Here is a 57671-nt window from a genome sequence, read left to right on the forward strand (position 1 = left end):
CCGGTCGCGGGCAAGCAGTAGCGTGCGCAAATGCGGTGCGGGACCACCGCTGAAAGTGACGGCGGCATCGAGTTTGCCTTCGGTGAGCATCTCCTCGATATCGGTGGGTATGCGCTCCTCCAGGATCAGGCGCACATCCGGACGTGCCCGCGAATAAAGCCGCACGAGTGTTGGAATGACGCTGTGGGCGGCATGCATCATGAAGCCGAGCTTCAGCTCGCCCTTCATGCCGCTCGCAACCAGCTGCACATCGCGGCAGGCGGCATCGAAGCCTTCGAGCACGGCGCGGCAATCGGCGAGGAAATGCTGACCGGCGGGTGTGAGCGCGACATTGCGTGAATTACGCTCGAAGAGCTGCACGCCAAGCGTCTTTTCGATGGCCGATATCTGCCGGCTGAAGGGCGGCTGGCTCATGTTCATGCGCTGGGCCGCATGGCCGAAATGCAGGGTTTCGGCGAGCGCCACGAAATAGCGCATATGGCGCGTGTCCATTCGATACCTCAAAAGTATCAATCAGTGCTCAAGATGACATTGGATTATCTTGATCCCGCACGCTAGGCAAGGATCGCCCTCAAGCAAGACCCGCCCCGAGCTACATCTGATGCTGACGAACCTTTCGATTGTGCTGCCGATCTTTGCCCTCATCCTCGCCGGCTGGATCGCCCGCAAGACCGGGGCGCTCAGTGAAAATGCCACGCGCGAGGTCAACCGGCTGGTCGTCTATCTCGCCTTGCCCGCGCTGCTCTTCGATATCATGGCCAATGCCAAACCCGCCGAGATCTGGCAGCCGGGCTTCATGACGGCATTTACAGCAGGCTGCGCCGTCATCTTCTGCGCCACGCTCTTCTGGCGCATCGCCAAGGGCCGGCATCTCGCCGATGCGGCGATCGACGGGCTGAATGCCAGCTATGCCAATACCGGTTTCATCGGCTTTCCGCTGGTCCTGTCACTGGTCGGCGACACCGGCATGGCGCCGGTGCTGATCTCCACCATCCTCACCGTCTGCGTGCTCTTCGCCGTCGCCATCATCCTCATCGAAGGCGGGCTGCAATCGGAGACCCGGCGGCGCGACATCGCCATCAAGACGGCCCGCTCGCTTGCGAAAAACCCGCTGCTCGTCGCGCCCGCCCTCGGCGCGCTGGTGATGTTTTCGGGTGTGACGCTCCCCGCTCCCGTTCATGCCTTCCTGAAGCTGCTCGGCGGCGCCGCCTCGCCCTGCGCGCTGATCGCACTCGGCCTGTTTCTGGCCGGCACCAGGGCCGGTGAAACCAGCGCCCGCGCAACGACGACAAGCATAATCGTCGGCCTGAAGCTGGTTGCCCAGCCCGCCGTCACCTGGGTCATCGCCGCGCCCCTCCTCAACCTGCCGCCGACAGCAACCCACACCGCCGTGCTGCTCGCGGCCCTGCCGACCGGCACCGGCCCCTTCATGCTGGCGGAATTCTACGGCCGCGAGGCAAGCCTGACGGGCCGTGTCGTGCTTGCCTCGACCGTGCTTTCGGTGCTGACGATTTCAGCCTATCTGGCGCTGGCGGGGCGGGTGTAGCGCGATTTTTCCGGGTTCGATCTGCGATCTGCCTTGGGTAGGCGGCTGACCTCCGCTCCCGCCATCCCTGTGTGTTTGCTACAGGAACAGCGGAAGGTGCACGCAGTGCCCGTGGCCCCCTCATCCGGCCCTTCGGGCCACCTTCTCCCCGTTGGGGCGAAGGGGTGTCGCGGCTGCGTCCTGCGCATCGAGGTATCGTGTCTCTCCGCAGATCGTACCGGCGGCTCCCCCTTCTACCCATCGGGGAGAAGGTGGCCCGAAGGGCCGGATGAGGGGGCTCCGGGCGCCAACCCAACCTTCCTCATTCCGACGGCAAGATCGCTGCCCTACTTCCCCAGCAGATCCTTCACTCGCCGCCCGAACGCATCGCTCAGGAACGGCTTCGTCATCACCTGCATGCCATGGTCCAGATGGCCGTGGTTCAGCACCGCATTCTCCGCATAGCCTGTGATGAACAGCACGCGCAGATCCGGGCGGCTGAAGCGCACGGCGTCAGCAAGCTGGCGGCCGTTCATGCCGCCGGGCAAGCCGACATCCGTTATCAGGAGATCGATCGGCTGACCGGTATTGATGATGCGCATCGCCGAAGATCCATCTCCGGCCTCCAGCACCCGGTAGCCGAGTTCCTGAAGGATTTCGACAGCCACCATGCGCACCAGCGGATCGTCATCGACGACGAGAATGGATTCTGAACCGGCGGAAAGCGGCTCCGTCACGGTGTCGGCCACCTCATCCTCGTGCTTGTCCTCGCCGAGATGGCGGGGCAGATAGATGCAGATCATCGTGCCCTTGCCGAGCTCGGAATAGATGCGCGCCGTGCCACCAGACTGCCCCGCAAAGCCATGCACCATGGAAAGGCCGAGACCCGTCCCCTGGCCGATCGGCTTGGTGGTGAAAAACGGATCGAAGGCGCGCTCGATAATATCGGGCGCCATTCCGGTGCCGGTATCGCTGACGCAGAGCGAGACATACTGGCCGGGAGCGAGCCCCCGCTGGCGCGCTGCACGCTCGTCGAACCAGCGATTGGCCGTTTCGACGGTGAGCTTGCCGCCTTCCGGCATGGCGTCGCGGGCATTGAGGCAAAGATTGAGCAGCGCGTTTTCCAGCTGCCCGGTATCGACGAAGGTGGCCCAGAGGCCGCCGGCAAGGGCTGTCTCGACCGCGATCGTCGGACCGACGCTACGGGCGATCAGATCCTGCATGCCAGAAACCAGCCGGTTGATGACGGCCGGTTTCGGATCGAGCGTCTGGCGACGCGAGAAAGCAAGCAGGCGCTGCGTCAGGCCCGCCGCCCGCTTGGCTGCACCCTGCGCGGCGGTCAGATAACGGTCGAGATCGCCGATGCGGCCCTGCGCCAGTCGCGTCTGCATCAGCTCCAGCGAGCCGGAAATGCCGGCCAGGAGATTGTTGAAATCATGAGCGAGCCCGCCGGTCAGCTGGCCGACTGCCTCCATCTTCTGCGAGTGGCGCAGCTGTTCTTCGGCGCGCATCAGCTCGGCCGTACGCTCTGCCACACGCTGTTCCAGCGTATCGTTCAGGCCCCGAAGCGCGGCAGCGGCCCGGTCGCGCTCGGCTTCGACAGCGCGGCGTTCCTCGATATCGAGCAGCACACCCGGAAAGCTCAGCGGCGTTCCATCGGCAGCAAGCTCGACGCGGCCGTTGGCCTCCAGCCAGTAATAGTGGCCATCGGCGCGGCGCGTGCGATACTGGTGGGCATAGGCTCCGCCGCGACCAAGCGCCTCGTTCATCGCGGTTACAAGCCCGGCCTTGTCATCAGGGTGAACCGTGTCGATCACCTGTTCCAGGCTGAGGCCGTGGCTGCCGAGAGCCGGATCGAGGCCGAAGGCCAGAGCGAAAGCCTCATCCACCGTGAACCGGTTTGTCTGAACGTCCCAGAGCCATGTGCCGATAATCGCCCCGGCCGCGAGTGCCAGGTTTACGCGCTGCACATTCTCGCGCGAAATCTCTTCGCTGGCGCGCAGCGCCGCCTCGGCGAGCTTGCGCGCAGTGACGTCGCGAAACAGGACCGAGACCTGGCGCAGGCCGGCAGGCTCGACGCGGGAGGATGAAACCTCGATATAGCGGCCCGCCGCCACAAAATGCTGCTCGAAGCGGATTGATTGCCCGCTGGCCAGCACTCCGCCGTAAAGCTTCAGCCATTGCTCGGCATTATGAGGCTCGATCTCGCGCAGCCGCTTGCCGACGACATCGGAAATGCCGGTATGACGCTCATAGCCGGAATTTGCCTCGATATGCACATAGTCGCTGAGCGGCCCCTCGGGACCGTCGATGAATTCGATGATACAGAAACCGTCGTCGATCGCTTCGAACAGGGCGCGATAGCGTGCCTCGCTTCGCATCTGCGCGTCATCCTCGGAATCCCGAAGCGCACCATCGGCTTCATTCGCCCCTGCAGGCACCTGCGCTTTCAGGCGCTGCGCTTCTTCTCCCAGTCCCTCCCCGGAGGGCGATGAAATATCCTGATTCAAGAACAGACCTTTGTGACCGGTATGATCCGCCTACGCGACGACAGGCGGGGAAACTAGTTCAGGGCGGCATGACTGCAATGGGTCGACGGGCGAAGATTTAGGATTTCGGCATGCAGTAAGGCTCTCGCGCATTTTACCACCACTCCGGGCCTTGAAGGCGCGCTGCGCTGCAGCATGTTTATGACTAATCCTTTTTCGTTAGTCGCCATTTGCCATGGCATGGGTATCTTGGACCCTAGGAGGACTCAGCAATGGAACGCGTAGAGCCAACCCATGTCGATGCCGATGCCCTTACCAAAGTCTGGTCAGTGACCGAATTCTGCAGCCGGCACCGGCTGGATAGCCAGGAGGAAAAGCGGCTGCTGCAACTCTTCGGCTGCTTTGCGACCGCCAGCGAACTCCTGCACAACGCCCGCCGCGAGCCGAAGTTCCGCTAGCCGACAGCCGCGCCCTCTGCGAAAAAAAGATCGCCAATACAACGTGATTACACTGAAAGATCCGCTCCGACAGGACGGGGGCTGAAGCTTTGCGGCCTTTGCCTCCTTGGTCACCGGATCACCAGCGACTGGGCGCCTGCCGGCCTGTCAGGGATCTAGAACAATCCGATCAGTCGGGCGGAGCTGATCGCAAGGCCGGCGATCGCCACCAGAATGACGACGCTCGCGATGACGAGAAAAATGGGGCTCTTCACAATATCTCCTTCAAGGCCGGCGATGGCCGTGCGCGTGAGGTAGCAGCTGCGATTGAGAGCGGCAACCGTGCGGTCGCGGTCGAGGCCAGATATGGCACCAGATATGGCAATTGTCTGCTACGCCGCAAAGTTGCAGGATAGGCCGCCGCATTCATGCCATGCGACGCTGAGGGGAGCAGGCCGATCATGTCATCGATCACCACGGGCAATGCCGAGCAATATAGCGACAGCAAGAAACTTGCCGCGCGCGGGCGCCTGAACCGGGAATATACAATTGCCGAAACCGGCTGGTTTCCCTGGGTGGCGCAGCAGCTTCCCCTTAAAGCCGGCGATCGCCTGCTGGATATCGGCTGCGGCCCCGGCTGGTTCTGGGCTTCGGTCGCCGCCGACCTGCCCGACAATCTCGACCTCACGCTCGCCGATCTCTCCCCCGGCATGCTGCAGGAAGCGCTCGAACGCTGCCACCCGCTCTCCTTTGTCCGCGTGACCGGCCAGCAGGCCGACGCCACCGCCCTGCCCTTCGAAGACGGTTCTTTCGACACCATCATCGCCATGCACATGCTCTACCACGTGGCCGATCAGGCCAAGGCGCTTGCCGAAATGCACCGCGTGCTGAAACCGGGCGGTCACCTAGCGGTGACGACCAATGGTGCGAACAACATGCGCGGCATGTACGAACTGACGACGGCCTTCGGCAGCCCGCCCTGCGACCCCGCCGGTGCGGCTTTCGGCTACGAGACGGCCGAACGGCTGATGCAGGCGCAGTTCGGCAATGTGACGATGGCGGAGCACCCGGCCCACATGCGGATAACAGAGCCGGAAGACGTGTTCCTGGCGCTGACCTCCTATCCGCCCGGCGACAGGGCGAGCGAAGCCGAGCTTGCTGCGTTTCGGGCAGCGATATCGGAGGCGTTCCGGGCGGGCGACGGCGTGCTGGAGGTGGGCAAGGAGACGGGGTTGTTTCTCAGCCGCAAGGCGGGCTAACCGCAACTCATCTCCCGAGATTCCGAGAGAAATTTCGTGTTGAAAATTCGCTCCCGCCGTGCAACCTGCATCTGGGGTTTGGGGTGAATATAAATGCTTTCATTTCTTTTCAGTTTACAGGGCATGTCGGTTGCAATGCTTTTCTCGACTGCCGCTCTTCTTCCAACGTCAAGAATTGCCGTGGACAAATGGGCGGAGAAACTCTTCCCCGACCCTGTTGATTGCGCCTTTGGCGAAGGCGGGCTTTCCTATAACGCCGACAACAAGGAAATGCTGATCAACAACCTCGCCCTGCCCGACGCGACGAGGCAAAGCCTGAAGGCCATGGAAAGCAGGATATCGGCGACCTGCACCTCGAAGGAAGGACCACCCGTGGTGGTCAATACGGTTGGAGAATATTTCGGAAGCCGCTTCAACCAGTTCAGCCTGCCGATCTATGCTCTCAACGCCGGCGGTGGCTGCATGTCGGATTTCTATTACAGTTTCACTTTCCCGGAAAAAGCAAAGACGGTGCACGACAATATCCTGCAGCGCACCGGCAAGGATCTGAAGGTCATCACCGAATCCGGGCGCAAGCCGGAATTCGAGGACGATGGCTGGATCACGGACTATGGCAATTACAGCAAATATACCTGCAGCATGATTGCTTACGGCTGATGGGCTGCACGCGCCCCCGCTTCCCGTCACTCCTGAACCATCCCTCGTGCCCGCACTACGAGGGAATGCGGGAGGTTCGGCGGTCATCCCGCCTCACCTCTCCCAATCCCGCGGTTCAGAACTGCGCCACACCACCATCCACGAACAGCTCGATCCCCGTAATATAGCTGCTGTCCTCCGACGCCAAGAAGACCGCAGCCTTGGCCAAATCTTCCGCTGTACCCATACGCCCCAGCGGCACATTGGCCTTCATCATGTCACGCACGCTCTGGTCGGCGAGCGTCGAGAGGCCGGGCGTTTCCGTGTGGCCGGGGCTCAGCACGTTGATGCGGATGTCGCGGCCCTTGAGATCGATGATCCATCCGCGCGCGAACGAGCGGATCGCCGCCTTCGTGGCGTCATAGACCGAGAAGGCCGGGAAGCCCTTGATCGAGGCGATCGAGCCGGTGAGGATGACAGACGATCCCCTGGACAGAAGCGGCAGCGCCTTCTGCACGGCAAAGAGCACGCCGCGCACATTGGTATTGAAGGTCTTGTCGAAATGCTCCTCGGTGATTTCGCCGAGCGGGCCGAATTCATAAATGCCGGCATTGGCAAAGAGCACGTCGATGCGGCCGGCCTTCTGGGTGACGATCTCGTAGACACGGTCGATATCCGCAAGGCTTGCGGCATCGGCCCGAATGGCGGTGACATCGCCGCCGATCTCGGCCACGGCCTTGTCGAGTTCGCTCTGTCGCCGGCCAGTGATGAACACCTTGGCGCCCTCGTCGACGAAGCGTTTTGCCGCGCCGAGACCGATGCCCGCGCTGCCGCCGGTGATGACGGCGACCTTGTTTTCCAGCTTCCTGCTCATGTTCTCATTCCTTCTGCTCAGCGCCGGTTCTTGCCGTCGCCCGTTGAACACGAGGCAGAAATTATGGGCTTTGGCGCGGGCGAAGTAGAAAGCCGGCGCGACTAGGACTTATTCCTGCCGGGAATGGAAAAACGTTTTCAGGCCGCGCTGAGCTTTTCCTCGACAAAGGCCACGAAGGCGCGCGCCTTGGCGCTCACACCACGGCCTGCCGGAAACGCGGCCCAGAGATCGAGCGGCGCAAGGCTCCAGTCCGTCAGCAGCAGTTTGACGCGGCCATCGGCAAGCTCGGGCGCAAACATCCATTCCGAGGCGACGGCAAGGCCGATGCCCGACAGTACCGCCGAACGCACGCCCTCGGCGGCCGAGACGCGCAGGCGTCCCCGCATGATGACAGGCACTTCCGTTCCATCCTGGCGGAAGAGCCAGGCATCGCGGCCAAAACCCTTGGCATAGACCACACTCTGGTGCTGGCCGAGTTCGGCGGGATGGCTTGGTTCGCCATGCCCGGCAATATAGGCGGGTGCTGCCACGACGATGCGCGGCGACTGGCCGATCTTGCGCACGGTGAGCGCAGAATCCGGCAGATCGCCCATTCTGAGGGCTATGTCGATGCCCTCCTCGATCAGGTCGATGCGCTCGTCATCAAGCACGACTTCCATGTCGAGGCCGGGATGGCGGCCCAGGAATTCACCGAGATGCGGGATGATATGCAGGCTGGCGAAGGCCGGCGCTGCACTGACGCGCAGCCGGCCGGAAAGGCTGGCGCCGGCGCCACGCGCTGCATGCTCGGCCTCATCGGCCTCCTCGATCGTACGCTTGGCCCGCTCGTAATAGCTCTCTCCGGCTTCGGTGGGTGCAAGGCCGCGCGTGGAGCGCAATAGGAGCTGGATACCGAGATGGGATTCCAGCTGGGCGATGGTCTTGGAGATGGCGGGCTGCCCCACATGCATCTGCCGCGCTGCCTCCGAGAAGGAGCCGGTTTCGACCACGCGGACGAAGGTTTCCATGGCTGCGAGTCTGTCCAATGCGGCGCTCCGTGCGCAGATAGGTGTGGGTGGGTTTTAGCATGTCGGGGCGGGTGTGGGTATTCTCTGAGGGAATGGAAATGGTGAGAATATCGATCCTCCCGATCATCGCAGCATTTTCGAAGACCCCTCCCCAACCCCTCCCCACAGGTGGGAGGGGCTAACCCAGCGGCACCGCATCGCTCCTTCCGGGACGTCGAGAATGTGGCAGCAAGGTGCGGCGAGTTAAGCCCCTCCCCCTTGTGGGGAGGGGTTTGGGGCGGGGTCTTTACCCAAGGTCCATCCCCCCACCCACTTCACCCCCACAACCATCTCCACCCTACCCATGAGCTCAAACCCAGGAGGTTGGTTCATGGCTACCGTCGTCTCTATCTGCAATCTCGCCCTTTCCAATATCGGCAAGGAGAATATCAACGATCTCACCGAAAAGAGCGCGGAGGCGCGCGCCTGCAATCAGTTCTATGCGCAGACGCGCGATGTGCTGCTGCAATCCTTCCCCTGGGCCATGGCTGGCAAGACGGTGGCGCTCGGCGCTCTCGATAATGACAAGCCGGGCGTCTGGCGTCATTCCTATGCGCGCCCGGCCGATTGCCTGCAGATCCGCTGGATCAGGTCGGGCTATCTGGCCGACGCGTCCGCGCCGCTCGATGTGCCGACGCCCGATCTCGATGACGCCGGGCGCGAGATGCAGTATCCCTACGCGCTCGAGGGCGACCGTCTCTATTGCGATCTTTCGCCGGCGCTCTTGCGCTATACCAGCCGCCTCACCGACCCGACGAAATATTCGCCGCTCTTCCTCGAGACGCTCTCCTGGCACCTTGCCGTGCGCCTTGCCATGCCGCTGACGCGCGATCCGAAGATCCGCGCCGATGCGATGGCGCTGGCCCAGAGCACGCAGGCGGCCGCCGAGCAGGCCGAGGCCAATCAGATCAGGCATACGAGCGCGGATTTTGTCAGCGAACTGATCGCGGTGCGCGCCCATGGCTGATTTTCGCGCCTACCAGCCTTCTTTTACCGGCGGCGAGCTTTCACCCGCCCTCGGCGCCCGCGTCGATCTCGCCAAATACCAGAGCGGCCTGCGCACGGCGCTGAATGTCTTCGTGCATCCGCATGGCGGCGTCTCCAACAGGGCCGGACTGCAATTCGTCAACGAGGTGAAGGACAGCGCCAAGCGGGCGCGGCTGATCCGCTTCCAGTTCAATACCGAGCAGACCTATATTCTCGAATTCGGCGATCTCTATATCCGCATCTTCCGCGATGGCGGGCTGGTGCTCTCAGGGGCGGCCCCTTACGAGGTGGCCAGCGCCTATACGGCCGCCCAGGTGCAGAACCTCGTCTTCGTGCAGGAAGCCGATGTGCTCTATCTCTGCCATGTCGACCATCCCGTCCGCAAGCTGGGGCGGCTGGCCGACAACAACTGGACGCTGACGACAGTCCTGTTCAAGCCGCTGATCAATCCACCGGCGGGAACGCCTGTCGTCACCAAGCCCGGCGATACGTCAGGCAAGACCGGCTATGTGGCGACGACCTATCGCTACCGCGTCTCTTCCGTTGCCGATAGCGGCGAGGAAAGTCTACCCTCCAACGCCGGCTCAGTGGTCAACGATCTCGCCATCCAGGGCGGCATCAACCGCGTAACCTGGACTGCCGTCACGGGTGCTGCGCGCTACATCGTCTACCGCGACGACAACGGCATTTTCGGCTATGTCGGGGGCACGACGGGCCTGACCTTCGATGATGAGAATATCACGCCCGATCTCTCCGACACGCCGCAGGCCGGCCGCAACCCTTTCAATGCTGCGGGCAATTATCCGCGCTGCGTGACCTTCATCGAGCAGCGGCTGGCCTTTGCCTCCACACAGAACGATCCGCAAGCCGTGTGGCTCAGCCAATCCGCCAATTACGAGAATTTCGGCGTCTCCTCGCCCGCCAAGGCAAGCGACGCCGTAACCTTCCGCATCCGCGCCCGGCAGGTGAACGAGATCCGCTCGATGATCTCCGTGCGTGGCCTTCTGCTCCTGACGTCAGGTTCCGAATGGATCGTCACCGGCGGCTCGACCTCGGATGCGATTTCGCCCTCCGCCATCAAGCTCGATAACCAGGGCTATCGCGGTGCGGCCAAGGTGCAGCCGATCGTCGTCGGCAATACCGTGCTTTTTGCCCAGCGCCTTGGCGGCGTCGTGCGCGATTTCTCCTTTGACTATACCCAGGACAGCTATGTCGGGAAGGACCTGACCATCCTTGCCCGCCATCTCTTCAAGGGCCGCGAGATATCGGCCTGGGATTATGCCCAGGCGCCGGATTCCGTTGTCTGGGTGGTGCTTGATGACGGGGCGCTCGTCTCGCTCACCTACATGAAGGAGCAGGATGTCTGGGCCTGGACCCGCCATGAGAGCGGCCCCGGCAATGATGCCTTCTTCGAGGATGTCACCGTGATCGAGGAAGATGGCGAGGACGTGCCCTATTTCATCGTGCGCCGTACCGTCAACGGCGTGCGCAAGCGCTACATCGAGCGGCTGCACAGCCGCGCCTTCGAGGATGTGCAGGATGCCTTCTTCGTCGATTGCGGGCTGACCTATTCCGGACCGCCGGCCACGACCATTTCCGGCCTTGGCCATCTCGAGGGACAAACACTCGTGGCGCTCGCCGACGGCAATGTCGTACGCAATCTTGTCGTCACCGGCGGCGCCGTGCGGCTGCAGAATGCGGCATCGAAAATCCATATCGGCCTGCCGGTAACGGCGGCGATTGAGACGCTCGATCTCGATGTCGGCCAGGTGCAGGGCCTCGGCACCGTGCAGGGGCGCTCGAAATCCGTCTCCGAAGTGACCTTCCGGGTGGAGAATACGCGCGGCATCTTCACGGGGCCGGAGGATGGCGAGCGGGATGGCGGCACGCTGGTGGAATACAAGCAGCGCCGCAACGAAAACTGGAACGAGGCGATCAGCCTCTATACCGGCGATCTGACCGTCACGCCCTATTGGGACTGGAGCACCAGCGGCAGCATGTGGGTGAAACAGTTCGATCCGCTGCCGATGACCATCCTTTCCATCATGCCGGATGTCACCCTTGGCCGCTGAGATCTGCATTGTCACGGCGCGGCCGGGGCACATCCGGGCGATTGCCGAACGGATGCGCGCGGCCGACCGCGCGGAGATATTCGCCGCCTCCGGGCGCTCGCCACTCTCGGCGCTCTCCTTCTCCTACCGTCACTCTTCTCACGTCTGGACCGCCCTCTTCGATGGGCGTCCGGAAGTGATGTGGGGTGTCGGCGATCTCAACATCCTTACCGGCATCGGCGCGCCCTGGCTGCTCGGCACCGATGCGGTGGACAAGAACGTCCACGGCTTCCTGCGGATTTCGAGACATTGGCCGTCTCAACTGTTGGGCCGTTATCGCTTGCTCAGAAACCTCGTGGATGCGCGCAACACGATCTCCATCCGCTGGCTCGAATGGCTGGGCTTCCGGCTGTCAGACCCCGTCGAGATCAACGGCCATCCATTCCACCTGTTCGAAATGGGAGACGCGGATGTGTGATCTTGGTCTGGCGCTGACATTGGGCTCGACGCTGCTGGGTGCTGCCGGCCAGGTGCAGCAGGCGAAGGCGACGGCCGAGGCAAACAAATACAACGCCCAGGTCGCCGAAATGAATGCCGAGATCGCCGACAAGCAGGCGAAGGACGCGATCGAGCGCGGCAAGCAGGAAGAGCAGCAGAAGCGCCTGCAGACGGCGCAGCTGGAAGGACGCCAGAAAGCCGCGATCGCCGCAAACGGTATCGACCTCTCCTTCGGCTCGCCGCTGGATACGATCGTCGATACCGCCAAGATGGGCGAAATCGATGCGCTCAATGTGCGCACCAATGCCTATCGCGAAGCCTATGGCTACAAGGTGCAGGGCACCAACCAGCTGGCAAGCGCCAAGCTGGACCGCATGCGCGCTGATGCCGCTGTGAAAGGCGGTTATCTCGACGCCGTCGGCACGATCCTCGGCGGCACAGGCAAGGTTTATACGCAGGGCAAGTCCCTCGGTTACTTCAAGTGAGGGTTTGATGCCGACTGTTCCGACTTATCAGGATACGCAACAGCACGTAGCACTGCGCCCGGAATATACCGAGGGCTTCACGGTAAAGGCCGATGCCGAGGCATTCGGCTCCGCCATCGGCAAGGGCATGCAGGGCCTTGCAACCGGCATGGGCACACTCGGCGAGGCCGTGGTCGAGGTGGAAAAGCTCGACAATGATAATGCCGCCAAGGATGCGCAGACGAAGCTCAACGACTGGGATCGTGACGCGCTCTACGGCAAGAGCGGCTTCCTGACGCTGACCGGCCGCGCCGCCGTGGAAGGCCGCGCCGCCTTCGAAAAGCTCGCCGAGCAAAAGCGCGCCGAATTCGGCAAGGGCCTGACGCCGGGTGCTGCCCGCACCTATGAAGAGACCAGCCGCGCCAGCATGAAGACCCTGCTGGACACCACGATCCGCCACACATTCGACCAGCGCAAGGCATGGTTTGCCGAGACCTCTCAGAAGAGCATCAAATCCTCGGGCGAGAATGCGGTGGCCGTCTATAGCGATCCTGCCAAGGTCGATGCCGAGATCAAAAAGGGCGTTGCCGAGATCGAGCATCAGGGCCGCATGCACGGCTGGAGCGAGGAAAAGCTCGACCGGGAACGCAGCCGATACGTCTCCGACACGATGAAGAACGTCGCGCTGCGCATAGCCGACGACAGTGCCATCAAGGCCGAGCAATATATCAAAGCCGCCGGCGACAGGATGCTGCCGGCCGACAGCACCGCCATCCTTAAATCCCTGCGAACCGCCGTGACCGACGAGAAGGCGCGGCAGAACACCACCGACATCATCGCCGGCCTGCCGCCGACCTATACCGGCGCGCCGGATGCCAATGGCGCCGCCTCGCCAGTAGCGCCGGCTGGAAACGCCGAGGTGGGCGCAGGTGGCCCGCAGCAGACCGTGAACACCGGCCAGACGACCGTAGCGGGCGCAAGAGGCAATGGCCTCGAAATGGATGGCGCCGGAAGCAGAACCGGGGCAGCACGCACGCTTGGCGCACAGCCTTCGGCGGGCAAGACCGCAGCCCTGCAAACCGCCGGTAATCGAAGCACAGGCCCTCAAACCACTGGCCCGCAGGTGTCGGCCGCCCCTCGCACGCCACCCCAACAGCCGAGTGGCCCCGAGGATTTCCGCACCGTTGCCGCCACGCTCGCCTTTCCCGGCAAGGCGAAGGACGATCCGGCACTGGCAGGCTTCGTGAAAAATGCCGCCGGCAGTACGGTCGATCCTTCACTCAGGGAGTGGCTGAGCGATGTCACAGGCGCCGTCCTCGGTATCGCCGGGGCGCCTGCCAATCTCGTTGGAACCGCTGCCGCCGATGCCACAAGATTCCGCCATTTCGGCCTGCCGACGCAGACACCTCGCCCCGGCGACATTGTCGTCCTCGGCCCGCAGCAGAAGAAAGGCGCCGGAAGCAACAGCAGCAACGACAAGGGCCGCATCGGCTTCTTCCGCGGTTACGATGCGGACGGCAACATCCTCGTGCTCGGCCCCGATCCGAGACGTGCCGGCGATACCGCACTCACCGCCCACCCAGCAAAAGAGGTCGTCAGCTTCCGCACATCCGGCACCGTCGATGAGAAGACCACGACCCTGCCGAACTACAATCCCGAGAGCTTGCGCCGGATCGAAGAGAGCCTGAACAGCATCGCCGACCCGGGGCTGCGCGCCGCCACCGAAGAGCAACTCAGCGGCTACATGGTCTCCCAGAAAAAGGCGCTCGACGCTCGACGCATCCAGGTGCAGGAATGGGCCAATAACCAGGTGATCGCGGACCCGACCTTCGACCCGACGAAACTGCCCCTCCACATCCAGCAGGCGATCGGCCCCTCCGGCTTGCTCACGCTGCGCGACTACAAGGAAAAGGTCCGCGCCTACGGCCAGCCGCTGACGGATACGCAGACGCTCTACGATCTGCAGACCGAATTCGCCAGGGATCCGGCCGCCTTCTCGCAGATCGATCTCCTCGAATACCGCTCCAAGCTCTCAGACAAGGATTGGGAAAAAGTCACCGGCTGGCAGCAAATGGCTGTGACCGACCAGCGCAAGGCCCGGCTCGAGAGCCTCGATATCAACACAGCCTTCGAACTCGCCAAACCCCAACTCGAAGCGCTGGGCCTCCTCACCCAGGACGGCGGCTACGCGACCTCCTATAGCGTGCCGCGTCGCGTCGCCCAGTTCCGGTCAGCACTCCTCGATCAGATGGATGAGTTCAAGGACAAGAACGACGGCCAGAACCCGACCCAGAGCGACATCCAGAAAATGATCAACCGCCTGTTGTTCCCGATCGTCATCAGCACGCCGAGCTCTTTCTTCAGCACGGCGACTCCCGCAAAGAGCCACGGCTACCTCTATCAGGCCAACTCACTCACCGACGATCAGAGCTACGATATCGACGTGCAATATCAGGATATTCCACGCGATGTCAGGCTGGCAATCGAGGCTGATCTGACGAAGAAAAACAACAAGAAGCCGTCGCAGGATGAAATCGCAAATGAATACGAACTCTTCATGCTCAATCGCTGACAAAGCGCATTAGGAAAAACCACACGGCCCGGCATCGCGGGAACGCTTGGCCGACACCTCACTTCCCTGTCGACGTCTTCTCGAACCGAGCCTTCAGGCGCTCCACCTCTCCAGCCGGCCACCCCGGCGGGTCCGTCACCGCAAGCCACGCATCGATATAGTGTTGCGGCGCATAGACATGGCCGTAGCCCATCGGCGAGGTCGTGGCGATCATCGCGTCGAAGCCGAGCTGCAAGGCAGTGACGACGGGATACCAGCGGAAGGCCGGCGAGACATCGGGGCCTCTTTGCCCTTTCATCCAGTCCGGCTCGCGGTAGAGGGCGCGCCAGTCGAAGAAGGTGACAGGGTCGCTGGCATATTGCAGGAAGACAATACGGACGGCGCTCCAGGGCTTGTCCAGCTGATCGGCAGATGTCTGCTGGTTGGCAAAGCGGATCATGCTGCCATCGCGGAATTGCGGCAGCCAGGCCGGCGATCCGGGATTACGGTTTGCGGTCACGTGGGCCCATGTGGCGCTGGCAAAGGGCGGCCCGCTCCACAGCGCCCCCTGGAAGGGATCGGCGAAGACATCGTAGAGATTGAAGGAGAGCTGCGAATTCAGCGCCCCGAGACTGAGCCCATGCAGATAGAGCTTCGGGCGATGATCGCGCGGCAGCGTGCGCCAATAGGCATAGATTTCCCTGAACAAGGCGCGCGCCGTATCGGCCCCGTATTCCGGCTCGACCATCAGCGACAGCCAGCTGCTGAGATAGGAATATTGCACCGCGACTTCGGCCACATCGCCATGCAGCAGATATTCGAGTGTATCCATCGCTTCCGGATCGATCCAGCCGGTACCCGTCGGCACGATGACGACGAGGTTGGAGCGCTCGAAGGCGCCCTGACGCTTGAGTTCGGCAAGCGCCAGGCTGGCGCGTGCCTCGGCGTCATCGGCACTGTTCAGGCCGACATAAACCCGGATCGGCGACTGTGCGGACGACTGCAGGAAAGCGCCGATCTCTTCCGCCGTCGGGCCTGACGTGACGAAATGGCGGCCTTGCCGGCCAAGCTCATCCCAGTTGACCAGCGATGCGGCGCTTCCCGTTCTGGCCGGGTCGGTGGGAACAGGCGTGTCGTCATCGATCAACGCATCGGCCTCACGGAACGAGGAGTCGACCATACGCAGCGCCAGATGGAACAGCAGTCCATTGGCGACAGCCGAAAAGACCAGGATCGCCAGCAGGATTCCGGCAACGGCGGCGAGCCGGCGCGGAATGAACCGGCTGCTTTTGTTATAAAAGCCAATCGCCATCAGCCTGAACAGCCGACCGATGGCAATAAACAGGATGAAGACGATTGCGGCCATCAGCACCAGCAGCAACGGTTCTGCCGTGGTCACCGGGGCAAGCTGCATCAGCGCGCGGACAGAATTCTGCCACGAGGACGATTGCCAGACGAATACCGTGGCGACCGCGGCGCCGCCTAACAGTGCCACGGACCGGACGAGGCGTCCGGCAGCGGGCAGCAGACGGGGGATTTCAAGATAGGTCCAAAGCCATTGTAGGAAGGCGCCGCAGCCATAGCCGGCAGCCGCACAGGTGCCCGAAAGCGCGCCCTGCACGAACCAGGCGCGCGGCATGAGGCTCGGAGTCAGCGACAGGCAAAAGCCGAGCAGCGCGAAAAACAGCGCCGGCCAGGAAAGAGGCCTGACGAAACTTGTCATGGAATGCCGCATGAACATCCTCCCAGCTCGCAAACGCTGCATCCCCTGTTTTATGACAGGTCCTGCATACAATCCAGAAGCGTTATGCCATTGACGTCATAGGGCCGCCGCATAGGGAAAAGTGCGGCTGATTACGCCGATCTCCCAGGCCTGTCAGGCCGACAACCTTCCCACGCCTATGGTCGGCAAAACCAGAGGCGTGATCCATGACCATTTCAAGCGAGATAAACCGGTCCGGCCCCTATAGCGGGGACGGCGTCACTACGGCTTTCGACTATAAATTCAAGATCCTCGAACCCCGGCATCTGCAGGTGATCCGCACGGATGCCTCCGGCACGGATACGATCCTGGTGCTGGATGCAGACTACACCGTGACCGGGGTCGGCAATGATGGCGGCGGCAGCGCGGTCATCACCCCTGCCCCGGCAGCCGGCAGCAGGGTCACCCTGCTGCTCGATGTGCCCTTCACCCAGGAAACCGACCTGGAAAACCAGGGCGCCTATTATGCCGAGACCGTGGAGCAGGCTCTCGACCTCGTCGTGATGAGGCTCCAGCAGCTCAAGGAAAGAGCGGCCCGCGCCGTCACCATTCCGCCGTCATTCGATTCGGCAACGATAGACAAGCTCATCGCAGACGTCCTGACCCTCAGTGACAAAGGCGATGCGCTGGAGGCCGTTGCCGCCGTCTCGCAATATCTGGAAACTGTGGCTGATATAGCCGATGACATTCCCGATGTTGCTGGCCTCACTGAGACCACCCAGCAAAAGGCAGCGGAAGCCGCCCAATCGGCGACAGCCGCAAATGCCAGCGCTGGGCTCGCAGCCGCCTATGCAGCAAATCCGGAAGATGTGGCGGTTCCCGGTACGGGCGGGCTGTTTTCCGCCTTTCACTGGTATCGAAAGACGCTGGCGATCTACAACGACGTCGCCAATACCCTGGCTGGCTGGCTGCACGGCGCGGCGGCAAAGACCGACATCGTCGATAGCGACGAATTCGCCATCACCGACAGCGCGGCAGGCTGGGGGCTGAAAAAGGTTCTCGCGGGTAGTATCGTCAAATATGTTTGTGTTGCTACCGGTCTTGATTTCTTTACAGGTTTCATCCCCGCTTATGTCGGCGTTACGTCTGTAACCATCGGACCAGGCGTCGGCTGGTTTGGCGGAAAGAAACATCAGACCACCTCTGCCACCGCAAAAACGCTAGTTCAGCTACTCGACACAGGGGCCGTACAGGCGTCAAAGACGTATTTCCTGTACGCCATCAGGAAATTAGCAGATGGCACCACGGACTTCATTATGTCGCTGTCTGGATCAGAGGCAGGCGTCACAAAGCCGACCGGATGGGAATGCTTGTCCGGGAGCCGTGTGGGCCTGGTCATCACCAATTCATCGGGAAATATTGTTCCGTTCTGGCAGACTGGCAACGAGGTTAACACCGACACTTACCCATGGTTCACCGTCACCGCCACCGCACAGGGCCTGGCCATACCGAGCAACACCCCTGTTGGACTAAGTGTCGATGTCTGGGTGCTGATTGACACCGGTGTAGCTAGCACGGGACAGGACTGCATCGGGATCGTCTCAGATGCCGCTGCTGCCAACTATACCACCGGCGCCGCGCATCACGTGCGATGCCGATCGCGCTCAGGCAACGACTATCCCGACCAAAGTTCGGCGGCTGGCAAGGTGCGAAGCAACGCCAACGGCCAGCTTTGGAGGTATGTCTCTGTGACAAGCACAGCCTGTTCGGCCTCCTTTTTCGTGTGCGGCTGGTATGATTATTCTTGCAAGAGGCTATTCGCATGACCCCTGTATACGTTCGTTACGACAGCGCCGGAACCATCCTTGAGATATTCACCCGTGACCAGCCTGATATGATCCTCGTCCGCCACGACGACCAGGAACCCCTAATCGCCAAATACCTCCGGGACCCACTCGGCCTTGAAGAGCGCTTCCCGCCCCTCAAGAAATGGCAACTCTGGATCGCCGCGCTCGAACTCGAACCGCCGATTGCCAAGGCCGATATTCTGGCGACCATCAACGACATGCCCGACATGTCGTTCAAAGACAAGGAAACGGTGCGCATCATGGTCGAGGACACCCAGCAATATTCGCGAGAAGATCCCCGCATCGATCTGCTCGCGGTGGCCATGGGCATTCCGCCGAACCAGATGGACGATCTTTGGAAATGGGCGGCCTGCATCGAGCCTTTGTGATCTGAGCTGTCGAAAAACAGTCGGCGGGGACCAGCCATTTCTGCCTGCCCCGCTCGCCAATTACCTCATTGCGGCAGCGGCTTGCCGGTCTGCTCGGCCATCATGTATTCCGCATACCAGTCCGGCCAGTTCTCGTCATGTTTGCCGCCATTGCGCTTCTCATGCTCGCCATGGGCTTCGGCCGCCCGGCGCAGCCCCGCGGCGAGGTCTTTCGCCGTACCGAAAGCGGCAAGGTCGGAGGTAATTCGCCCCGGCAGCCGGGCGGTGATTTCCTGGAAGAGCCAGCCATTGCCGTCAGGGTCGTTGAAGGCCGCGAAGGAGCGGTAGCTGCTGCGGTCAGGATCGGGGCCATTGACCCGGCGCCGGCCGAAGAGATAGGGCACGTCAGGCCCGCCATAGACCTCTCCCTCGGGATGAAAGGCGTCGCTGACCTCTACCCCGCGCTCCCGCAGCTCCTTTCTGGTTGCCTCGATATCGGAGACGATGAGATAGAGCCCCTGTGCGGAGCCAGGTGCCGCCGGCGTAACGTTCTTCCCGAAGATGACGGATGCGTTCGAGCCCGGCGGGGTGAACTGGATCACCCTGTAGTCTTCACCTGAGGAATAGTCGGCATCGAGGCGCCAGCCGAGCCCGCCATAGAAGGCCTTGGCGCGATCGACATCCGAAACGGGCACGACAATGATCTCCAGCTTCATCTCGCTGGTGCCGTTGCCGGCCCTGTTGCTTGCATCGCTCATGATCTTCCCCCTCCCATCGTCACGACGATGGTTTTGATGATGACGGCGATGCGGCAAATGCACCGCCCGCTCCACTCTAGCACGTTGCGGGTCGATGATCTCTCTTCACCCCTCCCGCGGCATCGCCTTGATGAAATCGATGAAGGCGCGCAGCGGCGCCGGCACCAGGCGCCGGCCGGGATAATAGAGAAAGGGGCCGGAGAAACTCTGCCACCAGGGCTCCAGCACAGGCTCCAGCACGCCACCTTCAAAATAGGGCTTCAGCCAATCCTCGAAGGTGAAGACGATGCCGGTGCCGGCAATCGCCGCGTCAACGGCGAGATCCGTGCCGCCACCATTCTGGACGATCAGCGGGCTCGGCGGATCAACCCTGACGATCTCGCCGTCGCGCTCGAACTCCCAGACCGGGACGGCGCGACCGGCAAAACGGCCGCGGATACAGGCATGCTGAAGCAGGTCGCGCGGATGCTGCGGCCGGCCATGCTCTTCCAGGTAGGCGGCGGAAGCCGCACCGGCATAACGCTGGACACGCGGGCCGATCGGCACCGCGATCATGTCCTGTTCCAGCCGCTCGTCATAGCGGATGCCTGCATCGCAGCCGGCGGCGATGATATCGACGAAATTCTCCTCGGTAACAATTTCGAGGCGAATATCCGGATAAGCTCTCAGAAACGCCGGCACGATCCGTGGCAACACCAGCCGCGCTGCGCTCACGGGCACATTGAGCTTCAGCGAACCTGCCGGCCGGTCGCGAAAATCCTTCACGAAGTCGAGCGCAGCATCGATCTCGCCGAAGGCCGGGCCGAGCCGCTCCATCAGGCCGCGACCGGCCTCCGTCGGCACCACGCTGCGTGTCGTGCGGTTGAAGAGCCGCACCCCAAGCTCCGCCTCCAGCCGGCGCACCGCATCGCTGAGCGCCGAGGAGCTCATATGGCTCACCCGCGCTGCCTCGCGAAAACCGCCGGCCCTTGCGACGACGAGAAAGGCGCTGACATCGCTGATCTCAGGCACACCCTGTTTCATAGTCTGAGTTCCCATTGATTGTCCTGCAAGCTGGACAGCCCGTCCGGATTATAGCCGATTGTCCGGGAAGTGATACAGGCCTATCTGCTTTCCTGCCTTCAATCGGAGATGAGATTTCATGTCTACTGTCGAAAATTCCGGAAGCTTCAAGCTCGGCGATCGCGTGGTAAAGCGCCTCGGCTATGGGGCCATGCAGCTCGCCGGCAAGGGCGTCTTCGGCCCGCCACGGGATCGCGATGAAGCCATCGCCGTGCTGCGCGAAGCCGTCGAAAGCGGCGTCAACCACATCGATACCAGCGATTTCTACGGCCCCTACGTCACCAATGAGATTATCAGGGAAGCGCTGCATCCCTATGGAGATGATCTCGTCATCGTCACCAAGGTCGGCGCGCTGCGCGGATCCGACGCCTCCTGGAACCCGGCCTTTTCGAAGGAAGAGCTGACCGCGGCGATCCACAGCAACCTGAAAAACCTCGGCCTCGACGTGATCGAGGTGGTCAACCTGCGCGCCATGTTCGATGTGCACGGCCCGGCCGAAGGCTCGCTCGAGGCGCCGCTGACGGTTCTGGCCGAGCTGCAGCAGCAGGGCCTGATCAAACATATCGGCCTGTCGAATGCCACGGCAAAACAGGTGGATGACGGCCGCAGGATCACCGAGATCGTCTGCGTTCAGAACCAGTACAACCTCGCCAACCGCGGCGATGACGCGCTGATCGACAAGCTCGTCTCGGAAGGCACCGCCTACGTGCCCTTCTTCCCGCTCGGCGGCTTCTCGCCCTTGCAGTCCTCGACGCTCTCCGAGGTCGCCACCCGCCTGGGTGCCACACCCCTTCAGGTGGCGCTCGCCTGGCTCCTGAGACGCGCGCCGAATATCCTTCTGATCCCCGGCACATCCTCGCGTGGTCATCTCAGGGAAAATCTCGCGGTGGCCGATATCGAACTGTCGCCCGAGGTGATGGCGCAACTCGACGGCATTGCCGCAGCGAAAGGCGCCTGACTCAACGGAAGGAACGGAACGCGGCGCCCTCGCCGCGTTTCGCAGGCCATACCACGCCCCTTCCACAGCCCCCTCGACAGATTGACGAATCGGCACAGCCTGAACATCATCATGGTCAGGCGTGACCTGCGCCCAACCTCCAGCGATCCTCCCCGGCAGGGTCTTTCAAACGGAGGCAAAGGGACTTCCGTCTCGGGTCCATCAACCTTGGTCCGATCGTGCGGGCGTGGTTGCCGGGGAACATGCGTCCGTGACGGAAAGGCCTGACAATGACCCAGAACGGAAATCTCAAGCGCAAGGTTCGCGCCCGCGCGGCAAGGACGGGCGAATCCTATACCTCAGCCCTCAGCCATATCCGAAAGCCGAAAACAGCCCCGCAACCGCATGAACCAGCCGGCAAATCCCTGCGGCTTGCGGTGGCCCAGACCACGGTTCGCCTCGACCCGCGCGACGCGGATGCGTTCCGCGCCAATGGCGCCGAAATGCGCCGGTCGATGCGCCAGGCAAGCGAGGCCGGCGCCAGGCTTCTGCACTTTTCGGAGGGAACGATCTGCTTTCCCCACAAACGCATCCTGTCCGAGATCGGCCCCACCGAGATCGGCGCTGCAGACTGGAGCCGCTACCAATGGGAGGCTCTGCGTGAGGAACTGGAAGAGACGAGAAAACTCGCAAAAAAGCTGAGGCTCTGGACGGTCTTCGGCGCACCACACCGGCTGACCGCGCCGCACCGGCCGCATAACAGCCTCTATGTCATCTCTGACAAGGGCGAACTGGTAACGCGCTATGATGAGCGGCTGCTCTCTCACACCAAGATCTCCTTCATGTATTCGCCGGGCAGGATCCCCGTCACTTTCGAAGTGGATGGCATGCGCTTCGGCTGTGCTGCCGGCATGGAGTCGCACTATCCCGAAATATTCATCGAGTATGAGCGGCTGGATGTGGATTGCGTGCTCTTCTCCACCTCGGGTGAAACACCCTCCGCTGCCCCGCCCTTTGCCGCCGAGGTGCTGGGCCATGCCGCCAGCAACACCTATTGGGTCAGCTACGCCGCCCACGCGCCGCAAAGCGTGATCGCGCCCTCAGGCATTGCCGCCCCCAATGGTCAATGGGCCGCCCTCTGCCCTGCGGACGGCGCGCCCGGCCTCGCCTTTGCCGATATCACCACCAATCCGGAAAACCCCGCGCGCCCTTGGCGGCGCACCGCCCGAGGCGATCTCTACCGGCCACATCAGGTCGAGGGCGATCCGAGAAGCGACAGCCGCGAAGCCTTTTGAAGCCTGGAGCCGGCGGGCAAATTGCCGGTCGGTGTCCAATCGGCGCGGCCTACGGCTTTCGCAGGAATTGCAACCGCCGGTGAAATCCCTATGGTCGAGCCAGCCGACCGCGGAAGATCAGACGTGGAGATTTGAGCGGGCTGCGTGGGAGCCCCAGCCCCTCTGCCATGTCCTCTCAGACATTGGGATGATGAAGCCCATCATGGATGCGACCGGGAAAGACCTCGTACAGGCATCAATTGCACCCCGTTCCCAAAAAGATCGGCAGCGACTACGGCTCGCCCTCAGCGCATTTGTTGAAAACGATCCGTCCATAACCTGGCCATCCATCCATTGGATCGAGGCAGAGAGCGGCAATGTGCTCCTGAGAGCAGCAAACGAAGCCGATCTCACCAGCACTCTCGACAAGATCAAACGCGACCACGTGATCGGCGCCGATACCGGCCCGCCGCAGGTGGTCTGCCGGGCGACCATCGCGCGGGTCACCGAGATCGACTATACCCACAAACGACAGATCGGCGGAACCGGCGAATTCGCCCGCATCAAACTGACCGCCACGGCAAACGATATCGGCCGAGGCTTCCAATTCCGGTCAGAGATCGTCGGCGGCGCGGTGCCGGAAGCCTATATTCCCGCCGTCGAAAAAGGCATGCGATCGGTCATCGGGCCAGGCGTGATCGCCGGTGATCCCGTCGTCGATATCAGCGTCATCCTGTTCGACGGCGCCTTCCACGATATCGACTCTTCACCGCTCACCTTCGAAACCGCCGCGCGCATGGCGATACGTCAGGTGCTTCATATGGGCGAGCTTGTCATTCTCGAGCCGGTCATGCAGCTGGAAGTCGTCACCCCGGCAGACTACGCCGAGCTGATCGCCGCCGATCTCCGGGCGCGGGGCGGCCGGATCGATAGACAGGATCCGCATGGCGATACCGTCATCATAAATGCCCTTGTGCCGCTCGCAAACCTGCTCGGCTATGGCAATCAGCTCCACATCCGGTCCGATGGACAGGCAAGCCACAGCATGCGGCTAGACCACTACGAGCGGGTTCCGCCCGACGATGCCGATCCGCCATCTGCCGGCGGCGCGGCGGCCCTCGCCCGGCGTCTGTTTCGATAGAACCGGACGACAAGGGGTGAGGCGATCAAAGCCAGGAAAATATACTGCATTTCCTTGATGATGATCTCACCGTTCGTGACATTGGGGTGCGGAAGGATACCCTTGATGAAGAAGACTGCCGTAGAGCCAACGAAGGCAGCAAGCACCGTCAACAGCCACATGACAAGCGAAAACAGAAGGCCTATGGGCAATGCCTCCGACAGGCGATTGCAGACGTAAAGAAGCAGCTGCCGACGATGATTTCCATGAATCCCATGATTGCCCTCCCCTGAATGTCACTTATTGCCATCCGGCGCCGCAGCTTCGCAATTTTCGATGCAATGCCCGGGAAACAGCATCCGGCGCTGCGAGGCCGACGGTAGAAAACTCACGATCGTGAGCTCATCGAAATAGAGCGACACGGAAATCTCGACTGCACCCAGCGGCAGGTTTCTCAGATAGGCCTTGGCTTCAGGGAAAGCCGTTTCCGGCGGCGGCTCCATTGGAACGATCGTCAGCCGCTGCAGATTCGGGTTGCCGTCCGCCAGATAACGCGAAAACCTGTTCAACGCTTCCTTGGAACCGAGATCGTGAACGGCCTTGATCACATCGATATCGGCGTTCTTGGTGTGGAATTCGACGAGGGTGCTGACACCGTCATTGAAGGTCTTCGTTGCTCTGACCGTCCGCCAGAAGGCGTGAGGGCCAGACGGAGTGAAGAGGGCAAGATATGCCCTGCCCTCCACCATTCCGATCTCATACTTGCCGACCTGGCCGAGAACCCTTGCCTCGTCAAAGCAGGCGGCCTGCCTTTTGGCATTGCCACAGGCATACCAGCCCTGCTGCGACAGGATGCTCTCATAGCTGTCTCCGGCCCTGATGCCGAAGAGAAATTCCAGCGGAAAAAGGGTGTCCTGGCCAGCAGCACCCGAAGCGAACGAAACGAGAGACGAAGATATCGCAATCCCGGCCGCGGCCAATCGATGGCCGAAATTTTTCGAAAACATCCCGCCCCCCCCAGTTAAGCTCGCGCCCTGCCTGTCTTCGCCACCCAGACAAGCTTCCGGCGCCGTATGTCTCTAATGAAGTCTGCCCAGGTGATGGAGCTCGCCGATATACTGCGAATAGGGCGTCGCAAGCGTAACGATCGCTCCACTGAGGCCGGCGAAAGGCGCTCCGCTTCTGCGTCTGAGGAAACGGACAATGAGGAGTACGATCAGACCCAGAACGAATGAGGGTATGGCACCGCCGACAGCCTCACCGAAAAACCTTAGCATCGCAGCGGTACCTTCCGGAAGGCTCTTGTCGATGACGATCATGATGACAACGTAGCTGGCCTAAGCCACCGCCGCCAATAGCGCGATGCTCTTCCACACGCTGCCCCTGGCACCGGCGGACGCCCCGCGTACATCAGTCTCATTCGCCACCGGCACTCCTCCCCCGATTTATAAAACAACCCTTCCGCATCTACCCCTGTCTCTCGGCCGAACGGGGGACAGTCATGGACAGTGTGCAGAACAATAACGTCTTGTCGCGGAAGCAAGCTCGGCAGGCCGCCGCCACTGCAAGCAGCATTATTCAATCCTCGGATGAAAATCCAGACGAGGTTGCAGATAACCTTAATTTCGCGCGGGAGTTCGCAGCAACTACAGGAAACCTTGTCCCACCCCTGCCGATGGTCAAGGATAACCGCGACGCTCTGCAACGACTGATCGATGACGTCCGCAATAAGGAGATCCTCTCCTCCTCACCGCGCCTTGCGCGCTGGCTGAATGAAAACGCTGCAACAACTCCGTTAGCAAAGGACGATCTTCACAACCTTTCGGCTTTGGAAAGGCTTGGGCAGACGACTCCGCGATCGCCCGTTCGTCAACCTGCTGTTCCGCCGGTGCCGCTCGCAGCTCCCTTCTCTCGACCTCCAGCAACTCAGCCTAGGTGGCCAGACAAGCCTTTTGCGGAGTCCAGTACTCCACCAGAGATGTCAGCGGCACAAACGCAGAAAACCGTCGATCAAAACTGGTTTGACAATGTCGATCGCCTCGATGCCCTAAACAATTTCCTCAACGGGACCACCACTCCTGATCCGGATAAACTGGCGCTTGGCGCTCCGCTAAAGGATGGTGCTCCGCCAACGCCGGGGTCATGGGCCGATTGGCTGACCGGACAGGGGAATTCCTTTCTTCGTGGCGGCTATGGCGTCGCACAAATGTACAATCAGTATATGATGGAACAGACTGCGGCCCGCGCGCGGGACCGCAAAATGAGTTTTAACGAACTCCTTGAATCGCAACGTGAACCAATCGTTACACGGCAGGGGAAAATCATACCCCCGCTCTCACCAGTAGAATATTTCTTCGCAGGTACCCGCTGGCTCGACGCTCGGTATGCAGACCTCATCGAGACCGACGACGAGGCAAGCTCACAGGAATATGCTCAGTCGCTTGGCAAGAACATCGCGGCTATAAAGGCACTACCCAAATCGGCGATGGCGACGGCCGCCGAAAATGCGATGTTTGTCGATGGCGCGAGCTTCCAAGAAACAATCAACAATATCGGCTCTGCAATCAATGAAAATCCTACGGGTGTCCTAGCTTGGGTTTTCGAGACAGCGGGTGAAACCGTCCCTCAAATGGCTGCCGTTACGGCTGCCACGGCCGCCACCCGCAACCCGGCGATCCCATTTATCGTCGCGCGCGGCGCAACGTACGTGACCGAGCGCTACACGTCACCGGCTGATTTTTTCGAAAAAAAGGGCTTTGACCTCACTAAGCCCAAAGATATCGAGCGCCTGCTGCATAACCCCGCTGTGGTCAAGGAAGCAAGCGAAAGAGGTTTTATTCGTGCCCTGACGGTCACTGCATTCGATGCAGTCTCAGGCGGACTGGCCGAGAAACTGGGGGTTGGCAATCGCGTTGGTCAACTGGCAGCGGACACCGTGCAGGCGGCGATCGCCAGCGGTACCGGTGAATTAGCGGCACAAAAACTCGCAGGTGACGATACAGACTGGAACGAGGTTCTCAAGCAGAGCCTGTCCAGCATAGGCACCCTCCCCGCCGATGCAGCGTTGAGCGCCTTTGAGGCCCGGCGAGAGAGCCGAGACGCAGCAGCCGCAGCATCGGTAGCTCCCACGCCCACGGCGCCCCCAGCAACAGCGCCTGCAACTCCAACTCCCGCGGCCACACCCGATAGAGGTTCAGCCCCCTCAACCATGTCGCCGGCAGCTCAGGTTCCGACATCGTCCGCAGTCCCTGCACCGGTGACGACAGCACCCGCAGATACAGTGCCTGCGATAGCAGCACCCTCGCCAACATCACCTGAAGTCGCACCACAGACAGCTCCGGTTTCTGCGGCCACAACACCTGAATCGTCGGCAGCTCCATCGCCTCCAGCAGAAACACTCGCGACGACAGCACCAGCGGCTCCGGCCCCAACGGGCACAACACCCGTGGCTCCAGCAACAAGAACCGATAACAACCTGATACAAAGCATTTCCAAGGCGTCGACGAACTCATTGCTGCGTAGCCGCTCTGGCGGCGAGTTTTACCGTCTTATGACCGCCATGCTGAAAGGTACCACCACCGAGAACCTCCACGTCCCCGTCGATGTCTTGGCCGAACAACTCAAAACTCACGGTTCCGATCTGAGTAAATTTGCCGCCAGCACCCACGGCATGAGCACTCATGACGTGATGGTGGCGTTGACGACCGGCAGTGCCATCAAACTTTCCGCAGCCGCCTATGCCACAGACCACGCTGGCGGAAAGTTCGATGCATTCCTCCAGGAAAATTCAAGCTTTAATCCTCGCATTCGTACGGCCGCCGAAGCAAAATTGCCGCAGGCCTTTGAGCAATCCAATGCTTTCAATCTGAGAGGCGAGCGGACCACCCGCTACGGGCGCGCCATCGACGACGCCACCAAGCGGCTTCTCGGTCGCGATCTGGATGCACAGTTCCGTAAAATTATCGCCGATGCGGAAGCCGCACCTGGCTCCGGCAAAAACCACCAGCCCTCCTTTCCTGCCCTGCCAAAAACCAAACGCCTCAACGCGCCCACAAATACGAAGCGCAATCCGCCCGGTAAAAGCATCAAAACCCCCACTGACAACCAGTAGATTTCCCGAGGGGATTCACGTTGAAAAATCAGACCAATCGTTCTGCCGATCCCGAAGCCGTATCCGCACAACCTGTTTTTGTTGGTTCAGCAGTGGAAGCTGAAACTCCCACTGTTGCACCTCTTCTCTTCGGCAGCCCGTGTGCAACGGCTGGCGACGAAATCCGCCTTCCGGCTGGTACCAATGGCGAGACCGTCATCGATGTCTTCAGCAGATCCAGCTTTTCCGCGGTGCTTCACGGGGCGAGCCGGTACTTCCTTGAAATTCTCAAGGACATGGCCCCACGCGACATCGATCCGGCCCTCGAAAGTTTCGCCCACCTCGAAAACTGGTGGCGCGAAAACGCCAAGGCCGTCGCAGCCGATAGCACCCGCACCAACCCCGGCATCAAGATCACCACAAAAGACATAATCGCCGCCCTCGACCACGGCACTACCGGCAGTCTTCATAAAGACGCCGCCATCGACGCCGGCATGCAGTCCCATTTCGCCCGCGCCGCCGAAACCTATCTGATCGAAGCCCAGGCGCCGTCACCCGAGATACGCGGCGTCTTCGAACAATTCCGCGACTGGTTGCTGTCGATCTATCGCCGCCTCGTCGCCCTCGATATCTCCCTCGCCCCCGACATCGCCGCCATCTTCTTTCGGATGCTCGCCAGCGACACCGCAATCGAGATGGCGGAACAGAATGTCGGCGGCGATGAACCCGTCTTTGCCAATGCGCAAGATGCCGGCCTGACACAGCCGCACTACGATCGGCTGCTAAAACTGCGCGCGCTGGCCTCACAGGAAGCAAAAGCCCGTCTTCTGCGGCAGATGATGGAGCCTGTACGGCGAGAGGGGCAGAAGGCTTACAAAGCGGAAAAAGCTGCCGTACAGCGCGAGGTCGAAAAAGAGATCGACGCCACCGGCCTCTACCGCGCCATTGAATGGATGGCGAACCGCCGATGGCTGGATGCTCAAACGCTGCCACCATCAGGTGACATCCGTTTCGACAAGGCCACTCTCGTGGCGCGCTATGGCGCCGCCATCCTCGAAGCTCTGCCGCAGGGCAAGCACTCCCTCTATACCGATGGCGGCGGGCTCGATCCGGATATCGTCGCCGATCTCTTCGACCTCGGCTCCGGCGATGAACTGGTGGCGGCCATGACGCTGGCCCCGCCTCGCGCGGATGCGATCGCTTTCGAGGTCGACCGCGTGATGCTGCAACGGCACGGCGACATGCTGATCGATGGTTCCGCCGAGGAGCGGGCAATCGCGGCCGTGCACAATGACAGGCGGGCCGAATGGCTGGCGCCCGAGCTTGCGGCCCTCATCGAGGTTGCAGGCTCGGGCGATGGGCTGACGGCGAGTGAAGCCAGGGCCTATGCGCTCTCGGCAACCGCGGGCATGGAGGTGGCCGATGCCATGGACGGCGCGCGCTTCCTCGCGGCCGGCCGGCGCACCGCGATCGAGGCTATCAGGCTGGGTGACGAACTGGCGCAGGATGAGGCCTGGCGCGAGAGGGCAAGCCGCAAAGCTGCCGGCGATGCAGACGCCGCCCCTCACGGACAGGACGATCGTATCGCCCGACTGATCACCGCCAAACGCCGCCAGCTTCTCAATCACGCGATCTATGCAGAGAGCCTCGACATTATCGGCGAGGTGGAAAAATTCGAGGCCGAAGCGCAAAGCCTCGTAAGCGGCCCCGCGCGCGAAAGGCTCGCCGCGGCTGTCCTTCGAGACAACGGCCGTATCGATTATGTCGGCGCGATCGACGCACTGCTCGACCGCTACGGTCTCGGAGGACAGGCGGATCGTCAGACCGGAGGTCAGCGGGGTGGACAGGGTGATCCGCGCATCGCCCTTAGAGATTATATTCTCGCCATGAAGGCTGCAGGCCGGGAAAACGAGCTTGCCATTCCCGATACTGTGCTGATCGGCTCCGGCCGCCAGTCCTACAAGGAGATTACGCTGGAGCGGTTCCGCGCCGTCGCCGCAGCGCTGAAGAATCTCGAACATGCGGCGCGACGCGCCGGCAGGCTGGTCAATGCCGGTCACGAAGCCGATCTCGAGCAGGCCGTTGCGAGCCTTGCCGGCGCCCTGAAAAGGCCGCGACCAGCCGGCCCTGCCAAGCGCGAACGTTCTCCCCTCGATCCGGCCCGCGCGGCGGATGGCGTGTTGCTTGAGCTCGACGCCACCCCCGCCGGCCCGGCCCATCAGGCCATCAAGGCGCCGCTCGAAGCCGCCGCAGGCCGCCTTGCACAGCGCAAACAGCAGGCTGCTGCCGATCTCAAAGCGCTCTACGATGTCTATTCCGGCGAGGAGCGACGCCAGATGGCAAGTCCCCGCTATCTCCCGGCCCTCGGCAAGTCCCTGTCGAAATGGGAGGCCATCGCCATTGCGCTGAATACCGGCAACGAGGCCAGCCGCCGGCGTCTGACGGATAGCCGCATCGAAGGCGCCCTGGACGAAGCCGGGCTCGCCGCCGTGCTCGCCTCGCTCGATCCGCGCGATGCCGGCTTCGTGCAATCCGTCTGGGCTTATCTCGCTGAATTTGAGCCCGATATCACTGCCCGCGAGAAACGCGTGACCGGCATCGAGCCTCAATGGGTGCAGCCCATCTCCGTCACCATCGCCGGCAAGGCGCTGAAAGGCGGCTATTATCCGCTGGCTTATGATGGCGTTGATACCGCCCCGGATCTGGCGCAATCCCTGCTATCGGGCCGCTTCGCCAGGTCGCAAACCGAGGCCGGTCATGGCCGGTCCCGCCTCGACCTCACCGCCAGGCCGCTCGATCTCGACATCGCTGTCCTGCACCGGCACGTCAATCGCCTGCTCTACGACCTGGAATTCAGCGAGCCGCTCTCGAATGCAAAGCGTCTGCTTGACGATGTCAGCCTCAGGACGGCCTTTGAGGAAAGCGGTCGTTCGCTCGATCTGGAGGCCCTGCAGGCCTGGCTCAGCGAAACTGGCGCCGGCGAGCTGCGCGCCGCAGACGGCATCGGCCGCATGGCCCGCCTGATGAGAAAGAACGCCACCGCGACAAGCCTTGCGAATGATCTCGCGACCTCGCTTTCGCGACGCTACCGGCTGGACGACATCATCGGCGCGACAGGCAGGGACGATTTCGCAGCCGCGCTTCAAAATGCCTTCGGTCCCGATATCATCGCCGAGGTCACCAGCCGCTCGCACATCATGCTCGGCCGTAGCTCTTTTTCGGAAGGCAAAACAGCATGGGAAACGATGGCCGGCTGGCTTGCGGAAACACTGCGATTCCATCTCATCGAGATACCGGTCTGGCTTGCCCATTATCACAAGGGTCTCAAGCAATTCGGCAGCGATGAAGCAAAGGCCATCGCCCATGCCGACGCCTGCATGCAGCAGGCGATATTGGACCCGTTCCCGTCCCATCCCGACGGTGGCGAAACCCTGCGGCTCTTCAAGACTCTCGGCGCACATCTCGGCGCAAAGTTCAAAGCCGGCGCCGAAGCCGCCGATCAGGATGCGGCAGCCGCCGCCCGCCAGGGCATTGCACTCGCCATGGATCTGACCGCGCTCGCCATGACGGATATGGCCTATACCGCCGCCCTCGGCGGGCATGATCATGACCCTGCATGGCAGGCCTTCCTGGCCCAGCACACCGGCTATTCCGTCATGGCCGCCCTGCCCTTGATCCGCGATGCGCAAAACCCGCCTGCCGGCACTGAGAGCGACGCGAGGGCACTTTCAAATGCCATCCGTCCGCCATCCGGCAATATCGGCATCGACCACCAGCATGTGACCGAGATCCTCGAGGCCACCGGCCTTGTGGCGGGATCACCAACCGATGAAATTGCCCGCAAGGTCTATGCCGGCCTCAAGCAGATCGGTCAGTCGTGATTTTCGATCTCAACCGTTCTCCCCCTATCCATGATGCCAAACAAGGAATGGCATCATGGATGAGACTACCCGCAACGAGCTTGAAAAGCTGCATGGCAGGATCAACGATTTGAAGGAGCGCGTCGTCTCGCTGGAAGCGCAGCAACCGCATATCAATGCCGCCCTGCTGCGCATCGAGGGCAGCGTCGAAAAGCTCGCAAACCGGATCGGCAAAGCGCTCTGGGCAGTCGTCGCGATCGTGCTGACACCGCTCGCAGGCTTACTGATCAAAGCGATTGCGTCCGGCACGCTCGCCCGCTTTCTCTAGAGCAATTCCAGTAAAAGTGCTTTAGCGGTTTTGCGTCCGGAATTGCATCAAAACAAAGAGATAGAGCATTTACCTGATTCAATCCCTGAGTTCAGTCTGACAACCCTTTCCACCCCATCCTGCCGCCCTCTTCAACCGGGCAGCACATATGACCCTCGTCTTCATCCGCATTCTCCTGCGTTACCTCGCTGCTATCCTCGTTACTCGTGGCCTCCTTGCGCCCGATCTCGGCGAGATGATCTCGCGTGATCCCGATGTCGCCATGGCCCTTCAGGTCGCCTCCGGCGCGCTCATCGCCGCCGCGGCGGAGGGCTGGTATTTCCTCGCTCACAAGTTTGGATGGGCGAAATGAAGTGGCTGAGCGACCTGCTCTTCGGCGGCATCATCGAGAAATTCACCGGCCCGCTTCTGGCTGCCTATCAGGCGAAACTCGCGGCCGAAACCGACCAGCAGCGGCTTGCTGCCGAGGAGGCGATCAAGGGCATCGAGTCCGCCCGCGATATCGCGGTCACCGAGGCCGCCGACCGCTGGAGCGCCACCCGCATCGGCCGCCTGCTCATCGTCATCCCCTTCGGGCTCTGGTGGGCGGCGATCTACATGGTGCAGATCCTCAATCCCTGGTTCGGCCTTTCCCTCGTCGTCATCGACGTGCCGCCGCGCATCAATGACATGGCGCTGGTGCTGATCCCTGCGATCGTCATTGGCGACGCCGGCGCGCTGCTGGCACGGCGGCTGAACAGATAGGCAGGACAGCGCCTCAACCATTGCCTGCCATCATCATCCCATCAAGAGAGCGTTGGGTTGGGGGCCGAATTCCTCCGGTGACCTTGCGAAACGCCTTCGGCCGGAGCCAGGCGCTCTCTTGATGCCTCCCCCTTCCGAGAAGCGTCCTTGCTCGCGTATAGGATCTCCACGCCGCAACTTTCGGCATCACGCGAGATCGAAGACGTTGAACATGTCCGCAACTCCAGAAGAAGCCCATGGCCAGGTCACCCTGGTCTCCGCCGAAGAGCGGCCGGACCTGATCCCGGCTTTCGATGAGCTCGGTTCCGCCGTCTGGCCGAAATTCATCGGTGGCGACGCAGCCGTCGTCAAATACTGGGACAGTCTCTTTTCAGAAGCCCTTCGCCGCCATCAGTTTCTCGCCCTCGGCATTGACGGTTACGGAAACGAACAGGTTCTGGCGACATCGAACAGCATTCCCTTCCACTGGCCCAATCCCGATGACGACGCCTCCCTGCCCGACGAGGGATGGGACGCCGTCCTTGCTGATGGCGTCGAAGCCATCAGGTCCGGGCAGAAATCCAATGCTCTCTCCGCGCTCGCGATCGTCGTCTCGCCCGCCATGCGCGGCTCGGATCTCGCCGAACGCCTGATCGCCAACATGAAGACAAGCGCCCGGCAAAACGGCTTCGATGCGCTCGTCGCGCCCGTTCGCCCGACGAAGAAGCCGGCCTATCCGCTGACGTCCTTTGCCGAATACATGGGCTGGACGACCGCCGACGGCGCCCCGTTCGACCCCTGGGTGCGCAAACACTGGCAGCTCGGCGCGCGGATCGCGAAAATCGCCCCGCGCTCCATGCGGGTTGAGGCGCCGTTGGCGCAATGGACGGAATGGAGCGGGCTGCGCTTCCCCCTATCAGGGCCGTATCACGTAGAGGGCGGGCTGGCGCCGCTGATGGCCGATTGCGAGAGCGGGCTTGGGCTTTATGAGGAGCCGAATATCTGGATGCGGCATCAGCTGGAGGATGGTGGGCGGTGATGGTGTTGGCGGGCTGACTGAAAGAGACGTCTCCGACCATTTACGAATAGAGACCTTGTGCCGCGCGGCCCCCTCATCCGCCCTTCGGGCACCTTCTCCCCGCTGGGGAGAAGGGGCAGCCGCATCGTCCGACACCCAAAATGCCGCCGCATGGCACGTCCCCTTCTCCCCGCCGGGGAGAAGGTGCCCGAAGGGCGGATGAGGGGGCCGCGCGGCACAGCCTATCCTCTTCTTGCCGGTAAAGATCACAGACTCCCTCCTCGCATCTTCCGCCGTTCCTCAGACCTCACCCTAAAAACTTTCCACGATCATCCCGCATAGCGGAAAGCTATTTCGCTAAAGCGCCAATGACGCAAATTTCTTCGGATACAAACATGATAAAATTTATAGATTATATTGTTTCTACACATCAGGAGGATAATCCATGCCGAAGACTGCATCCAATCCCATCGAGCTCGGCACCCGCGCCGCGGACTTCATTCTGCCGGATGCGAGGGGCGTGCTCCACAAGCTCTCGGATTTCGACGGCACGCCGGCGCTGCTCGTTGCCTTCATTTCCAACCGTTGCCCCTTCGTCCAGCTGATCCGCAATGATCTCGCTGCCTTTGCGCGCCAATACGAGGCCAAGGGCCTGCGGGTCATCGCCATCAACAGCAACGATGCCGAGGCGCATCCGGAAGAAAGCCTGGCCGCCGTCGGCCATGAGGCCGAAGCGATCGGCTACACCTTCCCCTATCTGAAGGACGAGGCGCAGGCGGTTGCCAAGGCTTATGGCGCAGCCTGCACGCCGGATCTTTTCCTCTTCGATGGCGCCCGCAAGCTTGCCTATCACGGCCAGTACGACGATGCCCGCCCGGGCAATGGCAAGCCCGTCACCGGCAAGGATCTGCGCGCTGCGGCAGACGCCGTTCTCGCCGGCGCACGGCCCGCGCAGGAACAGACAGCGTCGATCGGCTGCAACATCAAATGGACTGCGGGCAACGAACCCTCCTGGTTCTCCAACGCTGCCTGATGGGTCCAGGGCGGCAGCTCTGTGGCTGCCGCGCTCTTTTATCATCACGTAGAGATTTTCTGATGTCGCTGAAGCGTAACGACTTGGCGGGCAGCGGCCCGTTGCATCTGCAGACGGACGTGCTCGTCATCGGCGGCGGGCCGGCCGGTGCCTGGGCTGCCCTTTCGGCGGCGCAGAACGGCGCTCGCGTCATCCTCGCAGACAAGGGTTACCTCGGCACCAGCGGCGCGACGGCCCCGTCGAATACCGGCACATGGCTGGTGCCGCCCGGCGAAAACCGCGCCCAGATCATCGAGCGCCGCTGGCAGCGCACCGCCAATCTCGCCGACCAGCGCTGGATGCTGCGCACCGTCGACCAGGCCTATGAAAACCTGCTGAAGCTTGCCGAATGGGGCTACCCCTTCCCCGATGATGAGGATGGCAAACTCTATATCGCCAATCTGCGCGGGCCTGACTACATGGCTTTCATGCGCCGCCGCGTACTCAAGGCCGGCATCACCGTTCTCGATCACCACCCTGCCCTTGAGCTCTATTTCGATGGCGAAGCCGTCACGGGTGCCGCGGGCATCGACCGCCAGCGCGACCGCGACTGGCGGGTGGATGCCGGCGCCGTCGTGCTGGCGACCGGCGGCTGCGCCTTCCATGAGCGCATCCTCGGTGCCGCAGCGTTGACCGGCGACGGCCACCTGATGGCGGCGGAAGCCGGCGCCAGCCTCTCGGGCATGGAATTCACAGGCAAATATACGCTCGCCCCCTATGGCTCGTCGCTCAACAAGGGCCTGCCCTTCCGCTGGGCCTCCTTTTACCGCGAGGATGGCACGCCGATCCTCGATAGCGACGGCAATCACCTGCAGAACGGCATCGGCGAGCGCGAGAAGGAAATCGCCAGAGCCATGATCGAAGCCCCCGTCTATGCCGTGCTCGATCAGGCCGAGCCCGCCCTGCAGGACTGGCTGCGTCGCGGCCAGCCGAACTGTTTCGTGCCCTATGACCGCACACCGGTCGATCCCTTCGCTCAGATGTTCCGCGTCACCTTCCGCGCCGAAGGCACGGTGCGCGGCACCGGCGGCATCCGCATCGCCACATCCGATTGCGGCACCGATGTACAGGGCCTCTATGTCGCCGGCGATGCCGCAAGCCGCGAAGCGCTCGCGGGCGCCATGTCTGGCGGCGGCGGCCCCAATTCCTCCTGGGCCATCGCCAGCGGCTGGTGGTCCGGCCAGGGTGCCGCCTCCCACGCCAAGCGCCGCGGCGACAAGGCCTTCCGTGCCAGTTCCAGCCCGCTCGGCCAGGCGGGCCTGCGCCCCGGCGGCACGGTGAAGGACACGCTGACGCCGAAAGATGTGATCGACAGCGTGCGCGCCGAAGTCACGCCGCTGGAGAAGAATTATTTCCGCGAGGGCAGCCGCCTGCAGACGAGCCAGGACAAGCTCGACACGCTCTGGTCGGACGTCAGAAACCATCTCTCCTGCGCCGGCCTCGATAGACTGAAGGCGCGCGAGGCAGCCGCCATCGCCGCCCACGGCCGCTGGTCGCTCGCCTCGGCTCTTGCCCGCAAGGAAAGCCGCGGCATGCACCGCCGCTCGGACTTCAAAGGCAACGACCCGGCCTTCGCCCATTCCATCACCGTGCGCGGCGTCGATGACATTGTGGTCAGCGCACAGGCAGAAAGCCGCCGGGAGATCGCATCATGATCGAAGTCGTCTCCGAAAGCCGCTGCGTGGAATGCGATATCTGCGTGAAGGTCTGCCCCGCCAATGTCTTCGACGCCACCGATGGCGTGCCCGTCATCGCCCGCCAGGATGACTGCCAGACCTGCTTCCTCTGCGAAATCTACTGTCCGACCGACGCGCTCTATGTCGCCGAGCGCGCCGACGGCCCGCTGTCGATCACTGAAGAAGAGGTCGAGGCGCGCAATCTCTTCGGCAGCTATTCCCGCGCGCTTGGCTGGAAGCGCGGCAAACCGGGCGGATCGCAACTCGACCCCACCCACCGCATCCGCGTCGCGCAAGTCTGAATTGGAGAAGCCCATGGACCGCATCACCGTCACCGATGTCCGCAAGACCTTCCAGCTGAAGCCCGGCCAGACGGTACAGATCGATGGCCGCCCCTCCGACCGCGTCACGGTATTGAACGGCATCGATCTCACCATTCGCAGGGGCGAGTTCATCACCCTCGTCGGCCCGAGCGGCAGCGGAAAATCCGTGCTGCTCGACATTATTGGCGGCCTCACGGAAGCCTCCGACGGCATCGTCCGGATCGATGGCAAGCACATCGTCAAGCCGGACCCGAAGACCGGCTATGTCTTCCAGCAATATGCGCTGTTTCCCTGGCGCACGGCTCTCGCCAATATCGAATATGCGCTTGAAGTACACGGCGTCCCCAAGCGCGAGCGCACGGACAAGGCCCGTTACTTCCTCTCCCTCTTCGGCCTCTCCGGCTTCGAGGATCGCTTCCCCAACCAGCTCTCGGGCGGCATGCAGCAGCGCGTGGCGATTGCCCGCGCGCTCGCGACCGATCCGGAAGTGCTGCTGATGGACGAGCCCTTTGCAGCACTCGATGCCCAGACCCGCGAGATCCTGCAGACCGAGCTTCTGCGCATCTGGGAGAAGATCAACACGACCGTCGTCTTCGTCACCCACTCGATCGACGAGGCGATCTACCTCGCCGACCGCATCGTCGTCATGACGGCGCGCCCCGGCACGGTGAAGGAAATCATCGATATCGACCTGCCGCGCCCGCGCGATGGCGACATCAGAGCCAGCGCCGAGTTCAACGCCCATCGCGGTCGCGTCTGGGAAGCCCTTAGGGACGAAGTGAACAAGGCGCAGAAAGATTGGGCGCTTTCACCGGCTTACGCCCACTGAAACCGGGAGAACTGATATGGCCTATATTACCGACAAGACCGTCCTCGGCGCCGAGCTCTCTCCCGCCCGGCAAAAGCGTGCCGCCCCGCGCGCCAAACGCCGCATCGAATTCGGCGCCGCCACCTATGGCCTGCCGCTGATGATCGCCTTCTTCGGTCTTTGGGAGATCGCGCCGCGTCTCGGCTGGCTGAACCGCATCTTCTTCCCGCCGCTGAGCGAAGTGCTGGAAGCCTGGTATGCGATGCTGCTTGACGGCACGCTCTCGGCCAATATCGGCATCAGCCTTGAGCGCGCCGTCATCGGCTTTCTGCTTGCCGTTGTCGTCGCCGTGCCGCTCGGCTTCCTCATGGGGCGTTACACGCTCTTCGAAAAGGTCTCCGACCTGCTCGTCCAGACGCTGCGCAACACTTCGCAATTCGCCCTTCTGCCGGTCTTCATCCTGCTGCTCGGGATCGGCGAGGCATCGAAGATCGCCATCTGCTTCTATTCGTCGGTCTTTTTCCTGCTGATCAACACGATCTCGGGCGTCAAGTCGGTCGACCCGCTGCTCCTGAAAGCCGCCCGCTCCATGGGCACGTCCGATCTCGACATGTTCCGCAAGGTCATCCTGCCGGCCAGCATTCCCTCGATCGTCTCGGGCATGCGCCTTGCCGTCAAATCCTCGATCTTCGCGGTCATCGGCGCGGAAATGCTCGCCGCCAAATCCGGCCTCGGATTCCTGATCCAACAGTCGCAGCTGATGATGGAAACAGCCGACATGTATGCCGGCATCATCACCATGACCGCGATCGGCCTGCTCGTGAACTACCTGCTCGTCTGGTTCGAGCGCTGGGCGACTGCCTGGAAGGGCAGCTCCGAAATCTCTCACAACTGAATGAATACCGTTTCTGAAGGGGACATCACATGACAAGCTTCAACCCATCGATCCTGCGCCGCACGCTGCTATCAGGCCTCGCGGCCCTCGCCCTCGGCAGCGCCGCCCTCACCGGCCCGGCTCTCGCCGCAGACAAGCCCGAAATCATCCGCATCGGCAGCACGGCCCCCGGCCACCTGAAATTCATCCTCGAACGCCATAGCGGCTCGCTCGCCAAGGAGTTCGAAAAGGACGGCATCAAGGTCGAGTTCATCGCCTTCACCAATGGCGGCTCGGAAGCCACCACCGCGCTTGCCACCGGCGCCGTCGAATTCATCTACACCGGCAACAACCCGGCGCTGCGCGTCGCCGCTGCCGGCGCGGACGTGAAGGCCATCGGCCTTTCGAGCTATGTAAAAGCCAACGGCTCGGCGATCATCGTCAAGGCGGATTCGCCGATCAAGTCGCTCGCCGATCTCAAGGGCAAGAAGGTCGCCTATCTCGCCGGCACCGTGCGCCACTCCACTTTCGCCAAGGCGCTGAAGTCCGCTGGCCTGTCTCTCACCGATGTGGAATCCCTCAACCTCGCCTTCGATGCCTCGGGCCCGGCGCTGGTGCGCGGCGATGTCGATGCCGTCGTCGAAAGCGGCGATGTCGCCGCCAAGCTCGTCGAAACCGGCCAGGCCCGCGTCATCCTCGACGCTTCCTCGCATCCGGAATGGTCCGCCCCCTTCGTCATCTCCGCCAACGGCGAATTCGCTAGAAAATACCCCGATCTCGTCAAACACCTCCTGAAGGTCGACATTGAAACCGCCCGCTGGGCCGATGCCCACCCGGAAGACACGATCAGGATCTTCGTCGATGAAACCAAGTCCTCGGAAAAGTCCGTCCGCGAAACCTACAAGGACAACGTCTTCTACCAGGATCCGAAGATCACCCCGGAAGCGCTCGCCTCGCTGAAGAGCGAGGAACAGTTCATGGCCGATGCCAAGCTGCTCAAGGGCTCCGTCGACTACGACAAGTGGATCGATACCAGCTTCCTCGATGCCGCCTACAAGGAAGTCGACGCCAAGAAGTCGAACTGACCAATAGGGCAGCGCCGCCAACCTCTCCGCCGTCATACTCGGCCTGTCCCTGATATCTGCTGCCGTTCGATATCAGGGCGCAAGGCCGAGGATGACATTGAGTTGGCGGCAAAGGCCTTGCCGACAGATTGAACCCGCGCCAAAGCCGGCGCTCCGCTCTTCCGGCAGTCGGCAACAGGAAGCCGACCCCGCCAGCTTCACGATCACCTGCCGATAGGCGTCCGCAAACGTCTGATGAAGCCCGGGGTTCGCGCCTGCACGGACGATTTTTGATGCCGCGACGAGATCGTCGGCGTCGGGTGCCGCCGTCAGCCGCGATGTCGCTGCGAATATCGGAGAATTGGCGCCTTTCGCAATATCTCTGGCGTCGCGCGCAACTGATCTGGCATGATGCGCCGGTTACCTTGCGTTCCATGCAAGAGCAAAAGGTGCATTCATGAACAGCAAATCCCAACCCACGGCCCTGGTCACCGGCGCATCATCCGGCATGGGAAAGACCATTGCCGGACGGCTGATCGCTGACGGCTATCTGGTCTATGTCGCCGCCCGCAGCGTCGAGAAGATGGCCGACCTGGCAGCGCTTGGCGCAATACCGCTGCGGATGGATATTTCCAAGGAAGACGACATCGTGGCCGCGGTGCGCACCATCACCGAGAAATCTGGTGGTGTCGATGTCCTGGTCAACAATGCCGGCTTCGGTCTCTACGGCCCTGTCGAGGAGATCCCGCTCGATGAGGCGCGCTACCAGTTCGAGGTCAATGTCTTCGGCCCCGCGCGCCTGACCCAGCTTCTGCTCCCGGCGATGCGGGCGCGCGGCGCGGGCACCATCGTCAACATCACCTCGATGGGCGGCAAGATCTATACGGTGCTCGGCGCCTGGTATCACGCCACCAAACATGCGCTGGAGGGCTGGTCGGACAGTCTGCGGCTGGAGCTCGAACCCTTCGGCATCCGCGTCATCGTGATCGAGCCGGGGCTCATCGAGACGGGCTTTGGCGATGCAGCGTCCAGAGGCATCCTCGAACGGTCCGGCACCGGTCCCTACGGCAAGCTCGCGCAGCGCGTGGCCGCCTCCATCGACAGGAGCTATGGCCGCGGCCAGGGCACCGATCCGAAGGTCATCGCCGATGTCGTCGGCAAAGCCCTCCTGTCGGCCCGGCCAAAAACCCGCTACGCAGCGGGCAAATACGCAAGGATGATGATCTGGGTGCGCAAGTGGCTGGGCGACCGCGTCTTCGACCGGCTGATCAAGAGCCAGATGTGACGGCCAGGCGGAGGATGCAGCAATGACCAGGGACGCAGGCGACAGGTGCCGGCTGCCGCAGGCCTTCTGGCGGGCGGCAGAGCGCATGGGCCTGCCCGCCCCGGTCCTGCTGCGGCAGGCGAGGCTGCCGGCGACACTGCACATTGCGCCCGAGACGTGGCTGTCCACCGCACAGTATTTTGCGCTGTGGCGTGCGGTCGAAACGCTCTCGCAAGATCCCGCGATCGGCCTCAGGATGACCGCCGAGACCGATACCTCGCTGCATCCGCCCTCCACGATGTCCGCCTTTTTCGCGCGCGATTACCGCGATGGGCTGCACCGGCTGGCGCGGTTCAAGCGGCTCTGCACCCCGGAGGAACTGACCGCAGCCGAGACCGGGAGCGAATGCCGGGTCGCGGTGCGCTGGCTTCATACCGATGAGGCCGAACCGGATGCGGCAGCCGACGTCACCTTTGCGGCAATCCTCGAGCTCGGACGGCGGGGAACGGGGCGGCATCTCACGCCGATCCGGGTCGAGATGACCAGGACCGGGCCCGTGAGCGAGACACACCGATCCTATTTCGATGCCCCTGTTCGTACCGGTTGCGCGCAGAACGCGCTGGTGCTGGATCGCGCCGACCTGGACCTGCCTTTCCCAGGATATAACCCCGAACTGCTTGCGATCCTCGACCCGTCTCTTGCCGCATCGCTCGGCGAGATCGAAGCGCAATCCTCGCTGACCGATCAGGTGAAGATCCTGGTCAAGCGCCGCATCGCCAGCGGCAAGCCCGATATTGCCGATGTGGCCCGCGAAATGGGCTTGAGCGAGCGCACCCTGCAGCGCCGCATCACCGAACAGGGCACGAGCTATCGCGGCCTGCTGGACGAGGCGCGGCGCGAACTCGGCCGCCAGCTGCTCTCCGACGGACAGAACGGCATCGACGAGATCGCCTTTCTGCTCGGCTTTCAGGATACGAGCTCGTTCTATCGGGCTTTCCGTGCATGGGAAGGACTTACGCCGGCGGCGTGGCGAGACCTTCACTGAAAGGTTGATCGGACGCCACTCCTCGGTCGGTTTCGGCACGACAGAAATCCCGGTTCTCGGCTGCCGGACGGCGATCGCTCCCGTCTCCGCATGCCTGTCCGCGCAGACGCCGCCCGGCGCCCCCGAATTTACGCCGATAGTACCGTTACGTACTTTCGCGCCGCGCACAAAGGGCTTAAAATTGAGACGAGACTAAAATGCCGTCCGAGGGGGATATTGGCATGGGGCTTCAAGGCAATACCACAAGGCGGTGCAGCAGCCGCAGGACCGCCATCGGCACGGCGGCCATAACGGCGCTTCTGGCCGCTCAAAATGCAGCGGCTGAGGATGCGGCAGCACCGCAACCCTATCATGACGCTCTCACCAACCATGTGCCCGGTTTCATCACCGCGCCTGGGCAGACCGACATTCTCTTCATCATCGTCATCGTGTTTCTGCTGGCGGTCGTTCTCGTCATCGGCAACCTGTATTTCCAGCTCCATGCCGTTCCCGAGCGCATCGCGCACAAGACGAACAAGGTGCAGATGGAGATCGTCGCGGTACTGGCGCTGATATCGCTCTTCACGCACAACCACATCTACTGGATCATCGGCCTGCTGCTTGCGTTCATCCGCATTCCGGATTTCTCGACGCCGATCTATTCGATCGCGCGGTCGATGGCGCGGCTCGCCAACCGCGATCCCGCTGAGATCGACAGCGCGGCGGCGCCAGTCGCCCATTCGCCGACGGCCCACGAGCCGCCCGCGCCCGCATCGGTCAACCCTGCACCAGTCCACTCCGCGCCGGCCACCGCAGCCCCGATCGTTGCAACCCCAAGCGCCAAAACCCCGACCGCGGGCGCCCCGATTGCCCCAGTGCCGGCTGCCTCCCATCCGCAGCCATCCGGCCAGACGAACGCACAGCAACCTGCCGAAAATGCGATAGGGACCGGCCCGCACGAAAGGGGTATCTGACCATGCTCGAACTGATGCTTTGCTCGATGCTGACCATCCTCCCCGACTATCTCTTCCGCCGTTATGTCCAGGACAAGCGCATCGGCCGCGAAATCACCCTCTACAGCATGTGGTACGAGCTGCGCTGGGGCATTACCGCCTGCCTGCTGCTCACCATCTCGCTGATCACCATGATCTTCTATTTCCACCCGGCGACGAAGAGCGTCACCGCCGTCTTCCGTACCGTAACCATCCTGCCGGAAACCATTGGCCGGGTCGACGAAGTCTATGTTGGCCTCAACCAGAAGGTGGAGGCCGGCGCGCCGCTCTTCCGGCTCGACGATTCCGCCCAGAAGGCAGCCCTCGATGTGGCGCACAAGCAGATCGCCGAGGTCGAGGCTGAAACCAAGGTCGCCGAGAGCGAGCTTGCCAGTGCCGACGGCGTGATCCGGCAGGCGGAAGGCGCCCTGCAGGTATCGATCGACGAGCTGCAGATGAAGACTCAGCTCCTGAAGAACGACGCCGTTGCCCGCCGCGAAGTAGACCGGCTCACCAATACCGTGGAAAGCCAGCGCGGCATGGTCAGCGCCGCCTATGCCAACAAGGAGACGCTGCAGACCAAGCTCAAGGTGCTCCTGCCGGCACAGAAGGCGAGCGCCGATGCAGCGCTCAACCAGGCTCAGGTGGAGCTCGACAAGACGGTCGTCAAGGCCGGCGTCGCCGGCACCGTCCAGCAGTTCACGCTGCGCAAGGGTGATGTGCTGAACACCATGTTGCGCCCGGCCGGCATCCTTGTGCCTGAAACGGCCGGCCGAGGCACGCTGGTTGCCGGCTTCGGCCAGATCGAGGCGCAGGTCATGAAGCCCGGCATGGTGGCCGAAGCCACCTGCGTCGGCAAACCCTTCACCATCATCCCGCTCGTCGTCACCGAGGTGCAGGACGTGATCGCCGCCGGCCAGCTGCGCCCGACCGACCAGCTCCTCGACGTTGCGCAACTGACACAGCCCGGCACGCTGACCGTCTTCCTGCAGCCCCTCTTCCCCGGCGGCCTGGACGGCGTGCCGCCCGGCGGCAGCTGCATCGCCAATGCCTATACCAACAACCACGATGCGCTGGCCGACCCCAATATCGGCACCCTCAAATCGATCGGCCTGCATGTCATCGATACGGTCGGCGTGGTGCATGCCATGATCCTGCGTATGCAGGCCATGCTGCTGCCGGTGCAGACGCTGGTGCTGACGGGGCATTGAGGCAGCTTCACACTTGCAGCCCGTAAGTCCTCCCTCATGCTCGAGCCTGTCCCGAGCATCTGCGGTGGGCGATATCAAGCATAAAGCCGGACGCTCCGGCCTTGCTAACCGCCGCCAGCTCCGCCACCTAAGGAGAAAACCCCGCTCCGGACAAGCCACTGTGTATCCAGCAGACGACAGCTTCACCCACGCCCTTGCCCTCATCCCCGAAGGCTATAGCGAAGGTGCCTTCGACAACCGCCGCTGGGGCGCCACCGTGAAGCGCTCGCCCGACGGCAAACGCATCTGGCTCTATGCCGAGGATCTCGCTGGAACCGATATCGTCAGCTTCAATTTCTATCTCCTGGCGGAGAGCGGCAGCACGCTGAAGCCCTGTGAAATGTCCTCCGCGAAGGTCATCGCCTTCGTGCTCGGTTACCGGCCGGACAGCCAGGATCAACCGATACTGCCGGCAAAGCGTTCGGCAAGCCTCTGACGCTGAAAACCTTCGGTGACAAAATCGACGAAGGCCCGCGTCTTCAGCGGCAGCAGCGTCCGGCTGGCGTAATAGATCGAGATCGGTCCAGCATCCACATACCAGGAAGGCAAGAGGCGGATCAGCTCGCCGCTGTCGAGATAAGGCAGCGCATCGGGCTTAGCGATGACAGTCACCCCAAGCCCGAGAAGGGCGGCGGCACACATCGCCGTCGGATCGTTGACGACGATCCTGGCCGGCAGATCGGCGGACTGCTCCTCGCCGGCGACATTGCGCATCTGCCGTTGCGTCAGGCGCCCGGTGCTCAATGATTTCATGACGATACCGTCAAATGCTGAGAGCCCGGCCGGATCGACCGGCGGCCGGCGGCCGGCCATATAGGCCGGTGACGCCACCGCCACGAGATGGGCCGGCGCCAGCGTGCGCGCCACCACGCCCGAAGCGAGCTCGAAGCCACCGCCGACGGCCGCATCGTAACCTTCGGCGATGAGATCGACCGGCCGGTTCTCGAACATCCATTCCGGCTGCACCAGCGGATAACGTTTCATGAAACCGGGCAGCATCGGCAGGATATAGCCCGTGCCGAAACCCGGCGGCAGGCTGACCTTCAGCACGCCCGCCGGCTCCGCATGCTCGTTGGAGATCCCGGCAATCGCCCCCTGCAACCCCTCCAGATGATCGCGTACGGACAGGAGAAAGCGCTCGCCCGCCTCCGTCAGCGTCAGGCTGCGCGTGCTGCGATGGAAGAGCCGGAGTTTCAGATTGGCCTCGAGCGCCGCCACATTGCGGCTGACGGCGGCTGGCGTCAGGCCGAGACGACGTGCGGCCGCCGAAAAGCCGCCAAGTTCAGCGCTGCGCACGAAGGATTCCAGATTTGCCAAACTCTCCATCCCGCAAGCCCTGCATCATCTTCAAGGAAAACTTGAAACTGATACCACCCACTCCCCTCTAATCAAACAGGAATGAGATCGCGATATTGCTTTCATCGAAACGAACACGACACGCAGAAAGGAAACTTGCCATGTCCATCGGCATCATCGGCGCTGGCAATATCGGCGCAGCCTTCGCCCGCGCTCTCGCCCGCAGCGGCATCTCCGCTACTATCGCCAATAGCCGCGGCCCTGAAACGCTCGGGGACCTCACCGCCGAGCTCGCCCCGCATATCACCGCGAGCACGATCGAGGAGGCAGCCAGGGCCGATATCGTCCTCATCGCCGTACCCTGGTCGAAGCTGCCAGCAGCGCTGTCCGGCCTGCCGGATTGGGCCGGCCGCATCGTCATCGATGCCAATAACCCGATCGAAGCGCCTCTCTTCAAGCCGGCCGAGCTCAGCGGCCGGCTGTCGAGCGAAATCGTCGCCGGCCTCGTGCCCGGCGCCCGTCTCGTCAAGGCCTTCAACCACCTCTTCGCCAATCTCGTCTCGGCCGACCCGCACGCCGAAGGCGGCAGCCGCGTGCTCTTCTACTCGGGCGATGATATCAAGGCGAAGGCGGAAGTCGCCGAAATCATCACGCGCCTCGGCTTTGCCGGCGTAGACCTCGGCCCGCTCAAGATAGGCGCCAGCCTGACGCAATTCCCCGGCGGCCCACTACCGGCCCTCAACCTCGTCAAGTTCGGCTGAAGAGAAGCATCATGTCGCCTCTCGAAACCGCAAAAACCTTCTTCGCCCACTGGAGCGCCAACCGCATCGAAGAGGCGCTCGCCATGCTGGCCGACGACGTGCTCTATGACAACGTGCCCCTGCCCGATATCGGCGGCCGCGACAACGTCCGCAAATTCCACGCCGATTTCGGCATCGGCACCGCCTTCAAGGTCGACTGGCAGGTCACGCGGATCGCCGCATCAGGCAACGTCGTGCTGAACGAGCGCATCGATATCTTCACCCACGAAAGCGGCGGCCAGATCACACTGCCGGTCATGGGCACGCTGACGGTGGAGAATGGCGAAATCACCCTCTGGCGCGACTATTTCGATCTCGCGAGTTTCGAACAGCAGTTGGCTGCGATCAGACAGTAAATGCGTCAACCACCCGCGCCGGACCCGGCGCCGCCCTCATTCAATCGGTGGCGCCCGGATCCCGGATCACCGGTATACGGAATAGGGGCAGATTCAATAGAGCAGCCAAAGATCCGTTGGACCGGGCTCGTGTTCAGTCGCAACCCTGTAATAGGTCCGTATGTTGTCGCTCTGTTTGTCGTAAGTCCACTTCAAGCCCCAGCATTCGTCCATCCTGCACCCACGGCTCTTCGATTCGTACACATCGAGTTGAAATGCCTCGCCGTTGATCTCACCGGTGATCGAGCCGGTTTTCCCCTTATCCTTCGATATGAGTTCAAAAGCCCCTACTCGACCATCCAGACAGTAGATCTTCCCCCGATAGATCCGCTCGCCGGTCTCCAGCTTCCAGAAATTTGTCTTCACCTGCGACACTCGGTAACGACCCTTGCATTGCTGCTTTTCGGCCGAGCCGATCTCAATCGATCCCCCCGTCTGCTCACTCTCGTTTCTTGCGGTCACCTTTCCGAGCACCGGAGTACCCGTTGCGAGATAACTTCCCTCGACGCCGCGGACAAAAAAATATGAACATCCTGCGAGCGTGAAACCCATTGCCGCCACCGAGACGGCGATCGCGAATCCACGCAGCGCCCACGCGCATCTCAAGACAGATAGCAAGCATACCTCCATGTTCATCTTTATGTTCGCGCAGGCTGAAGAGAGATGAGGAAGGGCCGTTCCGCCGATACACGTGAATGAACGCAGTTGGCCGTAACAAGCGGTAGCAACTCAAAGCCCGGTCGTATCAGCGGCTGGGGGCCGTTTACTGCTGTTGGAACGCCAGCCGCACGCCGAGCGCCATGTAGATCGAGCCGATGACCTTGCCCTGCCAGCGGCCGATCGTCCGGTTCCTGTTGAGCCAGCCGCGCACCGAACCGGCACTGATCGCGAGCGCCGAAGTCACGCAGATGCTGAGCACCACGAAGATGATGCCGAGCAGCGCGAATTGCCCGATCACCGATCCGCTTTCGGGATGGATGAATTGCGGCAGGAAGGCGAGGAAGAAGAGCGCGGTCTTCGGGTTCAGGATCTCCGTGAAGACCCCCTGACGGAAAGCCTTGCCGGGGCTGATCTCAGGCGCCGCCGCCATATCGAGATTGCCCGACTTTTCGATGAAGGCCCGGTATCCGAGATAGATGAGATAGGCCACGCCGATATATTTCACCACCTCGAAGGCGAGCGCCGAAGTCGCAAGCAAGGCCGAAAGGCCGAAAGTCGCCATGGTGGAATGGATGAGATCGCCGACCCCGATGCCGAGCCCCGTTGCAATGCCGGCCCGCCTGCCGCCGCTCACCGACCGGGCGAGAACCAGCAGCGTCGCAGGCCCGGGAATCACCATCAGCCCGAGCACGACGAGAACATAGGTCGTCAAAACAGCCATACTCATCTTCGATTTCCATATCTGAAATAGCGACCGTCAGACTAACGACTTCGGCTGTCGGTGCAATATTCGAAAAGTTTACGCTGCGGCAGGTGCCATGGCCCTCGTCTCGCGAGAACGCCCTTGCGTAAAGCACGGAATAGGCGCAGCATTCGAACGCTGGCAGCCACTTCAAGGGCCCTGCCGGTTCGGGGCGCAAGCCCTGGCCCCAACGAAAGGGGGACGTCATGTCTTCCGACTTTTATCCATCAAGCCTGTCGCGCAATCTCATCCGAACCGGCGCATTCGCCTATCGTGAGAACGTGGCGCTCGGGATTCTCGATCGCGCCACAGACACCGCCAGGAACCCGGGTAATCTTTCGGAAGCGATCGGAAGTTTCGTGGCCTTTCCCGATTTCAGCGGCGAAGCGCAGACCCGCCGGGGAACACATAGGCGGCGCGTCTACGCCGCAGGACAATTGCCTCTTTCCACACTGGCGGCCTTTCTCGACGAACGTTCCGGCCCCGGCCCCCGGCCCCTTTGATACTGCAGCGACCGAGCTGCCGGCGGGCAGCGGCCTGCAATATCTGAACTGCCCCGCATCACCACACCAGGAGGAAACCATGGCCAAGGGCCAAGTGCGCAGCAACAAGGAAACCCGCAAGCCGAAGAAAGACCGATCTGCCTCAGCCTCCCCTGCCGCCGCACCCGGCACGCAGGTCAAGATGGCGAGCAGCAACGCGGGCGGCGACAAGAAGAAATAACGCCCGCCCGCTCCGGCGCGGCGGCCCTTCGGTCGCCACGCCCATCGTCCCCAAAGGATATCAACATGACCACGCACAAGCGCGCAGCGGAACATCTCTTCCGCCCGCCGCAGCCAGACAAGGCTTCTGATGCCGAAAAGCTTCAGGATGTCCGCAGGCGACTGCGCCTGAGACAACGCGAAACCAGGCAGGACGAGCGCCGTCAGCGCCAGAAGACGCGAGCGGGCCTGCCCGCCGCTTCATCCTGAAACCGCGGCCTCCGAAAATCTGAAAAGCTGGAAGACCCTGGAATGGCTTGTCCATGCCAGGAACGAGCAAGGACCATCCACGTGGCAGAATTCGACTATACGATGCAAGCCGGCCTCTACAGCGGCAAGACCCTGCGCGGCACGCGTGCCCCGCGCTACAAACGCTTCGAAACCGCCGCCGAAGCGGTGCGTTTTGCCATGGAAGACATGCCCGGCTCGCAATTGCGCGGCTGCGTGCTGGAAGTGAACGAAGCCCGCTTCGATGAAAGGCAGATCCGCATGCTCTACGAAGCGCCCGCCTATCCGCTTTCGCGCAGAGAGAAGTAACGGGCATAGCGGTTATGTCGCCGCGATCATTCGCGTGCCGCCTCGTATAATCAGGGAGGCAGGATGACGATCTTCTCCGTCCGCCATATCACATCCTACCATTACAAAAAGCCGGTGCATTTCGGCCAGCACCGGCTGATGTTTCGCCCGCGCGACAGCTTCGACCAGACGCTTTTGGGCTGCAGCCTCGATGTCTCTCCTCGGCCTGCTTCCGTGCGCTGGATCCACGATGTCTTCGGCAATTGCATCGCACTCGTCGATATCGCGTCTGCCGCCGCCGAGCTGCGCTTCGAAACCGTCATCCGCCTCGACCATACGGCGCAGGTTCCGCTCGATCTGGAGATCGACCGCAAGGCACTCAGCTTTCCCTTCGCCTATGACGAGGACGAGGCGATCGATCTCGAACGGACCATCGTCAGGCACTATCCCGATGCCGGAGACGAGGTCGGTAAATGGGCGCGCCAATTCGTGCCGCTTGTTCATCAGCCGCGTACCGGCCACATCCTGATGACGCTCTGTTATGCAATCCATGAGAGCTTCAACTATGTCAGGCGCTTCGAGCACGGCACGCAGACGCCCGGCGAGACATTGCTCCTGCGCAGCGGCACCTGCCGCGATTTCGCGTTGCTGATGATGGAGGCGACCCGCTCCCTCGGCTTCGCCGCCCGTTTCGTCACCGGCTATGTCTATGTGCCCGATCGCGATGGCTCAATCACGCTCGGCGGCGGCGCGACCCATGCCTGGTGCCAGGTCTATCTGCCGGGTGCCGGCTGGGTGGAGTTCGACCCCACCAACGGCATCGTCGGAAACCGCGACCTGATCCGCGTCGGTGTGGCCCGCGATCCGCGCCAGGCGGTGCCGCTGTCAGGCAGCTATGACGGCGGATCGCAGGATTTCGACAGCATGCGCGTACAGGTCAACGTCACGACGGAACAGGAATTCGATGCGGCAAGCGGCAGGTGACGGAACGCCTTCCCCGCTCGTGCATTCGCCTGCAGGACATTTCATCCGACCGAAGGGACCACGCCCCATGAAGATCCGCGCAGGCTTTCACATCGGCTATAACTGCAAACACGAAACGCCCATGCTGCTGGTCCTCAACATCCACCCTTCCCGCCGCGTAGACCTGCTGACGGAACAGGCTTTGGCCTTCGACCGGCCGATCGAGGCCTGGTCCTACGTGGATGGTTTCGGCAATTCCTGCAGCCGCACCACGGCGCCGCCGGGGCTGACAACCATCTCCACCGAATTCGAAATCTATGACAACGGTCTGCCCGATCCCGTGCCCGAAGACGCCCTTCAGCACGCGATCGACGATCTGCCTGACGATGTGCTCGTCTACCTGCTCGGCAGCCGCTACTGCGACACAGATCGCCTCGCCGATTTCGCCTGGAAGACCTTTTTCAAGACAGCACCCGGCTGGCCGCGCATCCGGGCGATCCTCGATTTCACCCACAAGCGTATTGCCTTCGACTACCGGAAGGCCGATCCGCTGCGCACCGCCTTCGGCGGCTATACCGACCGCACAGGTGTCTGCCGCGACTTCGCCCATCTCGCCATCACGCTCTGCCGCTGCATGAACATCCCGGCGCGCTACTGCACCGGCTATCTCGGCGATATCGGCGTACCCAGGGATCCGAACCCGATGGATTTCAGCGCCTGGTTCGAAGTCTATCTGAGCGGCCGCTGGTACACGGCCGACGCCCGCCACAACACACCCCGCATCGGCCGCATCCTGATGGCGACAGGCCGCGACGCCACCGACGTCGCCATGTCGACGGCCTTCGGCCCCGCGGTGCTCAAGCGCTTCGAGGTGATCACGGAGGAGATGCCAGGTTGATGTGGTTGGGGCTTGGTCACACATCCACAGCCATGAAAGGTCTGCTTCAGAACGCTTTTGGAAGACCTGCCTGCTTCGTTCGGAACGCTCGAAGCGGCACCCTCACACCTCGCCCTCATCCGGCAAGGTGAATACGAACCGCGTTCCGCGCGGCTCGTTGTCCTCCGCCCACAGCTGCCCGCCATGCGCCTCGACGATCGAGCGGCAGATCGCAAGTCCCATTCCCATGCCCTGCTCTTTCGTGGAAAAGAACGGCTCGAATATCTTGTCGGGAAATTCGATGCCCGCGCCCCGGTCGCTGACCTCGATGCGCATCATCCCTTCCGCCTTGCGCAGGCGCACTTCGAGTACGCTGTCACCGGCAACGGCCTCCATCGCATCCATGCCGTTGCGCATGAGGTTGATGACGACCTGCTGGATCTGCACCCGGTCGAAGGCCACGCCGAGCACGGTATCCGCGCCTTCGATATCGATGCGAACGCCTCGCCGCATCGCCTCCTCGGCGAGAAGATCGCCGACCTCGGTGATGACACGGCCGAGTGTCACGCAATCCCGCTTGTCCTCGACGCGCTTGAACAGGGCGCGCACGCGCGTGACGACGTCGCTTGCCGAATGCGCGCTGACGATGATGCGCTCCAGCGTTTTCTGCGCCCGCTCGATATTCGGCGGATCCATCATCAGCCAGCGCCGGCAGGCATCGGAAGAGCTCATCACGGCAGAGAGCGGCTGGTTGACCTCATGGGCGATCGAGGCCGACAGCTCCGCAAGGCTGGCGGCCTGGCTGGCCCGCGCCAGGCTCTCCTGCGCCGAAAGCAGCTTCTCCTGCGCCCGCACCTCGCCGTCTATATCGAGGCAGACGACATTCCACTGCACGATCGCCCCCTCGGCATCACGCATTGGTGCTGCGCGCGTCTCCACCCAGCGATATTCGCCATCGAAACGTCTGAGGCGATGCCTGCGGGCATAGGGTTCGCCCGTTGCCAGCGAATGGGCATATTTCTCCTTCACGGCGGCGAGTTCGTCAGGATGCACGCCGGCGTCCAGCGTGCCGGCCAGCCGGGATTTGCCCGTCCCGTCGAGCACATCGAGATCGTATCCGAGGAAATCCCGCAGTCTCTGGCTGCGGAAGATCGGTTCGCCATCGGGCGTGGCGCAATCGATCATCGCCGGCAGGGTTTCCACCAGCTGGCGCAGGAAGCGCTCCTGCTCGCGAAGGGCCTCCTGGGTGACAAGCAGATCATGGATATCGGTGCTGACGCCATACCATTGCAGGATGGCGCCGGAGGCGTCGCGCAGCGGTTCCGCCCGCGTCTCGGTCCAGCGGTAGCTGCCGTCGGCGCGGGCCTGGCGGTATCGCTGGACATAGGGTTCACCGGTGGCGAAGGAGTGGCGTACCGCCTGGCGCGCCGCCTCCCGGTCATCGGGATGGATGACGCTGAGCGACGGCGATCCATCCTGCGCAGTGATGTCTTCAAGCGTGGCGCCCGTCACCTCGGTAAAGGGCTTGTTGACATAGGTCGGCAGTCCTTCGGCCGAAGTGGTCCACATCAGCGCCGGCACGGTATCGACAAGCAATTGCAGCTGCCGCTCGCGTTCGCGCAGTGCTGCCTCCGTGCGCTTGTAGGCGTCAATATCGACAGTCACGCCATACCATCCGGTAATGCGCCCCTGCCCGTCCCGTGTTGGCCGCGCCGCCGCCCGGTGCCACACATAGGCGCCATTGGCGCGCAGAACCCGGTATTCGAAATTCCAGTGCTCGCCGGTCCTCAGCGCATGGCGCAGCGTCTCGCCCGCCTCCTCGCTGTCATCGGGATGCACGCCGCGCTGCCAGCCTTGCCGTCCACCCTCGATGAAAGGCTTGCCGTCCAGAAGCAGGTTCAGGTCTTCGAGCGCCATGGCGATCGAGGTCTGCGCGGTCGGCGTCGCATAGGTGAACTGGCCTGAAGCATCCATCGCCCAGGCGCCGCCATAGAGGTTTTCGATGGCGAGTGCGGCGCGCACCGCCTCGCCGGTCTCGCCGAGAGAACTCGCCGTCGTCCAGCGCTCATCCTGCCGTGCAACCGCCGGATCGATATCGACGCTGGTGCCGTATTTCGGCTCCACCCGGAATTCCACCCACTGGTAGCTGCCGTCGGCCTGAAGCTTCCGGAAACTGCTGACCTGGGGAATGCCGTGGAAGAAAGCCCGCGCCCGCGCCTGCTCCACCGTTGCCCGGTCATGCGGATGAACGTCGGACATCGGCGGCAACGCTGTCACATCGTCGGGAGAACCATCGGGAGCATCGGCCGCAATGCCGCCGGCAAGGGGCGCGCTCTCGGCATCGATGACGGTGCCGTACCATCCGGTGATGACACCATTGCCGTCGCGCATCGGCTGACCCGTGCTGCGTGTCCAGCCATAACCGCCGGCCGGCCGCAGCATGCGGTTGTCGACGCTGTAATGCTCGCCCGTCTGCAGGCAACGCCGCCACAGCGCTGCAGAAATCTCATAATCATCAGGGTGGATGGCTCGCCTCCACCCAAAACCCTTGCCGTCATCATTGGCATTGAAATCGTCGAGTCCGAGACCGAGAAAGGCAAGCACGCTCGGCGTCACATAGAGGAAAATACCGTCGGCATCGGTGGCCCAGGCAACGCCGGTAAGCCGCTCGACCGATTTGGCCGCCCGCACCGCATCGGCATCGGGCTTTGCAGGCGTGTTTTCCGAAACGACCGGGCCGAGAGACAGCGATAGCGCAAGGAAAGCAGCCCATGTGAAAGCCGGTTCGCGCAGCTCCGCATCGAACAGTGCTGCCAGCAGCGCGCCGAGAATGGCCACCGCCAGAACCGCATAGAGGAACTTCGCAGCACCGCCCCGCACACAGAGAAAAACGGCGGCGACGGGACCGATCAGCCCGAGCGGCGACGATGTCGCCCAGGATACGGCAACGCCGACAAGGCAGGCGATGACGGCAAACCCCAGTCGCCGGCGAGAAACATCCGGCATCAGCATGCGCTCACCCCGCTATCGGGCACAGGCTGAAAGCGATTGGCACCGGTTTTCGCCCTTGGCGTCCGGTCGCATGGAGGCATGGCTCGATCTGTTCCCATCATGTCCGATTGCAATATCCAGTCCTTGCCGAGGATAGCGCCACCGGAAGCAATTGGAAGGGCGCCGGCAGTCGCAGGGAGCGCCTGTGATCAGGCCCGTTTCAGCGCCGCGAGATCGCGCTTTCCAGCGCCGGCAGATTGGCCTCGATCTTGTCGATCGGCCAGTCCCACCAGGCAAGTTCGAGGATCTCGCTGATGATCTCGACGGGATAGCGCATGCGGATGATGCTCGCCGGATTCCCGCCGACGACTGCATAGGGCGGCACATCGCGGGTGACGACCGAGGAAGCGGCGACGATCGCCCCGGCGCCGATCCTGACACCCGGCATGATGACGGCGTCATGCCCGATCCAGACATCGTGCTCGACCACGGTATCCTTCACCGGCAGGTCCTTGTAGCCGAAGGTCTCCGGCTTGAAGATGCGGAACGGATAGGTGGTGATGCCGCCCATCGGGTGATTGGCCGAACTGGTGATGAAATAGCTGCCGCGGGCAATCTGCACGAACTTGCCGATCACCAGCCGCTCCCGGCAGCCCGGTCCGAGATAGGGCGCAAGGATTTCGGCCGTCTCCTCCAGCTTTCCGTAATGCGTGAAGTAGCTGTAATCGCCGACCTCGATGCGCGGATGATCGATCACATTCTTCAGATACATCGTCGTCTTCGAAACCCTGCCATCGGGATGGGTGACGGGAAAGGCTGAATTCGCATCGAGAAGCGTCATGAAAAGACCTTTGCGCGAGGGTTTTACGGCAGCGGGCGCCGCCGCCGGCCAGAATCCGGAAGCAGGATTCCTATAGCCGATCCATCGGCAGGAACCAAAATCTCTGAAACGATCTGTCGAATTCCATGCCGCGCATTCGTCTGTAAGATGAAGGCAGCCCGGCCGCCCGGCTGTCACCACCCCAGGAGAAATAAGATGCCGCAATATCTGGTCGCCATCCACCTCCCCGACGATTACGCCCCCTGCGCGGAAGACGATGCGCTGCGCCGCGATATCGACGTGCTGAACGAGGAGATGGTGGCCGCCGGCATCAGGACCTTTGTCGGCGGCCTGCAAGCGGTCAGCAAGGCAATGTCGGTGCGCACTGCACCCGACGGCAAGCTGCTCGTCACCGACGGTCCCTATCTCGAAACCAAGGAGCATATCGGCGGCTTCTGGGTGCTGGAATGCGCGGACATGGAACAGGCCCTCGCCTGGGGCCGCAAGGCCGCCATCGCCTGCCGCGCGCCGGTCGAGGTGCGCGCGTTCAATTGACGCCCACAGGCGATTCCCTTCATCGCCCTCTCACATGCGAGTGCTAGCGAAAGCAAATGGCGGCCGCCTTCTGGACAGAGCGCCGCCGACGCCTATCTGCCGCATGTGTAAATTCAACAGGAGGGAAAGCCATGTCAGAACTCGTGGTGCTTGGTTTCGATACCGCCGACAAGGCGGATGCCGTGCTCAACAGGCTCGTCCAGCTTGAGAAGGAATATCTCGTCGATCTCGAAGACGCCGTCGTCGCCGTTCGCGATCCCGCCGGCAAGGTGCGCCTCAAGCAGAGCGTCAATCTTACCGCCACGGGTGCTGCACGCGGCGGCCTCTCCGGCGCGCTTTGGGGCTCGCTCGTCGGCCTGCTCTTCCTCAATCCGCTCGCCGGCATGGTCCTCGGCGGCGCCTTCGGCGCAGGCTCCGGCGCGCTTGCGGGCTCGATGACCGATTACGGCATCGACGACGACCTCATCAAGAAACTCGCCGACACGATCCCCGTCAACAGTTCCGCCCTCTTCCTGCTCTTGCGCAAGGTGCAGCCCGAAAAGGTGCTGGCCGAATTCAAGGGCGAACACGCCACCATCCTGCGCTCCTCGCTCTCGCCGGAGCAGGAAGAGCAGCTGCGCAAGGCGATGGCGACGGAGCCCGTGGTGGCGACGCCTGCCGCCTGAACATCAGACAAGCGGTGCGCCGGCCGGATGTCTGACTCCGCCTTCTGCTATCGCGAAATGTGGGCCTCAGCCTGGGTACCCTACCGCAGCGCTGAGCCAAGGCCTGTACGACCTCTAAAAATGACAGGCCGGGCGCAAACTGCTCCGGCCTGTAAACTCCTGCATCAATGCAACGAGGCGCTGGCTGCCGCCCGCTCATCCTTGTCATGCAGCGCGAAACGATCGACCATGTCGGCGCTCGCCTTGTTGAAGCCAAGCACCTGCACATCGGCACCCGCCTTGCGGAACTTGAGGACCACCTTGTCGAGCGCACCGACGGCGGTGATGTCCCAGAGATGCGCACCGCTGACATCGATGACGACCGTCCTGCCGGCATCGCCAAAGTCGAAAGCGCCGATGAAGCTTTCCGCCGAGGCGAAGAAGACCTGCCCTTCGACGCTATAGGTCACGATACCGGTCTGACTGTCCTCCCGTCTCGCAACGCTGAAGAGCCGCGCCACCTTGCTGGCAAAGAAGATGCCGGACAAGAGCACGCCCACCACCACGCCCTTGGAAAGATCCTGCGTCGCAAGCACGGTCGCGACCGTCGCCAGCATGACGATGGAGGATGTGCCGGGATGCCGTTTCAGATCGACGATCGATTTCCACGAGAAGGTGCCGATCGACACCATGATCATGACGGCAACGAGAGCCGCGACCGGCACGATACGAAGGATATCGTCGAGCACCAAAAGCAGCACCAGCAGGAAAGCGCCAGCCACGAAGGTAGAGAGACGCCCGCGGCCGCCCGAGGTCACGTTGATGACCGACTGGCCGATCATCGCGCAGCCACCCATGCCGCCGAAGAGCGCCGAGACGATATTGCCCGCACCCTGCCCCATGCATTCCTGGCTCTTGTTGCTCGGCGTATCCGTGAGATCGTCGACGATCTGCGCCGTCAAAAGCGACTCCAGCAGACCGACGGCAGCAAGCGCCACCGAATAGGGAAAGATGATCCGAAACGTTTCCCATGTCAGCGGCACGGCGGGCAAGGCAAACGGCGGCAGCGCCGTCGGCATCTCGCCGAGATCGGCCACCGTATGCACATGAATACCGAAGCCGAGCGCGATGCAGGTCACGACGACGATCGCCACCAGCGGCGAAGGAATGGCCTTGGTCACGTAGGGGAAGAGATAGATCACGCCAAGCGCAATGGCGATCAACAGATAGGTCACCTCAGGCACGCCGATCAGCTGCGGCAGCTGCGCCACGAAGATCAGGATCGCCAGCGAATTGACGAAGCCAGTCATGACCGAGCGCGACACGAACCGCATCAGCCGCCCGAGCTTCAGCATGCCGGCAATGATCTGCAAGACGCCCATCAGAATGGTCGCCGCAAA

The 57671-nt window shown here is 62.4% G+C and carries 56 protein-coding genes (2 of these 56 running past the window's edge); 41 read left to right on the forward strand and 15 right to left on the reverse strand.

Annotated features, from left to right (window positions below):
* A protein-coding gene (locus FHX06_RS00615) for a LysR family transcriptional regulator (protein ID WP_183877656.1) crosses the window boundary here: on the reverse strand, window positions 1-492 show its 5' portion. The gene continues 405 nt to the left of window position 1, outside the view; 492 of the gene's 897 nt are visible here — the first part of the coding sequence; the start codon lies at window positions 490-492; its stop codon lies beyond the left edge, outside the window.
* 109 nt (window positions 493-601) lie between these two features.
* Between FHX06_RS00615 and FHX06_RS00620 the strand changes: the two genes are divergently transcribed.
* Window positions 602-1546, forward strand: a complete 945-nt coding sequence (locus FHX06_RS00620; RefSeq protein ID WP_183877657.1) for an AEC family transporter — start codon at window positions 602-604, stop codon at window positions 1544-1546.
* Between the two features lie 326 nt (window positions 1547-1872).
* Here the strand turns inward: FHX06_RS00620 and FHX06_RS00625 are convergent, their stop codons facing one another.
* Entirely contained in the window at window positions 1873-3906 is a 2034-nt protein-coding gene (locus FHX06_RS00625) for a hybrid sensor histidine kinase/response regulator (RefSeq protein ID WP_113115980.1), read from the reverse strand.
* Window positions 3907-4286: 380 nt separating this feature from the next.
* Here FHX06_RS00625 and FHX06_RS00630 point away from each other — a divergent pair, with 380 nt between their 5' ends.
* The 3 genes from FHX06_RS00630 (at window position 4287) to FHX06_RS00640 (ending at window position 6367) form a co-directional block, all read left to right on the forward strand.
* Entirely contained in the window at window positions 4287-4472 is a 186-nt protein-coding gene (locus FHX06_RS00630; RefSeq protein WP_018115767.1) for a hypothetical protein, read from the forward strand.
* A 440-nt stretch (window positions 4473-4912) separates the two neighbouring features.
* On the forward strand, window positions 4913-5710 hold the full coding sequence (locus FHX06_RS00635) for a class I SAM-dependent methyltransferase (protein WP_183877658.1): 798 nt from the start codon (window positions 4913-4915) through the stop codon (window positions 5708-5710).
* 180 nt (window positions 5711-5890) lie between these two features.
* Window positions 5891-6367, forward strand: a complete 477-nt coding sequence (locus tag FHX06_RS00640) for a hypothetical protein (RefSeq protein ID WP_312866377.1) — start codon at window positions 5891-5893, stop codon at window positions 6365-6367.
* A gap of 115 nt (window positions 6368-6482) precedes the next feature.
* Here FHX06_RS00640 and FHX06_RS00645 read toward each other — a convergent pair whose 3' ends face one another.
* A complete protein-coding gene (locus FHX06_RS00645; RefSeq protein WP_183877659.1) occupies window positions 6483-7220 on the reverse strand; it encodes an SDR family oxidoreductase in 738 nt (245 codons plus the stop codon).
* Window positions 7221-7357: 137 nt separating this feature from the next.
* Window positions 7358-8245 (reverse strand): LysR family transcriptional regulator, encoded by an 888-nt coding sequence (locus FHX06_RS00650; RefSeq protein WP_113212386.1) that lies wholly within the window; start codon window positions 8243-8245, stop codon window positions 7358-7360.
* 352 nt (window positions 8246-8597) lie between these two features.
* Between FHX06_RS00650 and FHX06_RS00655 the strand changes: the two genes are divergently transcribed.
* Genes FHX06_RS00655 through FHX06_RS00675 form a run of 5 tightly spaced genes read left to right on the forward strand, consistent with a single transcriptional unit; the run spans window position 8598 to window position 14838 of the window.
* The gene (locus FHX06_RS00655; RefSeq protein WP_113210561.1) at window positions 8598-9233 is read left to right on the forward strand and encodes a hypothetical protein; all 636 of its coding nucleotides are present in this window, start codon (window positions 8598-8600) and stop codon (window positions 9231-9233) included.
* The gene (locus FHX06_RS00660) at window positions 9226-11325 is read left to right on the forward strand and encodes a hypothetical protein (protein ID WP_183877660.1); all 2100 of its coding nucleotides are present in this window, start codon (window positions 9226-9228) and stop codon (window positions 11323-11325) included. The genes FHX06_RS00655 and FHX06_RS00660 overlap by 8 nt, the downstream gene beginning before the upstream one ends.
* A complete protein-coding gene (locus FHX06_RS00665) occupies window positions 11306-11782 on the forward strand; it encodes a hypothetical protein (RefSeq protein ID WP_113210559.1) in 477 nt (158 codons plus the stop codon). Before FHX06_RS00660 ends, FHX06_RS00665 begins: the two co-directional genes overlap by 20 nt.
* Window positions 11775-12287: a hypothetical protein gene (locus FHX06_RS00670; protein ID WP_113015279.1), complete on the forward strand. Its 513-nt coding sequence runs from the start codon at window positions 11775-11777 to the stop codon at window positions 12285-12287. Before FHX06_RS00665 ends, FHX06_RS00670 begins: the two co-directional genes overlap by 8 nt.
* A 7-nt stretch (window positions 12288-12294) precedes the next feature.
* On the forward strand, window positions 12295-14838 hold the full coding sequence (locus FHX06_RS00675; RefSeq protein WP_183877661.1) for a hypothetical protein: 2544 nt from the start codon (window positions 12295-12297) through the stop codon (window positions 14836-14838).
* Between the two features lie 58 nt (window positions 14839-14896).
* On the opposite strand, the gene FHX06_RS00680 is transcribed toward FHX06_RS00675, so the two are convergent.
* Window positions 14897-16552 (reverse strand): alpha/beta hydrolase, encoded by a 1656-nt coding sequence (locus FHX06_RS00680; protein ID WP_183877662.1) that lies wholly within the window; start codon window positions 16550-16552, stop codon window positions 14897-14899.
* A 194-nt stretch (window positions 16553-16746) separates the two neighbouring features.
* On the opposite strand from FHX06_RS00680, the gene FHX06_RS00685 reads away from it, so the two are divergent.
* Window positions 16747-18345, forward strand: a complete 1599-nt coding sequence (locus FHX06_RS00685; protein ID WP_183877663.1) for a hypothetical protein — start codon at window positions 16747-16749, stop codon at window positions 18343-18345.
* Window positions 18342-18755 carry a hypothetical protein gene (locus FHX06_RS00690; protein ID WP_113210555.1) on the forward strand — a complete coding sequence of 138 codons (414 nt, stop codon included), beginning with the start codon at window positions 18342-18344 and terminating at the stop codon, window positions 18753-18755. The genes FHX06_RS00685 and FHX06_RS00690 overlap by 4 nt, the downstream gene beginning before the upstream one ends.
* A 65-nt stretch (window positions 18756-18820) precedes the next feature.
* On the opposite strand, the gene FHX06_RS00695 is transcribed toward FHX06_RS00690, so the two are convergent.
* Window positions 18821-19492, reverse strand: coding sequence for a VOC family protein (locus tag FHX06_RS00695; protein WP_018115753.1), 672 nt, complete (start codon window positions 19490-19492; stop codon window positions 18821-18823).
* Between the two features lie 105 nt (window positions 19493-19597).
* The gene (locus tag FHX06_RS00700; protein WP_162738468.1) at window positions 19598-20515 is read right to left on the reverse strand and encodes a LysR family transcriptional regulator; all 918 of its coding nucleotides are present in this window, start codon (window positions 20513-20515) and stop codon (window positions 19598-19600) included.
* Between the two features lie 118 nt (window positions 20516-20633).
* Between FHX06_RS00700 and FHX06_RS00705 the strand changes: the two genes are divergently transcribed.
* From FHX06_RS00705 to FHX06_RS00715, 3 genes are all read left to right on the forward strand, one after another.
* Entirely contained in the window at window positions 20634-21512 is an 879-nt protein-coding gene (locus FHX06_RS00705) for an aldo/keto reductase family oxidoreductase (RefSeq protein WP_113210554.1), read from the forward strand.
* A gap of 269 nt (window positions 21513-21781) precedes the next feature.
* A complete protein-coding gene (locus tag FHX06_RS00710) occupies window positions 21782-22786 on the forward strand; it encodes a carbon-nitrogen hydrolase family protein (protein ID WP_113210553.1) in 1005 nt (334 codons plus the stop codon).
* Between the two features lie 187 nt (window positions 22787-22973).
* Window positions 22974-23906 carry a hypothetical protein gene (locus FHX06_RS00715; RefSeq protein WP_113210552.1) on the forward strand — a complete coding sequence of 311 codons (933 nt, stop codon included), beginning with the start codon at window positions 22974-22976 and terminating at the stop codon, window positions 23904-23906.
* Between the two features lie 275 nt (window positions 23907-24181).
* Here FHX06_RS00715 and FHX06_RS00720 read toward each other — a convergent pair whose 3' ends face one another.
* Complete coding sequence (locus FHX06_RS00720; protein WP_113210551.1) at window positions 24182-24892, reverse strand: hypothetical protein; 711 nt, start codon at window positions 24890-24892, stop codon at window positions 24182-24184.
* A gap of 72 nt (window positions 24893-24964) precedes the next feature.
* On the reverse strand, window positions 24965-25204 hold the full coding sequence (locus FHX06_RS00725; protein WP_113210550.1) for a hypothetical protein: 240 nt from the start codon (window positions 25202-25204) through the stop codon (window positions 24965-24967).
* Between the two features lie 182 nt (window positions 25205-25386).
* Here FHX06_RS00725 and FHX06_RS00730 point away from each other — a divergent pair, with 182 nt between their 5' ends.
* The 17 genes from FHX06_RS00730 to FHX06_RS00810 all read left to right on the forward strand — a co-directional run bounded on the left by FHX06_RS00730 (window position 25387) and on the right by FHX06_RS00810 (window position 44687).
* Entirely contained in the window at window positions 25387-27996 is a 2610-nt protein-coding gene (locus tag FHX06_RS00730; protein ID WP_162738466.1) for a hypothetical protein, read from the forward strand.
* A gap of 20 nt (window positions 27997-28016) precedes the next feature.
* On the forward strand, window positions 28017-31856 hold the full coding sequence (locus FHX06_RS00735; RefSeq protein ID WP_183877664.1) for a hypothetical protein: 3840 nt from the start codon (window positions 28017-28019) through the stop codon (window positions 31854-31856).
* 55 nt (window positions 31857-31911) lie between these two features.
* On the forward strand, window positions 31912-32163 hold the full coding sequence (locus tag FHX06_RS00740; protein WP_018115744.1) for a hypothetical protein: 252 nt from the start codon (window positions 31912-31914) through the stop codon (window positions 32161-32163).
* A gap of 148 nt (window positions 32164-32311) precedes the next feature.
* Window positions 32312-32515, forward strand: coding sequence for a hypothetical protein (locus FHX06_RS00745; protein WP_113210546.1), 204 nt, complete (start codon window positions 32312-32314; stop codon window positions 32513-32515).
* Window positions 32512-32907, forward strand: coding sequence for a hypothetical protein (locus FHX06_RS00750; RefSeq protein WP_113210578.1), 396 nt, complete (start codon window positions 32512-32514; stop codon window positions 32905-32907). The genes FHX06_RS00745 and FHX06_RS00750 overlap by 4 nt, the downstream gene beginning before the upstream one ends.
* Window positions 32908-33118: 211 nt before the next feature.
* Window positions 33119-33925, forward strand: a complete 807-nt coding sequence (locus FHX06_RS00755; RefSeq protein ID WP_113210545.1) for a hypothetical protein — start codon at window positions 33119-33121, stop codon at window positions 33923-33925.
* 424 nt (window positions 33926-34349) lie between these two features.
* Entirely contained in the window at window positions 34350-34937 is a 588-nt protein-coding gene (locus FHX06_RS00760) for a thioredoxin family protein (RefSeq protein WP_113015266.1), read from the forward strand.
* A 62-nt stretch (window positions 34938-34999) separates the two neighbouring features.
* Window positions 35000-36631: an FAD-dependent oxidoreductase gene (locus tag FHX06_RS00765; protein WP_183877666.1), complete on the forward strand. Its 1632-nt coding sequence runs from the start codon at window positions 35000-35002 to the stop codon at window positions 36629-36631.
* Window positions 36628-36954 (forward strand): ferredoxin family protein, encoded by a 327-nt coding sequence (locus FHX06_RS00770; RefSeq protein ID WP_007816189.1) that lies wholly within the window; start codon window positions 36628-36630, stop codon window positions 36952-36954. Before FHX06_RS00765 ends, FHX06_RS00770 begins: the two co-directional genes overlap by 4 nt.
* A gap of 13 nt (window positions 36955-36967) precedes the next feature.
* Window positions 36968-37804: an ABC transporter ATP-binding protein gene (locus FHX06_RS00775; RefSeq protein ID WP_183846626.1), complete on the forward strand. Its 837-nt coding sequence runs from the start codon at window positions 36968-36970 to the stop codon at window positions 37802-37804.
* Between the two features lie 16 nt (window positions 37805-37820).
* Entirely contained in the window at window positions 37821-38678 is an 858-nt protein-coding gene (locus tag FHX06_RS00780; protein WP_183877668.1) for an ABC transporter permease, read from the forward strand.
* Window positions 38679-38707: 29 nt separating this feature from the next.
* Window positions 38708-39742, forward strand: coding sequence for an aliphatic sulfonate ABC transporter substrate-binding protein (locus FHX06_RS00785; protein WP_183877670.1), 1035 nt, complete (start codon window positions 38708-38710; stop codon window positions 39740-39742).
* A gap of 436 nt (window positions 39743-40178) precedes the next feature.
* Window positions 40179-41006, forward strand: coding sequence for an oxidoreductase (locus FHX06_RS00790; RefSeq protein ID WP_113115685.1), 828 nt, complete (start codon window positions 40179-40181; stop codon window positions 41004-41006).
* Window positions 41007-41028: 22 nt separating this feature from the next.
* The gene (locus FHX06_RS00795; RefSeq protein ID WP_409564297.1) at window positions 41029-42030 is read left to right on the forward strand and encodes an AraC family transcriptional regulator ligand-binding domain-containing protein; all 1002 of its coding nucleotides are present in this window, start codon (window positions 41029-41031) and stop codon (window positions 42028-42030) included.
* 221 nt (window positions 42031-42251) lie between these two features.
* Window positions 42252-42983, forward strand: coding sequence for a hypothetical protein (locus FHX06_RS36285; protein WP_246715457.1), 732 nt, complete (start codon window positions 42252-42254; stop codon window positions 42981-42983).
* Window positions 42984-42985: 2 nt separating this feature from the next.
* The gene (locus FHX06_RS00805) at window positions 42986-44212 is read left to right on the forward strand and encodes an HlyD family secretion protein (protein WP_018115731.1); all 1227 of its coding nucleotides are present in this window, start codon (window positions 42986-42988) and stop codon (window positions 44210-44212) included.
* Between the two features lie 160 nt (window positions 44213-44372).
* Window positions 44373-44687, forward strand: a complete 315-nt coding sequence (locus FHX06_RS00810) for a hypothetical protein (protein WP_183877673.1) — start codon at window positions 44373-44375, stop codon at window positions 44685-44687.
* On the opposite strand, the gene FHX06_RS00815 is transcribed toward FHX06_RS00810, so the two are convergent.
* The gene (locus FHX06_RS00815) at window positions 44648-45577 is read right to left on the reverse strand and encodes a LysR family transcriptional regulator (RefSeq protein ID WP_183877675.1); all 930 of its coding nucleotides are present in this window, start codon (window positions 45575-45577) and stop codon (window positions 44648-44650) included. The genes FHX06_RS00810 and FHX06_RS00815 overlap by 40 nt on opposite strands.
* Before the next feature lie 131 nt (window positions 45578-45708).
* On the opposite strand from FHX06_RS00815, the gene FHX06_RS00820 reads away from it, so the two are divergent.
* Entirely contained in the window at window positions 45709-46308 is a 600-nt protein-coding gene (locus FHX06_RS00820; RefSeq protein WP_183877677.1) for an NAD(P)-binding domain-containing protein, read from the forward strand.
* Window positions 46309-46319: 11 nt separating this feature from the next.
* Window positions 46320-46703: a limonene-1,2-epoxide hydrolase family protein gene (locus FHX06_RS00825; RefSeq protein ID WP_183877679.1), complete on the forward strand. Its 384-nt coding sequence runs from the start codon at window positions 46320-46322 to the stop codon at window positions 46701-46703.
* A 93-nt stretch (window positions 46704-46796) separates the two neighbouring features.
* Here FHX06_RS00825 and FHX06_RS00830 read toward each other — a convergent pair whose 3' ends face one another.
* Window positions 46797-47360 (reverse strand): hypothetical protein, encoded by a 564-nt coding sequence (locus FHX06_RS00830; protein ID WP_183877681.1) that lies wholly within the window; start codon window positions 47358-47360, stop codon window positions 46797-46799.
* A 145-nt stretch (window positions 47361-47505) separates the two neighbouring features.
* Window positions 47506-48129, reverse strand: coding sequence for a LysE family translocator (locus FHX06_RS00835; protein WP_183877683.1), 624 nt, complete (start codon window positions 48127-48129; stop codon window positions 47506-47508).
* Between the two features lie 221 nt (window positions 48130-48350).
* Here FHX06_RS00835 and FHX06_RS00840 point away from each other — a divergent pair, with 221 nt between their 5' ends.
* From FHX06_RS00840 to FHX06_RS00865, 6 genes are all read left to right on the forward strand, one after another.
* On the forward strand, window positions 48351-48647 hold the full coding sequence (locus FHX06_RS00840) for a hypothetical protein (protein ID WP_183877684.1): 297 nt from the start codon (window positions 48351-48353) through the stop codon (window positions 48645-48647).
* 79 nt (window positions 48648-48726) lie between these two features.
* A complete protein-coding gene (locus tag FHX06_RS00845) occupies window positions 48727-48867 on the forward strand; it encodes a hypothetical protein (RefSeq protein ID WP_183846644.1) in 141 nt (46 codons plus the stop codon).
* Between the two features lie 65 nt (window positions 48868-48932).
* Window positions 48933-49115 (forward strand): hypothetical protein, encoded by a 183-nt coding sequence (locus tag FHX06_RS00850; protein ID WP_112546748.1) that lies wholly within the window; start codon window positions 48933-48935, stop codon window positions 49113-49115.
* Window positions 49116-49196: 81 nt separating this feature from the next.
* Complete coding sequence (locus FHX06_RS00855) at window positions 49197-49442, forward strand: hypothetical protein (RefSeq protein WP_112546749.1); 246 nt, start codon at window positions 49197-49199, stop codon at window positions 49440-49442.
* Window positions 49443-49505: 63 nt separating this feature from the next.
* Window positions 49506-50405 carry a transglutaminase N-terminal domain-containing protein gene (locus FHX06_RS00860; RefSeq protein WP_183846646.1) on the forward strand — a complete coding sequence of 300 codons (900 nt, stop codon included), beginning with the start codon at window positions 49506-49508 and terminating at the stop codon, window positions 50403-50405.
* 67 nt (window positions 50406-50472) lie between these two features.
* Complete coding sequence (locus FHX06_RS00865) at window positions 50473-51282, forward strand: transglutaminase-like domain-containing protein (protein WP_183877686.1); 810 nt, start codon at window positions 50473-50475, stop codon at window positions 51280-51282.
* A gap of 102 nt (window positions 51283-51384) precedes the next feature.
* On the opposite strand, the gene FHX06_RS00870 is transcribed toward FHX06_RS00865, so the two are convergent.
* Together FHX06_RS00870 and FHX06_RS00875 are read right to left on the reverse strand one after the other, a co-directional pair.
* Window positions 51385-54273, reverse strand: coding sequence for a PAS domain-containing protein (locus FHX06_RS00870; RefSeq protein ID WP_246715458.1), 2889 nt, complete (start codon window positions 54271-54273; stop codon window positions 51385-51387).
* 199 nt (window positions 54274-54472) lie between these two features.
* Window positions 54473-55093: a CatB-related O-acetyltransferase gene (locus FHX06_RS00875; RefSeq protein WP_183877688.1), complete on the reverse strand. Its 621-nt coding sequence runs from the start codon at window positions 55091-55093 to the stop codon at window positions 54473-54475.
* 195 nt (window positions 55094-55288) lie between these two features.
* Here FHX06_RS00875 and FHX06_RS00880 point away from each other — a divergent pair, with 195 nt between their 5' ends.
* Together FHX06_RS00880 and FHX06_RS00885 are read left to right on the forward strand one after the other, a co-directional pair.
* On the forward strand, window positions 55289-55627 hold the full coding sequence (locus FHX06_RS00880; RefSeq protein WP_112546753.1) for a YciI family protein: 339 nt from the start codon (window positions 55289-55291) through the stop codon (window positions 55625-55627).
* A 131-nt stretch (window positions 55628-55758) separates the two neighbouring features.
* Entirely contained in the window at window positions 55759-56292 is a 534-nt protein-coding gene (locus FHX06_RS00885; protein WP_112969505.1) for a DUF1269 domain-containing protein, read from the forward strand.
* A gap of 164 nt (window positions 56293-56456) precedes the next feature.
* On the opposite strand, the gene FHX06_RS00890 is transcribed toward FHX06_RS00885, so the two are convergent.
* Window positions 56457-57671, reverse strand: partial view of a SulP family inorganic anion transporter gene (locus tag FHX06_RS00890; RefSeq protein ID WP_113015246.1) — the 3' portion only. It continues 273 nt past the right edge of the window; the window shows 1215 of its 1488 coding nt (coding positions 274-1488); its start codon lies off the right edge, out of view; the stop codon is at window positions 56457-56459.

This window comes from Rhizobium sp. BK512 (assembly GCF_014194915.1).
In the GTDB taxonomy this organism is placed as follows: domain Bacteria; phylum Pseudomonadota; class Alphaproteobacteria; order Rhizobiales; family Rhizobiaceae; genus Rhizobium.

Coding starts and splice junctions, on each gene's coding strand:
- FHX06_RS00715 (WP_113210552.1), top strand. CDS start 22,974: ATGATGAAGCCCATCATGGATGCGACCGGGAAAGACCTCGTACAGGCA.
- FHX06_RS00845 (WP_183846644.1), top strand. CDS start 48,727: ATGGCCAAGGGCCAAGTGCGCAGCAACAAGGAAACCCGCAAGCCGAAG.
- FHX06_RS00875 (WP_183877688.1), bottom strand. CDS start 55,093: ATGACGCTTCTCGATGCGAATTCAGCCTTTCCCGTCACCCATCCCGAT.
- FHX06_RS00880 (WP_112546753.1), top strand. CDS start 55,289: ATGCCGCAATATCTGGTCGCCATCCACCTCCCCGACGATTACGCCCCC.
- FHX06_RS00865 (WP_183877686.1), top strand. CDS start 50,473: ATGAAGATCCGCGCAGGCTTTCACATCGGCTATAACTGCAAACACGAA.
- FHX06_RS00835 (WP_183877683.1), bottom strand. CDS start 48,129: ATGAGTATGGCTGTTTTGACGACCTATGTTCTCGTCGTGCTCGGGCTG.
- FHX06_RS00765 (WP_183877666.1), top strand. CDS start 35,000: ATGTCGCTGAAGCGTAACGACTTGGCGGGCAGCGGCCCGTTGCATCTG.
- FHX06_RS00840 (WP_183877684.1), top strand. CDS start 48,351: ATGTCTTCCGACTTTTATCCATCAAGCCTGTCGCGCAATCTCATCCGA.
- FHX06_RS00795 (WP_409564297.1), top strand. CDS start 41,029: ATGACCAGGGACGCAGGCGACAGGTGCCGGCTGCCGCAGGCCTTCTGG.
- FHX06_RS00730 (WP_162738466.1), top strand. CDS start 25,387: ATGGACAGTGTGCAGAACAATAACGTCTTGTCGCGGAAGCAAGCTCGG.
- FHX06_RS00760 (WP_113015266.1), top strand. CDS start 34,350: ATGCCGAAGACTGCATCCAATCCCATCGAGCTCGGCACCCGCGCCGCG.
- FHX06_RS00885 (WP_112969505.1), top strand. CDS start 55,759: ATGTCAGAACTCGTGGTGCTTGGTTTCGATACCGCCGACAAGGCGGAT.
- FHX06_RS00745 (WP_113210546.1), top strand. CDS start 32,312: ATGACCCTCGTCTTCATCCGCATTCTCCTGCGTTACCTCGCTGCTATC.
- FHX06_RS00815 (WP_183877675.1), bottom strand. CDS start 45,577: ATGGAGAGTTTGGCAAATCTGGAATCCTTCGTGCGCAGCGCTGAACTT.
- FHX06_RS00720 (WP_113210551.1), bottom strand. CDS start 24,892: ATGTTTTCGAAAAATTTCGGCCATCGATTGGCCGCGGCCGGGATTGCG.
- FHX06_RS00700 (WP_162738468.1), bottom strand. CDS start 20,515: ATGAAACAGGGTGTGCCTGAGATCAGCGATGTCAGCGCCTTTCTCGTC.
- FHX06_RS00770 (WP_007816189.1), top strand. CDS start 36,628: ATGATCGAAGTCGTCTCCGAAAGCCGCTGCGTGGAATGCGATATCTGC.
- FHX06_RS00655 (WP_113210561.1), top strand. CDS start 8,598: ATGGCTACCGTCGTCTCTATCTGCAATCTCGCCCTTTCCAATATCGGC.
- FHX06_RS00670 (WP_113015279.1), top strand. CDS start 11,775: ATGTGTGATCTTGGTCTGGCGCTGACATTGGGCTCGACGCTGCTGGGT.
- FHX06_RS00775 (WP_183846626.1), top strand. CDS start 36,968: ATGGACCGCATCACCGTCACCGATGTCCGCAAGACCTTCCAGCTGAAG.
- FHX06_RS00630 (WP_018115767.1), top strand. CDS start 4,287: ATGGAACGCGTAGAGCCAACCCATGTCGATGCCGATGCCCTTACCAAA.
- FHX06_RS00785 (WP_183877670.1), top strand. CDS start 38,708: ATGACAAGCTTCAACCCATCGATCCTGCGCCGCACGCTGCTATCAGGC.
- FHX06_RS00780 (WP_183877668.1), top strand. CDS start 37,821: ATGGCCTATATTACCGACAAGACCGTCCTCGGCGCCGAGCTCTCTCCC.
- FHX06_RS00690 (WP_113210555.1), top strand. CDS start 18,342: ATGACCCCTGTATACGTTCGTTACGACAGCGCCGGAACCATCCTTGAG.
- FHX06_RS00710 (WP_113210553.1), top strand. CDS start 21,782: ATGACCCAGAACGGAAATCTCAAGCGCAAGGTTCGCGCCCGCGCGGCA.
- FHX06_RS00635 (WP_183877658.1), top strand. CDS start 4,913: ATGTCATCGATCACCACGGGCAATGCCGAGCAATATAGCGACAGCAAG.
- FHX06_RS00665 (WP_113210559.1), top strand. CDS start 11,306: ATGTCACCCTTGGCCGCTGAGATCTGCATTGTCACGGCGCGGCCGGGG.
- FHX06_RS00820 (WP_183877677.1), top strand. CDS start 45,709: ATGTCCATCGGCATCATCGGCGCTGGCAATATCGGCGCAGCCTTCGCC.
- FHX06_RS00620 (WP_183877657.1), top strand. CDS start 602: ATGCTGACGAACCTTTCGATTGTGCTGCCGATCTTTGCCCTCATCCTC.
- FHX06_RS00750 (WP_113210578.1), top strand. CDS start 32,512: ATGAAGTGGCTGAGCGACCTGCTCTTCGGCGGCATCATCGAGAAATTC.
- FHX06_RS00805 (WP_018115731.1), top strand. CDS start 42,986: ATGCTCGAACTGATGCTTTGCTCGATGCTGACCATCCTCCCCGACTAT.
- FHX06_RS36285 (WP_246715457.1), top strand. CDS start 42,252: ATGGGGCTTCAAGGCAATACCACAAGGCGGTGCAGCAGCCGCAGGACC.
- FHX06_RS00850 (WP_112546748.1), top strand. CDS start 48,933: ATGACCACGCACAAGCGCGCAGCGGAACATCTCTTCCGCCCGCCGCAG.
- FHX06_RS00870 (WP_246715458.1), bottom strand. CDS start 54,273: ATGCTGATGCCGGATGTTTCTCGCCGGCGACTGGGGTTTGCCGTCATC.
- FHX06_RS00675 (WP_183877661.1), top strand. CDS start 12,295: ATGCCGACTGTTCCGACTTATCAGGATACGCAACAGCACGTAGCACTG.
- FHX06_RS00625 (WP_113115980.1), bottom strand. CDS start 3,906: ATGCGAAGCGAGGCACGCTATCGCGCCCTGTTCGAAGCGATCGACGAC.
- FHX06_RS00825 (WP_183877679.1), top strand. CDS start 46,320: ATGTCGCCTCTCGAAACCGCAAAAACCTTCTTCGCCCACTGGAGCGCC.
- FHX06_RS00680 (WP_183877662.1), bottom strand. CDS start 16,552: ATGCGGCATTCCATGACAAGTTTCGTCAGGCCTCTTTCCTGGCCGGCG.
- FHX06_RS00660 (WP_183877660.1), top strand. CDS start 9,226: ATGGCTGATTTTCGCGCCTACCAGCCTTCTTTTACCGGCGGCGAGCTT.
- FHX06_RS00685 (WP_183877663.1), top strand. CDS start 16,747: ATGACCATTTCAAGCGAGATAAACCGGTCCGGCCCCTATAGCGGGGAC.
- FHX06_RS00645 (WP_183877659.1), bottom strand. CDS start 7,220: ATGAGCAGGAAGCTGGAAAACAAGGTCGCCGTCATCACCGGCGGCAGC.
- FHX06_RS00725 (WP_113210550.1), bottom strand. CDS start 25,204: ATGATCGTCATCGACAAGAGCCTTCCGGAAGGTACCGCTGCGATGCTA.
- FHX06_RS00790 (WP_113115685.1), top strand. CDS start 40,179: ATGAACAGCAAATCCCAACCCACGGCCCTGGTCACCGGCGCATCATCC.
- FHX06_RS00695 (WP_018115753.1), bottom strand. CDS start 19,492: ATGAGCGATGCAAGCAACAGGGCCGGCAACGGCACCAGCGAGATGAAG.
- FHX06_RS00740 (WP_018115744.1), top strand. CDS start 31,912: ATGGATGAGACTACCCGCAACGAGCTTGAAAAGCTGCATGGCAGGATC.
- FHX06_RS00755 (WP_113210545.1), top strand. CDS start 33,119: ATGTCCGCAACTCCAGAAGAAGCCCATGGCCAGGTCACCCTGGTCTCC.
- FHX06_RS00705 (WP_113210554.1), top strand. CDS start 20,634: ATGTCTACTGTCGAAAATTCCGGAAGCTTCAAGCTCGGCGATCGCGTG.
- FHX06_RS00860 (WP_183846646.1), top strand. CDS start 49,506: ATGACGATCTTCTCCGTCCGCCATATCACATCCTACCATTACAAAAAG.